Source organism: Chryseobacterium pennipullorum (assembly GCF_003384725.1).
Classification (GTDB): domain Bacteria; phylum Bacteroidota; class Bacteroidia; order Flavobacteriales; family Weeksellaceae; genus Chryseobacterium; species Chryseobacterium pennipullorum.
Genome location: NZ_QNVV01000010.1, coordinates 115344 through 173014 on the forward strand (window position 1 = coordinate 115344; position 57671 = coordinate 173014).

50 protein-coding genes (2 of these 50 cut by a window edge) are annotated in these 57671 nt (G+C 38.8%); 41 read left to right on the forward strand and 9 right to left on the reverse strand.

Annotated elements, in window-relative coordinates:
- The 11 genes from DRF67_RS12600 to DRF67_RS12655 form a co-directional block, all read left to right on the forward strand.
- Nucleotides 1-185, forward strand: partial view of a radical SAM protein gene (locus tag DRF67_RS12600; protein WP_165851792.1) — the final stretch only. The gene continues 1015 nt to the left of window position 1, outside the view; only the last 185 of its 1200 coding nucleotides appear in the window; its start codon lies beyond the left edge, outside the window; the stop codon is at nt 183-185.
- Between the two features lie 7 nt (nt 186-192).
- Entirely contained in the window at nt 193-975 is a 783-nt protein-coding gene (locus DRF67_RS12605; RefSeq protein WP_115928645.1) for a hypothetical protein, read from the forward strand.
- Nucleotides 975-1928, forward strand: a complete 954-nt coding sequence (locus tag DRF67_RS12610) for a glycosyltransferase family 9 protein (protein WP_115928646.1) — start codon at nt 975-977, stop codon at nt 1926-1928. The genes DRF67_RS12605 and DRF67_RS12610 overlap by 1 nt, the downstream gene beginning before the upstream one ends.
- Nucleotides 1921-4098, forward strand: a complete 2178-nt coding sequence (locus DRF67_RS12615) for a peptidase domain-containing ABC transporter (protein WP_115928647.1) — start codon at nt 1921-1923, stop codon at nt 4096-4098. Before DRF67_RS12610 ends, DRF67_RS12615 begins: the two co-directional genes overlap by 8 nt.
- Nucleotides 4099-4118: 20 nt before the next feature.
- Nucleotides 4119-6524: an outer membrane beta-barrel family protein gene (locus DRF67_RS12620; RefSeq protein WP_115928648.1), complete on the forward strand. Its 2406-nt coding sequence runs from the start codon at nt 4119-4121 to the stop codon at nt 6522-6524.
- Between the two features lie 407 nt (nt 6525-6931).
- The gene (locus DRF67_RS12630; protein ID WP_115928650.1) at nt 6932-9001 is read left to right on the forward strand and encodes a protein-disulfide reductase DsbD family protein; all 2070 of its coding nucleotides are present in this window, start codon (nt 6932-6934) and stop codon (nt 8999-9001) included.
- A 133-nt stretch (nt 9002-9134) separates the two neighbouring features.
- A complete protein-coding gene (locus DRF67_RS12635; RefSeq protein ID WP_115928651.1) occupies nt 9135-10679 on the forward strand; it encodes a T9SS type A sorting domain-containing protein in 1545 nt (514 codons plus the stop codon).
- A gap of 201 nt (nt 10680-10880) precedes the next feature.
- Nucleotides 10881-11405 (forward strand): biopolymer transporter ExbD, encoded by a 525-nt coding sequence (locus DRF67_RS12640; RefSeq protein WP_115928652.1) that lies wholly within the window; start codon nt 10881-10883, stop codon nt 11403-11405.
- Nucleotides 11406-11509: 104 nt separating this feature from the next.
- Nucleotides 11510-12292, forward strand: coding sequence for an alpha/beta fold hydrolase (locus DRF67_RS12645; protein ID WP_115928653.1), 783 nt, complete (start codon nt 11510-11512; stop codon nt 12290-12292).
- Between the two features lie 6 nt (nt 12293-12298).
- Complete coding sequence (locus tag DRF67_RS12650) at nt 12299-13108, forward strand: hypothetical protein (RefSeq protein WP_115928654.1); 810 nt, start codon at nt 12299-12301, stop codon at nt 13106-13108.
- A gap of 55 nt (nt 13109-13163) precedes the next feature.
- Complete coding sequence (locus DRF67_RS12655) at nt 13164-13976, forward strand: patatin-like phospholipase family protein (protein ID WP_115928655.1); 813 nt, start codon at nt 13164-13166, stop codon at nt 13974-13976.
- 66 nt (nt 13977-14042) lie between these two features.
- Here DRF67_RS12655 and DRF67_RS12660 read toward each other — a convergent pair whose 3' ends face one another.
- Nucleotides 14043-15047: a DHH family phosphoesterase gene (locus DRF67_RS12660; protein ID WP_115928656.1), complete on the reverse strand. Its 1005-nt coding sequence runs from the start codon at nt 15045-15047 to the stop codon at nt 14043-14045.
- Between the two features lie 237 nt (nt 15048-15284).
- On the opposite strand from DRF67_RS12660, the gene rpmH reads away from it, so the two are divergent.
- Entirely contained in the window at nt 15285-15443 is a 159-nt protein-coding gene (gene rpmH / locus DRF67_RS12665) for a 50S ribosomal protein L34 (protein ID WP_062702430.1), read from the forward strand.
- A 154-nt stretch (nt 15444-15597) separates the two neighbouring features.
- Nucleotides 15598-16308, forward strand: a complete 711-nt coding sequence (locus DRF67_RS12670) for a cell division ATP-binding protein FtsE (protein ID WP_115928657.1) — start codon at nt 15598-15600, stop codon at nt 16306-16308.
- A 52-nt stretch (nt 16309-16360) separates the two neighbouring features.
- Here DRF67_RS12670 and DRF67_RS12675 read toward each other — a convergent pair whose 3' ends face one another.
- From DRF67_RS12675 to DRF67_RS12685, 3 genes are read right to left on the reverse strand one after another with little or no spacing between them, the layout of a single operon-like run.
- Complete coding sequence (locus DRF67_RS12675) at nt 16361-17062, reverse strand: tRNA1(Val) (adenine(37)-N6)-methyltransferase (protein ID WP_115928658.1); 702 nt, start codon at nt 17060-17062, stop codon at nt 16361-16363.
- Nucleotides 17062-18516, reverse strand: coding sequence for a sensor histidine kinase (locus tag DRF67_RS12680; protein WP_115928659.1), 1455 nt, complete (start codon nt 18514-18516; stop codon nt 17062-17064). Before DRF67_RS12680 ends, DRF67_RS12675 begins: the two co-directional genes overlap by 1 nt.
- A gap of 1 nt (nt 18517) precedes the next feature.
- Nucleotides 18518-19102: a riboflavin synthase gene (locus tag DRF67_RS12685; protein ID WP_115928660.1), complete on the reverse strand. Its 585-nt coding sequence runs from the start codon at nt 19100-19102 to the stop codon at nt 18518-18520.
- Between the two features lie 48 nt (nt 19103-19150).
- Between DRF67_RS12685 and pdxA the strand changes: the two genes are divergently transcribed.
- From pdxA to DRF67_RS12770, 17 genes are all read left to right on the forward strand, one after another.
- Nucleotides 19151-20242: a 4-hydroxythreonine-4-phosphate dehydrogenase PdxA gene (gene pdxA / locus DRF67_RS12690; RefSeq protein ID WP_115928661.1), complete on the forward strand. Its 1092-nt coding sequence runs from the start codon at nt 19151-19153 to the stop codon at nt 20240-20242.
- Nucleotides 20243-20326: 84 nt separating this feature from the next.
- A complete protein-coding gene (locus tag DRF67_RS12695; RefSeq protein ID WP_115928662.1) occupies nt 20327-20857 on the forward strand; it encodes a YceD family protein in 531 nt (176 codons plus the stop codon).
- A 69-nt stretch (nt 20858-20926) separates the two neighbouring features.
- The gene (gene rpmF, locus DRF67_RS12700) at nt 20927-21130 is read left to right on the forward strand and encodes a 50S ribosomal protein L32 (RefSeq protein ID WP_002976251.1); all 204 of its coding nucleotides are present in this window, start codon (nt 20927-20929) and stop codon (nt 21128-21130) included.
- A gap of 127 nt (nt 21131-21257) precedes the next feature.
- The gene (gene accB / locus DRF67_RS12705; protein ID WP_115928663.1) at nt 21258-21740 is read left to right on the forward strand and encodes an acetyl-CoA carboxylase biotin carboxyl carrier protein; all 483 of its coding nucleotides are present in this window, start codon (nt 21258-21260) and stop codon (nt 21738-21740) included.
- 98 nt (nt 21741-21838) lie between these two features.
- Nucleotides 21839-23194 (forward strand): acetyl-CoA carboxylase biotin carboxylase subunit, encoded by a 1356-nt coding sequence (gene accC, locus DRF67_RS12710; RefSeq protein ID WP_045501198.1) that lies wholly within the window; start codon nt 21839-21841, stop codon nt 23192-23194.
- A gap of 290 nt (nt 23195-23484) precedes the next feature.
- Nucleotides 23485-24732 (forward strand): ornithine--oxo-acid transaminase, encoded by a 1248-nt coding sequence (rocD, locus tag DRF67_RS12715; RefSeq protein WP_115928664.1) that lies wholly within the window; start codon nt 23485-23487, stop codon nt 24730-24732.
- A 376-nt stretch (nt 24733-25108) separates the two neighbouring features.
- A complete protein-coding gene (locus tag DRF67_RS12720; protein WP_115928665.1) occupies nt 25109-25855 on the forward strand; it encodes a glycosyltransferase family 2 protein in 747 nt (248 codons plus the stop codon).
- Nucleotides 25856-25859: 4 nt separating this feature from the next.
- On the forward strand, nt 25860-26846 hold the full coding sequence (locus DRF67_RS12725; RefSeq protein WP_115928666.1) for a glycosyltransferase family protein: 987 nt from the start codon (nt 25860-25862) through the stop codon (nt 26844-26846).
- Between the two features lie 3 nt (nt 26847-26849).
- The gene (locus DRF67_RS12730; RefSeq protein WP_115928667.1) at nt 26850-28037 is read left to right on the forward strand and encodes a glycosyltransferase family 4 protein; all 1188 of its coding nucleotides are present in this window, start codon (nt 26850-26852) and stop codon (nt 28035-28037) included.
- 6 nt (nt 28038-28043) lie between these two features.
- Nucleotides 28044-29087, forward strand: a complete 1044-nt coding sequence (locus tag DRF67_RS12735; RefSeq protein WP_115928668.1) for a glycosyltransferase family 2 protein — start codon at nt 28044-28046, stop codon at nt 29085-29087.
- 5 nt (nt 29088-29092) lie between these two features.
- On the forward strand, nt 29093-30091 hold the full coding sequence (locus tag DRF67_RS12740) for a hypothetical protein (RefSeq protein ID WP_115928669.1): 999 nt from the start codon (nt 29093-29095) through the stop codon (nt 30089-30091).
- A 10-nt stretch (nt 30092-30101) separates the two neighbouring features.
- Complete coding sequence (glf, locus tag DRF67_RS12745; protein ID WP_115928670.1) at nt 30102-31202, forward strand: UDP-galactopyranose mutase; 1101 nt, start codon at nt 30102-30104, stop codon at nt 31200-31202.
- 1 nt (nt 31203) lies between these two features.
- The gene (locus tag DRF67_RS12750) at nt 31204-32058 is read left to right on the forward strand and encodes a glycosyl transferase family 90 (RefSeq protein ID WP_115928671.1); all 855 of its coding nucleotides are present in this window, start codon (nt 31204-31206) and stop codon (nt 32056-32058) included.
- Nucleotides 32055-32954, forward strand: coding sequence for a glycosyltransferase family 2 protein (locus DRF67_RS12755; RefSeq protein WP_115928672.1), 900 nt, complete (start codon nt 32055-32057; stop codon nt 32952-32954). The genes DRF67_RS12750 and DRF67_RS12755 overlap by 4 nt, the downstream gene beginning before the upstream one ends.
- A gap of 1 nt (nt 32955) precedes the next feature.
- Complete coding sequence (locus DRF67_RS12760; protein WP_228435805.1) at nt 32956-33834, forward strand: glycosyltransferase family 2 protein; 879 nt, start codon at nt 32956-32958, stop codon at nt 33832-33834.
- 144 nt (nt 33835-33978) lie between these two features.
- Entirely contained in the window at nt 33979-35487 is a 1509-nt protein-coding gene (gene gltX, locus DRF67_RS12765) for a glutamate--tRNA ligase (protein WP_115928673.1), read from the forward strand.
- A 49-nt stretch (nt 35488-35536) separates the two neighbouring features.
- A complete protein-coding gene (locus tag DRF67_RS12770; RefSeq protein ID WP_115928674.1) occupies nt 35537-36493 on the forward strand; it encodes an acetyl-CoA carboxylase carboxyltransferase subunit alpha in 957 nt (318 codons plus the stop codon).
- Nucleotides 36494-36548: 55 nt separating this feature from the next.
- Here the strand turns inward: DRF67_RS12770 and DRF67_RS12775 are convergent, their stop codons facing one another.
- A complete protein-coding gene (locus tag DRF67_RS12775) occupies nt 36549-37328 on the reverse strand; it encodes a DUF6759 domain-containing protein (protein ID WP_115928675.1) in 780 nt (259 codons plus the stop codon).
- Nucleotides 37329-37472: 144 nt separating this feature from the next.
- Here DRF67_RS12775 and tsf point away from each other — a divergent pair, with 144 nt between their 5' ends.
- From tsf to DRF67_RS12820, 9 genes are all read left to right on the forward strand, one after another.
- On the forward strand, nt 37473-38300 hold the full coding sequence (gene tsf, locus DRF67_RS12780; protein WP_115928676.1) for a translation elongation factor Ts: 828 nt from the start codon (nt 37473-37475) through the stop codon (nt 38298-38300).
- A 359-nt stretch (nt 38301-38659) separates the two neighbouring features.
- Nucleotides 38660-41476: a T9SS type B sorting domain-containing protein gene (locus DRF67_RS12785; RefSeq protein WP_115928677.1), complete on the forward strand. Its 2817-nt coding sequence runs from the start codon at nt 38660-38662 to the stop codon at nt 41474-41476.
- Between the two features lie 139 nt (nt 41477-41615).
- Nucleotides 41616-44468 carry a T9SS type B sorting domain-containing protein gene (locus DRF67_RS12790; RefSeq protein ID WP_115928678.1) on the forward strand — a complete coding sequence of 951 codons (2853 nt, stop codon included), beginning with the start codon at nt 41616-41618 and terminating at the stop codon, nt 44466-44468.
- 112 nt (nt 44469-44580) lie between these two features.
- The gene (locus DRF67_RS12795) at nt 44581-47979 is read left to right on the forward strand and encodes a T9SS type B sorting domain-containing protein (RefSeq protein WP_115928679.1); all 3399 of its coding nucleotides are present in this window, start codon (nt 44581-44583) and stop codon (nt 47977-47979) included.
- A 180-nt stretch (nt 47980-48159) separates the two neighbouring features.
- Nucleotides 48160-48951 carry a hypothetical protein gene (locus DRF67_RS12800; RefSeq protein WP_115928680.1) on the forward strand — a complete coding sequence of 264 codons (792 nt, stop codon included), beginning with the start codon at nt 48160-48162 and terminating at the stop codon, nt 48949-48951.
- A gap of 272 nt (nt 48952-49223) precedes the next feature.
- On the forward strand, nt 49224-49988 hold the full coding sequence (locus DRF67_RS12805) for a DUF6759 domain-containing protein (protein ID WP_115928681.1): 765 nt from the start codon (nt 49224-49226) through the stop codon (nt 49986-49988).
- 101 nt (nt 49989-50089) lie between these two features.
- Nucleotides 50090-50767 (forward strand): tRNA (guanosine(46)-N7)-methyltransferase TrmB, encoded by a 678-nt coding sequence (gene trmB, locus DRF67_RS12810; RefSeq protein ID WP_115928682.1) that lies wholly within the window; start codon nt 50090-50092, stop codon nt 50765-50767.
- A gap of 16 nt (nt 50768-50783) precedes the next feature.
- Nucleotides 50784-51476 (forward strand): DUF6759 domain-containing protein, encoded by a 693-nt coding sequence (locus DRF67_RS12815; protein WP_228435806.1) that lies wholly within the window; start codon nt 50784-50786, stop codon nt 51474-51476.
- 6 nt (nt 51477-51482) lie between these two features.
- Nucleotides 51483-51917, forward strand: coding sequence for a DUF6759 domain-containing protein (locus tag DRF67_RS12820; protein WP_115928683.1), 435 nt, complete (start codon nt 51483-51485; stop codon nt 51915-51917).
- 224 nt (nt 51918-52141) lie between these two features.
- Here DRF67_RS12820 and rpsB read toward each other — a convergent pair whose 3' ends face one another.
- The 3 genes from rpsB to rplM form a co-directional block, all read right to left on the reverse strand.
- Nucleotides 52142-52903, reverse strand: coding sequence for a 30S ribosomal protein S2 (gene rpsB, locus DRF67_RS12825; protein ID WP_115928684.1), 762 nt, complete (start codon nt 52901-52903; stop codon nt 52142-52144).
- Nucleotides 52904-53090: 187 nt separating this feature from the next.
- Nucleotides 53091-53477 (reverse strand): 30S ribosomal protein S9, encoded by a 387-nt coding sequence (gene rpsI, locus DRF67_RS12830; RefSeq protein WP_047373582.1) that lies wholly within the window; start codon nt 53475-53477, stop codon nt 53091-53093.
- 6 nt (nt 53478-53483) lie between these two features.
- Nucleotides 53484-53939 (reverse strand): 50S ribosomal protein L13, encoded by a 456-nt coding sequence (rplM, locus tag DRF67_RS12835; RefSeq protein ID WP_027375420.1) that lies wholly within the window; start codon nt 53937-53939, stop codon nt 53484-53486.
- A gap of 318 nt (nt 53940-54257) precedes the next feature.
- Between rplM and DRF67_RS12840 the strand changes: the two genes are divergently transcribed.
- On the forward strand, nt 54258-55388 hold the full coding sequence (locus DRF67_RS12840) for a DUF3667 domain-containing protein (RefSeq protein WP_317048008.1): 1131 nt from the start codon (nt 54258-54260) through the stop codon (nt 55386-55388).
- Between the two features lie 38 nt (nt 55389-55426).
- Here DRF67_RS12840 and DRF67_RS12845 read toward each other — a convergent pair whose 3' ends face one another.
- Nucleotides 55427-55858, reverse strand: coding sequence for a hypothetical protein (locus tag DRF67_RS12845; protein WP_317048009.1), 432 nt, complete (start codon nt 55856-55858; stop codon nt 55427-55429).
- 140 nt (nt 55859-55998) lie between these two features.
- On the opposite strand from DRF67_RS12845, the gene DRF67_RS12850 reads away from it, so the two are divergent.
- Nucleotides 55999-57671 carry the beginning of a methylmalonyl-CoA mutase family protein gene (locus tag DRF67_RS12850; protein WP_115928686.1) on the forward strand. The gene runs 1675 nt beyond the window's last position, so the window shows 1673 of its 3348 coding nt (coding positions 1-1673); the start codon lies at nt 55999-56001; its stop codon lies beyond the right edge, outside the window.

Consider the following 57671-nt stretch of genomic DNA (forward strand, 5'->3'; position numbering starts at 1 on the left):
TCCCACACCGTTATCATTCGGGTAATGGCTTTGACAATCCATCCATCTATTGTTCAGACCTTATTAAGCTGTTCACTTACATACAAAATACTCTTTTAAACCAGCTGGATATAAAAGAAAAGGAGAATATGGAATATTTGGACACCAAAAAAATCAAGTCGGTATTAGACACCGTCTACAATTAGAAAAAATATGTTAAAGGAAGGGATCAAAATTTTAGCGGAGCTTTCAAACGGTGATGAACACACCGTTTCAATCAATAGTGGAACAGAATCTCCTCAGAATAACAAATATGTAAAGGGAGCGTTGATTCCCAAAAATACATTCAGAAGCTTATCTGATTCTGAAAAAGAGATTGTATTCGCAGCAAAGGAACACGCGATGTCCTTCGGGTATAATGAGATCATCAAAGTGATCTCACTGCCCGAAAGCATTCAGAATGGTATAAAAAACATCAACCTCAATGCTGTTGAGTCCTATGAAGAGCTTGAAAAAACTGTTGCCCATGATGATTTTAAAGTTCTTGCCAAGGATTTGATGAGCTATGTCCTTTCCAAATCAATTCACTCGGAAATCCATAATCTGGGAATCCAGATAGAACCGGGAAATGAATATACAACAACCAAACAAGACGATCAGTATGTTGGGCTCCACATTGATTCGTGGGACAGGCAACCTCTTTCTGAACGGAAAAAATCGAAAAACAGGATCTGTTTCAATATCGGTAAAGAAGCCAGGTATCTTTATTTTATTAATATTCCGGCGAATCAGCTGAGCACTGAAGACTCTGATGCACCCGTTGACGAAATCGTCACTGAATTTTTAGCCACACATCCGGAATACCCGGTATTGCGCATCCGGATCAATCCTTTTGAAGGCTATATTGCTCCCACGGAATATATTATTCACGATGGCTCTACCTCCGGCAATCCATTTAAAGATATCACATTCACCATCAGAAGCTATTTTCAGTAATGGAATATAAACATCCTTACTTATTTTTTTGCAATGCAATTGGAGATTATATCATGGCACTTCCTACGTTGAGAGCTCTCAACGATGTGTTCAACGGCAGACTTACCATTATTCATAATAAGAGTAAAATAAACAGCCATATTATGAGTGAGTTCCCCTTCAATAATACAATTGAAATTGAATTTACTTCGGTGGGTGAAGAAAGAAGGTTTGATCCCGGTTCATTGGCAGAACACATGCAAGACTGCGACCTGTTTTTATATCTTAATACATGGATCAATGAAAATGACATGCAGACATTGCTAAGCCAGCTTCCTTCTTTGAAAAGATCTGCAGGCTACTATTCCTGCTTTACGGATCAGATCGCGTACAGTACGGCCATTCATAACTTCGATCTTTATTTCAGAATGGTTCATGTTTTCGATGAAAGTCTTTCGATACAGGATTATTCTTATCCTCCACGGCTTGACGAAAACTATAAAAGAATAGCCCCGCAGGTCAGGAAAAATAAAACTTCAGGAATAAAGTATGTTGCCATCCATTTTGACAGCGAGCCTGAAAAGTCTTTGAAAAGTGAGATGTACCGGGAATTTTTAGAAAAAATACTGGACACCTATACAGATATCTGCCTGGTTCCTATTGGTCTCGATCAGATAGACCTTCAGGAAAAATACCAGCAACGGGTTTTAAGTTTCGGACGGCCGCTGCCCTTTTTAATAGCCACAGCTTATCTGGAAACCGCTGATTTTTTTATTGGAGTAGATTCATGTTTCCTGCATATCTCAGACTTATATGCGATACCGTCCATCGGGATATTCGGACCCACTTCCGAAGTGGAATTTGGCTTCAGGTTCAATGAAAGGTACTCGCATCTGCGTTCCGAAACAAAAGATTTAAAAGATATCAGTACAGATGATGTTTATAAAAGATTCAATGAATTAATAGATGTTTAAAAAGAATAAATTTAATTTTCGTTATCAAAAAGACAGAATGGACTGTGGTCCGGTCTGTATTCAAATGATCAGCGAATTTTATGGAAAAAAATATGACATCCATTTTTTAAGAGAAATATGCAACTATGGCAAACAGGGTGTAACCATAAATTCTTTAAAAAAGGCGGCAGAAAAAGTCGGCTTCGACACCCATATCATCAAGGCCGACATCAATGATCTCAATAATCTGGATTTATTCCCCTATATATTACACTGGGGAAACGATCATTATGTCGTTGTTCTTAAAATCAATAAAAAAAATGCAGTTATTGCTGACCCCGGATATGGGATATTAACTGTAACAACTGACGTTTTCAAAAAAAACTGGTATAAGAATGATAAGGGAGTGGCCGTTGTCCTGAATCCGTCTACCCTTATAAACAGCAATGAACCTCAGCGATCATCATTATTCGGATATACCTCCCAATATTTAAAGAAGTATAAAAAAGAAATTTTCAAGATATTCTGTACGCTGCTCATCATTAATGTACTCACTTTCCTGTTGCCATTCATTACCCAGAAAATTTTTGATGATGGAATTGCTCATGCAGACAAAAAGATTATTTATTATCTGATCCTCTCCCAATTATTTCTGTATATCGGCATCTATTTTTCAGAAATATACAGAAACTGGATTACGGTCAAGCTTGGGGGTAATATCAGTATTGAAATCATTCATAACTTCTTCAAAAAACTCATCAAACTGCCGATCCATTTCCTGGAAACAAAGGTAGTGGGAGACTATAACCAGAGAATTCAGGATAGTGAAAAGATTGAAACCTTCATGACTTCACAGAGTATTACTTCGCTCTTTTCTGTCGTTACGATTATTGTCTACCTGATCGTGATGTCTATATACAACGCACAGCTATTTCTTTTGTACATTTCTATTACAGTAATTTCTGTTCTGGGCTCTCTGTACTTCCTGAAGAAAAGAAGGCAGTATGACTATCTGATCTTTAAGGAGAAAGCAAATATTCAGAATCTGACCTTTGAAATTCTTAATGGGATTACGGAAGTGAAACTCAATGGTCTGGAAGACGTAAAGCTGGATCAGTGGAAAAATTATCAGAAACTGGCTTTAAAGCTTAATCTGGGACTTTCCAAGATCGGGCAGCAGCAGTATATCTTTTTCAGTGCTTTGAATCAGATTAAAAATCTTTCGATAACTCTTGTTTCATCGCTATTGGTGATCAACAATAAACTGTCATTGGGTGAGTTGCTTACCATATCCTTTATTGTGGGACAGCTCAACTCACCGATTGATCAGCTGATCGCATTTTTCAGAAATGTACAGGATTCCAAGCTAAGCATGGAAAGGATCAGTGAAATCGAAGAGCAAAAAGATGAAGACGACGAAAGAGCATCTGATCTTAAAAATATACAAGAAAAAAATTCCATTATCTTCAGAAATGTCAGCTTCAGCTACAACAATATCGATAAGGTGCTGGACAATATCAATATTGAAATTCCCGAGAATAAAGTGACGGCCATCGTAGGAGCCAGTGGCAGCGGAAAAACTACCCTTGTAAAACTTATCCTTAAGTTTTATGAACGTTATCAGGGGGATATTTACATCAAAGGAGTCAACATCAAAAATATCACCTCATCGAGTATCAGAAGAAATATTGGTACGGTAATGCAGGACGGTTATCTGTTTTCAGATACCATCGAGAGAAATATTACAGGTGAAAACACAATACAGAATGATGAGTATGCCCGCCTTAAAAAAACCGCGTATTTATTATCCAACTCCGAAGAGTTTATCGAAAAACTTCCTCTCAAGGACCAGACAAAAGTAGGGGCTTATGGAATAAACCTGTCAGGAGGACAAGAGCAGAGGCTTATCATCGCAAGAGCCGTTTTCAAAAATCCTGACTTTCTCATTCTCGATGAAGCAACTTCTGCCCTGGACACCAAAAATGAAAAGATCATCCATAACAACCTGAAAATATTCTTTGAAAATAAAACAGTCCTGATTATTGCCCACAGGCTCAGTACCGTAAGAAACGCAGATAACATTATAGTCATGGATAGCGGTAAGATAATAGAACAGGGTGAACACAAAGAATTGCTGGGCAAAAAAAATAAATATTACGAACTTATCAAAAATCAGCTGGAATTAGATTAACTTACCATCACAGAATTATTATGACGCAAAAAGAAAAGATATATATATTCCTTGGTATCCTGCTCTGCATAGGACAATTGGCAGGCCAAACCTTAAAAGGGCATGTATATATCAATGGGGTACCGGTTAATTCTGCAGAGATACTCATCACAGATCAGGAGCAAAAAAAATATTTTACTGTAACCGGAGAAACCGGAGCATACAGCATAGAACTGCCCAACCAGAAGAATTACCTGGTGAAGGCGTTTTCCGAAAAAAGGCTTATCATCAGTAAGAACATCTATGTAGATGGAAATACCACACAAGATCTGTCTGTGGAGAATAAAGAAACAGAAATACAATCTGTACATCTTATTGCAAAAAAAAAGAAGATCATCCAACAGAAAGCAGACCGAATCATCTTCAATGTTGAGAACTCTGTTATTGCAAGTGGTGGGGACGTCATGGATGCGATACGTCTGGCGCCAAGGATCTCCGTGCAAAATGACGACATCAAGATCACCGGCAAAGGGAAAATCCTGGTCATGATGGATGGGCGTCCTATCAATATTCAAAAAGAAGATCTTCCGAATTACTTGAAGTCTATAAAATCGGATGAGATCAGCAGCATTGAGGTCATTACGAATCCGCCGGCCAAGTATACAGCGGAAGGAAACAGTGGCATCATCAATATTGTCACACGCAAATCAAAAAAAGACTACTGGAACCTGACCGTGAATACCACCGGCCAGGCTGCCTCAAAATTTATGTATAAAAACGGGGCTAATTACAATTTAAATGTGAAAGATATTACCCTTTCTTCGGGTATTAACTATACCAGTGGATACAATGCCCCGGTCAATTATTCCAAAATAGAATATCCGGATATCACCTGGATCGAAGACAACAGACAGACCGCGTTCACCGATAATCTTTCTGCCAGACTTTCCCTGGATTATAAATTAAACAAAAAAATAACGACCGGAATTCAATATATAGGAAGCTTCTCCTCACCAATAGTGGAATCCCAAATCGATTCAAAAATATTCGGAAAACCCAATGGTGCTGAAAAATCGCTGATTAATACTGCATCTGAAGATTCTAAAAAAAACAGATTCAATTCTTTAAATTATCATATGATCTACGAAATAGACACCACCGGTAAAAAAGTCTCTTTCGATTTTGACTACTTTAACAGCAGAAGCAGATCCCGCCAGGATTACCTCTCCAGAACATTTGATAAAACAGCACCACTGCCCAGTATTCCAGATTTTGACTCGGGAAAAAATGAAGGCTATCAAAATATCAACAACTATTCCCTGAATCTTGATGTTGAACACCCTACTTCCTGGGCTACCCTTAATTACGGAGCACGCATCTCATTTGTAAATACGGCTAATGACATCCGCTTCTATGATCTTTCCACAGGCAATGAATTCCTGGATCCCAACCGAACCAATCAGTTTTCATTCAGAGAGAGGAATCAGTCATTGTATTTCTCAATGAATAAGGAGTTGGGAGAAAAATGGGAGTTTCAGGCAGGCCTGCGGATGGAAAGCACCCAGACAAGAGGTTTCTCAGAAACTTTAAATCAGGAATCTGAAATAAAGTATACAAAACTTTTTCCTACCGCGTATGTCCTTTATAAATTAAATGCAAACAATCAGTTCTCAGCCAATTATGGAAAAAGGATACACCGTCCGGAATTCAGTTTACTAAACCCGTTCAAATATACTTTCTCCCCCTACTCAACATCTGAAGGAAATCCATATCTTCTTCCGGAATTTACCAACAATATTGAACTTACGTACAGCTACAAAGATTTTTTGATTACCTCTTTGTATTATTCCGATTTAAAGGACGGTTTTGAAATGCTGACCATCATGAATACGGATACGAAGACTCAGAATGCAACGCCACTCAATTTTATTTCAAACCGCTCATATGGAATCAACCAGTATTTCTATATGAAGCTGTTCCCATGGCTTAATGCCAATGTTAATATTAACTTTTTCAACAGCCAGTCTAGATCTTCTTCCCCGGTCACTTTATCATACCTAAATGGGTGGAATTTCGAAACAAAAGCAGATCTTAATTTTACTTTGAACAAAAAGAAGACCTTCTTTTTTGGGATTAATACATGGCAGGTTTCCAAAGGGGTCACCAATCTTGACAGAAGCTCATCGGGCTATCAGATAGACGCCTCATTAAAATTATTTCTGATGAATAAGCAGCTTCAAATAGTGTGCTATGCCAATGATATTTTCAGGTCCAACAAGATATCCTACACAGGATTCTCCAATAATAACCAGACAACCTACAGAAATTATGAAGATCTAAGGTTCATCAGACTGTCTATCATTTACAATTTCGGAAACAAATCAATCAAGGATTCTTCCCGAGAGGTTAAAAATTCTGATGAAAAGGACCGGGCGACCTTCAGATAAACTCTTTCTTCTTATATTTTCCGTTCATCAACGAAAATTGGTGGGGTTATTTAACTTCATGTGTAAAACCTCATCCAAGAAAGATCCGGGCTGTCTCATGACATTGAAGACATTGATGAAATCTATAAAAAGACTTGCATCTCTTCTTCAAGAGAAAAAAGCCATGACTTCCTGCATTTTAGGAACAACGGGAAGATCATGGATTTTAACCGGGTTATCTTTCAGCGAAAAAGAAAGTTTCTAAGTTTTTTAGGGACAAAAAATTATCTATTTTAGCAGGGCAAAATTTGATGCTGAGCGGCAATACCGGTTCTGTTCCCGGAATCGTCATTCCGCCAGACAAAAAAGAAGATATGCAAAGGACGAGAAAACAGAATGTATTCTCAAAATTTTTAATGAAATGAACAATGAAATTTAGAAATTGGTTTTTATTAATTCTACTATTTTTAGCAACAGGGATTAATGCACAGATAAAAAATCCTGTAAAGTTTAAATTCACCATCAATGATCTGGGGAATAACCAGTACGAAGCAGTTCTTAATGCGACGATGGAAAGCGGATGGCACATCTATTCGAAAGATTTGCCGGAAGACACCGGAATTCCAACAGAATATAAAGTGTCCGGAAAAAATATCGAGCTGATCGGAAAATTTACCGAAGTGGGTAAAAAACACGAAGAATTTTCTGAAGCTTTTGGAGGAACTATTGTGTACTATTCCAACTCTGCGGGATTCAAACAGAAATTCAAATTAAAAGATCCTGCAAAACCTGCTGATGTTACTTCTGAAATCACTTACCAGACTTGTGATGACAGGGTTTGCCTGGCTCCCAATACTTTAGAATTCAATCAAAAAGTGACTCCAAAAGGAGCTGTAGAGGAAGCTGCCCCTGAAGAAATTGCAAAACCCATAAAAGATTCTGTAAAAACAGTTGAAATAGTTACAGAAAGTCCGGAGAAAACGGGCATCACAGTCACTGAGGTTTCAAAACTCGATCCAAAACAGCTGAAAATTGAGTCTATCGATTTCAAAAATCCGCTTACAGATTGTGGAACAGTGGCAGAAAAGGTAGATGAAAATTACTGGACCTATCTATTTTTAGGATTTATCGGAGGACTGATTGCTTTACTGACACCTTGTGTGTTCCCGATGATTCCATTAACGGTTTCCTTCTTTACCAAAGGAAGCAAAGACAAGGCAAAAGGAAAAAGAGATGCTGTTATTTACGGCTTTTTCATTCTTCTTATTTTTGTTTTACTGAGTATTCCTTTCCATATCATTGACGGAATCGCAGGAAATATCTTCAATGAGATCTCAACCAGCGTTTGGCTGAATATTGCCTTCTTTATCATCTTCATCTTTTTTGCCGGAAGTTTCTTCGGGTATTATGATATCACTTTACCAAGCTCCATTGCCAACAAATCTTCAAAAGCAGAAGAGGCAGGAGGGATCATCGGTATTTTCTTTATGGCCCTTACACTGGTTATTGTTTCTTTCTCCTGTACAGGACCTATTTTAGGAAGTTTATTGGGAAGTGCTGTAACCGGATCAACCAATGTTCCAATGCTGCTGACTTTTGCACTGGCAGGATTCGGATTGGCATGGGCTATCGTTTTCGGGCTTCTGGCTTTATTCCCACAGGCATTACAGAGCCTTCCGAAATCCGGAGGATGGATGAATACAGTGAAAGTAGTTCTTGGTTTCGTAGAGCTTGCCTTAGCACTGAAGTTTTTATCCAAAGCAGATCTGGTATCCAAAACCTTCTTCCTAAAAAGAGAACTTTTCATTGCGATCTGGATCATCATTGCCTTAGGACTGGCACTTTATCTGTTTGGACTTATCCGATTCCCACATGACGATAAAAAGCCTAAAATTTCTGTAACAAGAAAAATCCTGGGAGTCTTAGGTTTTGGTTTTGTGATTTACCTGATTCAGGGATTAATCCCTTCTGAACGTCCAAAACTTCAGATGCTGAGCGGAATTCTCCCTCCTCTGAATGTAAGTTATTTCCACAATGAAAAGGACGGAATCTTAGGAATGCATCCTGAACATGATTTCTTTAAAGCCATTGAGCTTGCCAAAGCGGAAAACAAGCCTATTCTGATAGACTTCACCGGATACGGCTGTGAAAACTGTAGAAAAATGGAAGAATTCGTATGGAGTGAACCGGACATTTTGCCTATTCTTCAGAATGACATTGTGCTGGCCTCTTTATATGTGGATGACAAAGAAGAGCTTCCTGAGGATCAGAAAACAAAAATTGACCTTGGGGAAGGACAGATCAAAAAAGTAAAAACTATTGGAGACCGATGGAGCTTATTCCAGCAGGTTAACTTCAACAACAATTCTCAGCCTCACTATGTGCTGATAACTCCGGAAGGAAAAGTAATTAATACTCCGGTGTCCGGCTATATGCCAAAAGAGGATTTCAAAAAATTCCTGGAATGCGGAGTCAATTATTATAAAAAGAATAAATAAATTATCTCCCTATACCCTACAACTCACACTTTCGGTGTGAGTTTTTTTGTTTCCAAATATAAAAAAACAAGTAAATGTTCATGGTAGTCTAAAAATGAGTACTTTTGAATAACCAACACAAATTCAAATACATATGAAACATTTAATATCTATTTTTTTACTTCTTGTTTATTCTGTACTGACCGCTCAAAACGCGCCTTCTATACAATGGCAGAAAACATTGGGAGGAAGCAATGGAGATCAGGCCAATTCTGTCCAGCAAACTTCCGATGGAGGGTATATTGTTGCCGGTGATTCTTATTCTACTGACGGGGATGTCACCGAAAATCATGGAGCTTCTGATTACTGGATCGTCAAATTGGACGCTGCAGGAAGTATACAATGGCAGAAATCACTCGGTGGTAATTTCTATGACACGGCAAAGTCTATTCGACAGACTGCTGACGGAGGGTATATCGTTGCAGGGGAATCATACTCCACCGACGGGGATGTTACAGGAAACCATGGAGGTGCTGATTACTGGATCGTAAAAGTAGATTCTTCAGGAAACATAGAATGGCAAAAATCATTGGGAGGAAGTAATAATGACACGGCACGTTCCGCTCAGCAGACTTCCGATGGAGGATATATTATTGTGGGAGAATCTTTCTCTAACGACGGAGATGTTACAGGAAATCATGGATATAATGACTACTGGGTTGTAAAATTAGATTCCTCAGGAAATATACAATGGCAAAAATCATTAGGGGGAGCTGCCTATGACAGAGGAAATTCAATTCAACAGACCTCTGACGGAGGCTACATTATTGCAGGAGGATCTAATTCCACTGATGGAGACATCACCGGAAATCATGGAAACGAAGACTTTTGGATTGTGAAATTAGATTCCTCAGGAATTATCCAATGGGAGAAATCATTGATAGGTAATCTTGCTGATGGCGCAGAATCTATCCAGCAAACACCCGAAGGAGAATACATTGTTGCGGGAGGTTCTCACTCTACAAACTCGGAAATTCCGACATCTTTTGGAGAATCCAATTATTGTGTGGCAAAATTAGATTCTAACGGAACTACATTGTGGCAAAAATATTTTGGTGGCAGCGGTAACGATTATGCATATGCTACCCAGCAAACTTCTGACGGAGGAGTCATTGTGGCCGGGGGAACCGGTTCTGCAAACGGAAATATAGTAGGAAGTCACGGGGAAGCTGATTATTGGATCATAAAATTAGATTCTTCAGGAATTCTTCAATGGCAGAAACCATTAGGAGGGGGTGCTTTTGAGGACGCCTACTCCATGCAGCAAACCGCTGACGGTGGCTATATCATCGCCGGACTTACTTTTTCTTCAGATGGAGATATTACGACAAGCTACGGAAATGGTGACTGCTGGATTGTAAAACTAAACCCCGCCCAGTTGGGAACCGCTGAAAGCCAACAGCCCCGAAAGTTTGCTTTATACCCCAATCCGGCAAGAAACTTTTTTCATCTGGAAAACCTTCCCGTTGGAGCGGTCGTTGATATCATTGATATGTCCGGAAGGAAACTCCTCTCACAAAAAAATAACAGCGGACTGCTGAAGATTGAAGTCTCAGGATTCAGCGATGGGGTGTATACCGTACAGATCAAAAACAAAGAAGAAGTTATTTCTTCACAAAAGCTAATCATTCGTCAGTAGCCACAGAATAAAAAAGAGACATCACTGCGCAATATTTTATTGTATTGACTTTAACAATATTTATGTAAGTTAAAACATTAAAAACAATAATTTATTAATGATTTTTAATTTTAGGTACGGACTTTGTATGAATTTTTCAAAATCACGATCGGATTTTTAACATTTCACAAAAGTACCGTTTAACCTTTTAAAATATTAATTATGGCTGAAGTAATTGCACAAGAAAAACAAGGCAGCAAACAGAAAAAGAAACTCATCAGAGTAGATATGACCCCTATGGTAGATCTGGGCTTTCTGCTGATTACATTCTTTATGTTCACGACCAACTTTACAAAACCCAATGTAATGGACCTCGGGCTGCCTGCCAAAGATCCAAATCCAAATCCTGTTCACTCACCGGTAATCGGAGATAAAAATCAGGTCACCTTTATCCTGGGAAAAGACAATCGTGTATTTTACCATCAAAGCAATCAAACTGATTTAAATACCGGAAACCTGAAAGAAACTGATTTCAGCGGAATAAAAATTTCGAAAATCATTTCTGAAGCTTATAAAAAAGCACCAAAACCTGAAAATTTCACGGTAATTGTGAAACCCACTGATGAGGCAAACTATAAAAACTTTGTCGATATGCTGGATAATCTGGCGATTGCCAAGAAAGAACGATATGGTATCACAGACATTAAACCGTGGGAGACCAAAGTTTACAAACAATTAACGCAATAAAGCAAAAAGGGCATTTTTTAAATGCTCTTTTTTTGTTTACATTTGAAAGAAATCCACTGATGGCAGATAAGTTGCTGTATTATTTAATCTTTATAATTTAAATCATGCTGAACTTTGAAAGAAAAGGAAACGGAAAAGAAACTTTAGTACTTCTCCATGGTTTTATGGAGAATCTATCCATCTGGAGCGATATGGAACCCCATTTTTCACAGGATTTTTCCCTGTTAAAAATTGATCTTCCCGGTCATGGGCAATCAGAAATCCTGGGAGAAATACATACAATGGAACTTATGGCTGATGAAGTAAAAAAAGTACTTGATCACCAAAATCTGGAAAAGGTACACCTTTTGGGGCACTCTATGGGAGGTTATACCGCTCTGGCTTTTGCCGGAAAATATCCTGAATACCTGAAAAGCTTAACCTTATTCTTCTCTACCTATTTTGCAGATGATGAAGAAAAAAAACAACAGCGGATCAAAAGCTACAGAATCATCAAAGATGCATTCCCCCATTACGTAAGAGCCGGAATACCCAATCTGTTCAATCCAAATGAAAGGGATATCCTCGAAGGGAAAATTGAAACGGCCCTTGAAACAGCACTTTCTACCAACAATATGGGAGCTTTGGCCTGTGTAAAAGGAATGGTTGAAAGAACAGACAAAAAACATATCATGCAAAATTTTGAAGGCAAGATTTTAGTATTGGCTGGAAAGCATGACAATGCTGTAAAAACAGAGACCACGATTAAACATCTTCCGGACAAAACGAATATCAAATCTTATGTTCTGGATTGCGGACACAACGGACACTGGGAAAAACCTGCTGTCTGTGCCGAAATTATCAATACAGAGCTTCTTCATAACCTTCCCAAAAAACTCGTATTTTAAAAAACCATGAGAATCATTATTACTTCGTGTCTCCTTTTTGCGTTCTTAAGCTGCAAAAAAGAAAACAAGACATCTGCTGATCAAATAACCGCTCAGGCTGATACCACTACTGTAAAAAATGATACCTTAACTGCCAAGGCTCCCACGCAGGAACAGTTTAATTTTGTAACTGAGCTGTGTGACAATAAAGGGTATTTTGACAGCTCCAAATATTCACGAGAGGAAATCGAAGGAACTTATAAACTTTGGTTCGAGCTGGGAGGATCATTGCTGAACACTCCATCGGTATTTAAGCTAAAGGATCTCGAGGAAGTAAGACACAATAAAGACCAGCTCCTGGCAGCACTTGAAAGGGATTTTATCGAGAAAAAAAATCTTTTCCAAAATCTTAAGATCGTTAACAAGCCTTTCTGGCAAAACGTAAAAAAGGTACAATATGAAGCCCTTGTACAACGGTACGAAATGGAAAAAATCAGAATAGCAGCCTATTCCGATCCCTCTATCCTTCTGAAGACCAATCAATGCCAGAGTTTTGCAAAAGCCCTGAACTCCACTGATGAAGAAATGGTAACGGTCTGGAGAAAACTCAGGGAAGAATCGAGCAAAAACAATGCTGATCCCGCAAGAATCATGAATGAATTCAATGACCATTTGAACTCACCGGATAAAAGAGATTACGCGACTATTGACCTGATCACTTTTGGGTGGGGCAACTGCGCCAATGATAAAATCAAAAGAGTGAATTATGATGAGAAGATGAACAAAGAGTTCTATTCACTGTTCATTAAGACCGATTCCGAATGCGATGAACCATAAGCAACATTTATAAAAAATCCAGTATATTAGTGAATCGTATAGAATAATTGTCTCGATGGGTTTATTCTCGTTCAAAAAAAAGAAACCACCGGTTATCGGGCTTACACTTTCAGGCGGAGGAATGCGTGGAATTGCTCATATTGCTGTCCTGAAAGCTTTGGAAGAATACAATCTGAAGCCACACATTATTTCCGGGACCAGTGCTGGATCTATCATCGCCGCTTTTTATTCGTTCGGAAAGACACCGGATGAAATGATGGACATCGTAAAACAAACTACTTTTTTCTCCCGTTCTGCCTTAAAGCTGTCAAAAAACGGAATCTTCAGCTCTAACTTTATTTTAAAATTATTCAAAGACTACTTTCCTGAGGACGACTTTAATATTTTAAAAATCCCAGTCTACGTAGCGGCCACTGAAATGACTCATGGTATTGTTGATTTCTTTTCAGAAGGTGAGCTTTTCGGTCCGTTACTGGCCTCTTCAAGTGTTCCTTTCATTCTTCCACCGGTAAGGATGGGAGATAAAATATATGTGGACGGAGGTGTGCTGGACAACCTTCCTATAGAACCTATTATTGACAAGTGTGATTTTCTGATCGCCTCCCATGTCAATTCCATCAGCTATGATGAATTGAAAAAGATGAGTCTGATGAAAGAATTCGACCGGATTCTCCACCTTGCGATTGCAAAATCGGTATACTCCAAGGCAAAGCACTGCCAGATCTTTTTAGACCCTCCGAAAATGACCAAGTTCAGTCTTTTCAGTAAAAATTATATGGATGAAATGTTTCAGCAGGTATATGACTATACTTGTGAAGAACTGGAACTCAAGGGCTATCATAAAAGTTTGAATGCCGGTGAAAGCTAACAGCAAATTTTCAAATGATATACTGAAAAAACGTTTAGCCTTTCTTTTACCTTATTACTTTTCCCCTTAGAAGTTCTCCTCGTTCAGCCTGTTCTTGAAAGTTTCGATAGTCCCGGCCAGAGAATCGTTGGACTTTCCTCCTGCTGCATTAATGTGCCCGCCTCCACTGAAATACTTTCTTGAAAACTGATTGACATCGACATCATCTTTACTTCTGAAAGAAATCTTGATAAAATTATCATAAAGATCTTCCATAAAGAAGGCAGCCATTTTTACTCCGGCAATGCTCAGTCCATAGTTTACAAAACCTTCCGTATCTCCCTTCTGAAAACCAAACTCTTTCAGCTCATTTCTTGTAAGGCTTAGAACAGCTGCTTTTCCTTCGTTGACTACTTCTATCCTACCCAGCACCAAAGCAAGCAGATGAAGACGCGAAACCGTATTAGTATCCCATGTACTGGAAGTAATCATAGCAGGGTCTGCTCCATGTTCAATGAGATTGGCAATAATCCTATGGGTAGTTGCACTTGTAGAACGAAAACGGAAACCTCCGGTGTCTGTCATGATTCCCGTATAAAGACATTCCGCAATATCATTATTGACCAGCTTTTCATCATCCATTGCCTCAATAAAATGATAGATCATCTGTGATGTCGCAGGAATCACCGTATCTGAATATACAAAATCAAATTTTTCCGGCTGCTGGTGGTGGTCAATCAGGATCTTTTTCCCCTGAGCCTTTACCAGCCAGTCTCCTAAAATACCTATTCTTGAAGGAGAATTAAAATCCAGGCAGAAGATCACATCAGCTCCATTCACCAGATCAGAAGCCAGTTTTCTTTTATATTCAGCAATAATAACCTTTTTAGCATCCGGCATCCACTTCAGAAATTTTGGAAAATCATTCGGTACAATCACCTCAGCAAAAATCCCTTTAGCGGCCAGATAATGTTTCAGTCCAAGACTGGAGCCAATAGCATCCCCATCCGGATTGTAGTGGGTCAGGATAACGATTTTGCTTTCGGGAGTAAGGAGGGTATTGATTTCTAAAAGTTCTGCTGGTGTAAACATCTTTTGTGCTTATTTTCGTTAAAAATTAAAGTTTTCAAAGATAGAGCTTTTATATAAATCATTTAAATATTATTTTTGCAGCAGGAATTTGTTTTTTCATCGGGGTTTATAAATACCTTGTCAAAAAACATCCCATTTAATTTTAAAAAAAGATAATTAAAGTTTGTAACTTATAAAATTTTATATATCTTTGCAACCTGAAAATTAATAGATTAATTACGATTTAAACATATAGTAATGAGTAAAAGAACATTCCAGCCATCAGAAAGAAAGAAAAGAAACAAACATGGTTTCAGAGAAAGAATGTCTACGCCAAATGGAAGAAGAGTTTTGGCTGCGAGAAGAGCTAAAGGCAGAAAGAGATTAACTGTAAGTGCTGCACGCGCTAAGAGATAATTTCTATATTATCATATACAAAACATGCTTGAGAAGTTCCTTTTCAGGCATTTTTTGTTGTTAAAATTTATTAAAATTAGAGTCAGATAGACTTCTTTTTTCTATTTTTAAAAGTTGAAATCATTTTATTAGAAACAGCCTTTAAAATTAAATTATGCCACATACAAATATCTCCGGAGATAATATCATAAGTTTACAACATGCAAAAATTGCACAAAAAAACTTTACGGTTCTTTCTGATGTAAATCTTAACATTAAAAAAGGGAGATTCTGTTACCTTATCGGAAAAACAGGTTCCGGAAAAAGCTCACTTCTGAAAACACTTTACGGACATATTCCTTTAGCATCAGGACATGGAGCAGTTGTTGGATTTGATCTGGCAAAGATGAAACCTTCAGACATTCCTAATCTAAGAAGAAAACTCGGCATTGTTTTCCAGGACTTCCAGCTCCTCCCCGACAGGACCGTTGAGAAAAATTTAAAATTCGTTCTTGAAGCAACAGGCTGGAATGACAAAGTAAAAATAGAAGACCGTATCAATGAGGTATTGGGAAGCGTGAACATGAAGAGCAAGAAGCACAAAATGCCACATGAGCTTTCCGGAGGTGAACAACAACGTATCGCTATCGCAAGAGCACTTCTTAACCACCCTGATCTTATCCTGGCAGATGAGCCTACAGGAAACCTGGATCCTGAAACTTCCAATGAAATCATGACGCTGCTAAAGCAGGTTGCCCTTGAAAATGGAGCTGCCGTAGTAATGGCAACACACGATTACCACATGATTCAGAACTTCCCTGGCGAAGCTATCAGATGTGAAGATGGAAAAGTATCCGTATTGGATACCGCAGAATTATTTGAATAAAAATCAAAAGATGGAGAAGGCCGGAAAATTACTACCTTCTAAAATCTGATTTCTAGCTTCTCTCCTTAAAAACATGAAACTCCTTCGTGAGTTCAAGATATTGGTCCGAGTATTGTCTCGGACTTTTTTCTATAATAAAGTCAGACTCATCAACCGTTTTCTCCACTGCGGAAAACTCCAGAATCAGTCTTTTTGTTTTCGCCCCCTCGATACCTTTGATGTGAATTCTACGGTTAAGAAAAAGCTTATGTTCCATTGCAACAGAAACAAAAAGACTTCCGGCTTCTGCAGGAATAATGACAGACAAAATTCCACTGTCAGAAAGATGTAATCCGGCTTTGGCAATGAGCTGACTGAAGTTGAGCTCTACGGTCTGCCTCGCTATCTTATCTTTATCAGATCCCGATTCTTCAAAATAGGGAGGATTGGAAACGATCAAATCAAACGCATGCGCTGATTCAAAAGTTTTAAAATCCTGATATTTGTTTTGTAGCCTTACCCGGAAGGGTGAATTGCCAAAATTGACCCTTGTCAAGGCAGCAGCCTCTTCATTGATATCCAACCCTAGAAAATTGGCTCTTGAATTGCGTTGTGCCAGCATCAGTGAAATCAACCCAGTCCCCGTTCCCACCTCCAGCACTTCCCTTGCCTCTTCTGCATTAGCCAGAGCACCAAGCAATACACCGTCCGTTCCTACCCGAAAGACGTTTTTGGACTGCTGAATATCAAACTGTTTAAATGTAAAAGGCTTCACTATAGATTTGTAGGCAATGTAATGGTGAAGGTAGACCCTTTCCCTACTTCGGATTTTACGGAGATCTCACCTTTATAATCTTCAATCATCTTCCTTACCATAGACAGCCCCAGACCCATCCCACTATTTTTGGACGTAAAATTAGGCTCAAAAATCCGCTCATACATATTTTCTGGAATACCAACTCCATTGTCCTGCACAGAGATCATTACCCTCCTCTGATGCTGCTCAACATCCACATTAATGATGAGTTTTCTCTGATCACTTTCTGCCTGTTTCGCATTGGTCACAAGATTCGTAATAATTCTGGAAAGGTATATCCTGTCCATATTAATGATAATATTCCCTTTGTTGGCATGCATGAAGATACTGTCATCATTGAAAACCCGAAGGATATCTTCCACTTCCGTATTCAGATTGATCACTTCATTATTCTTCTCAGGCAGCTTGGCAAACTCTGAAAAGGCGGAAGCCACTGTAGCAATCAGATCAATCTGATCTACCATAGTCTTACTCATCAGCTTTACCCTCTCCCTGATATTAGGATTTTCAGGATCAAATTTTCGTTCAAAATTCTGGATGGTAAGCTTCATGGGAGTAAGAGGATTCTTCACTTCGTGCGCCACCTGCTTGGCCATCTCCCGCCAGGCCTCTTCTGATGCCTTGAATCTCAGTCTCTCTTTTTGATCCTGAATCTGTAGAATCATTCTGTTATAGGCTCTTGCCAACGCATTCAGTTCATCATTTTTGTAATATCTGATAGGGCGCATTTCATTTTCGAACAAAGTAATACGTGTAATCATATCAGAAAACTTAGTGATGTTCTTGGCCAGGCTGTTAGAAGTGACCCAACTGATCCAGATGCTGAACAAAATAAGAAAAATATCAACTAAAAGAATATATTTAATGTACTGGTGAAGAACTTCCAGATACGCAGATTCATTGTGGTATAAAGGAATATAAACAACCCCGATCGGTTCAAGTTCATTGTTTTTTAAAAGCAGAAAAGAGGAAGTAAGTTTTGCATCTTTGGAGGCATCATATCCTTTGATATCCACTCTTGCATCCGTAGATAAAATCCTGTTGATGATTTCTACAGGAATGGTTTTCTTTTCCACCAGGCTTTCATCCTTATTGGAAAGAAGGTACTTTCCCTTCAGGTCATAAATAACGATGTCATGCTGATTGATATCCGCTATTTCAAAGATTTTATTGCCCAAAACTTTAGGAAGATCTTCTGTCTCTACAAGAGTCCGGCTGACGGCATAATCAAGATATCTCATGACCGCTGTGGTTTTCTCCTGCATATCGATGGTACTCTGCTGCAGAGAATTATTCCTTAATACAAAATAAGGAACCAGCGACGTGGCGACAACACTTAAAAAACATACCAGTAGAAAACCGAAAAATACCCGGTTCCTTAAACTATAACCTTTATATTTATTAATTGACATCCTACTTTTTAATTAACCTAGCAATATACTTACCAATGATGTCAAATTCTAAGTTAACTTTATCTCCTATTTTCAAATGTTTCATATTCGTAAATTCCCAGGTATACGGAATAATAGCTACTGAAAATCCGGTTTCTTCACTTTTAGCAACCGTCAGGCTGATCCCATTTACCGTAATGGATCCCTGGGGAACCGTTACAAAGCTTCCGTCGGAATCATACTTCATCGTAATAAAATAACTTCCGTCTTTGTTTTCAATTCCAGTCACTTCACCGGTTTTATCAACATGGCCCTGAACAATATGACCGTCCAATCTGCCATCCATCTTCATACATCGCTCCAGATTCACTACGCTACCCAATTCCCATTTTCCAAGATTTGTTTTCTCCAGTGTTTCATTGATTGCGGTAACGACATACTGCTGGTCTTTGATCTCAACTACCGTAAGACAACAGCCGTTATGAGCAAGGCTCTGATCGATTTTAAGCTCCTGGGTAAAAGGACATGTCAAGGTAAAATCTATGTTGCTTCCTTTTTCTTCAATCTTTTCAATAACACCAACTGCTTCAATAATTCCTGTGAACATATTATTTTTTGCTAAATTTGTAAATTATAATCTTCAAAGATAATCAAAATGAGCCCAAAAAACCATAAAGTACGAGTAGGAATTTCAATCGGTGATTTCAATGGCATAGGGCCGGAGATCATTATGAAGTCTCTGAAAGACAAAACCATTACGGATTTTTTCACTCCGGTAATTTTTGGTTCGGGAAAATTATTCACCTATCAGAAGAATATTTTCAAACTGAATCTTAATTTCAACTATGTTAATGAAGCTTCTCAGGCACAGCCAGGGAAACTCAACATGGTGAATCTTACCAAGGAAAATGTCAATGTAGAATTGGGAGTTCCTACAGAAGAATCTACCCGGATGGCTATTGATTCTTTGGAAGCAGCCACTGAGGCCTTGATGAAAGGTGACATTGACGTTCTGGTTACCGCACCCATCAATAAAGATGAAATGGTAAAAATGGGCTTTAAGCATGCTGGCCATACAGGATATTTTGAAGAGAAATTCGATAAAAAGGGACTGATGTTCCTGGTGACTGAAGATCTAAAAGTAGCCGTATCCACTCACCATATTCCTATTGCACAGATTGCAGAAAACATTTCCAAAGAAAAAATAAAAAAACAGATCAGGGTACTGAACCAGACCCTGATGGAAGATTTCTGTATTCAAAAGCCAAAAATCGCAGTTCTGGGGCTCAATCCACACGCGGGTGACGGAGGGGTGATCGGAAATGAAGAAATAGAAATCATAGCACCGGCGATCAAAGAACTTTCTGACAACGGGATTCTGGCATTTGGGCCTTATCCAGCAGACAGTTTTTTCCAACCCAGCAAATACAAAAATTTCGATGCCGTTTTAGCCATGTACCATGATCAGGGGCTGGCTCCTTTCAAAACATTAGCATATGAAGAAGGTGTTAATTACACGGCAGGGCTGCCTTTTATCAGAACTTCTCCTGACCATGGAGTAGCTTATGATATTGCGGGAAAAAACATCGCCGATGAACAGAGTTTTACAGAAGCTATTTTCACAGCAATCCAGATTTTTAAGAACAGATGTGAATACAGCGATCTGATGAGCAACCGCCTTCAGCCAAGAAAAATGGTTGTTGATAACGGAATAGACGAGGATCTTCCTGATGAAACTGAAGGATAAACCATTGAAACAAATTTTAAAGTAATTTGTTTTAGATTTTATTTGTTATTATAAAAAAAATGCATATTTTTGCACACTCATTTTATGGACAAGTTAAGAAACTATGACGTAAGCTTTTCCGGACTCAAAAACGGAAAACACGAGTTCAAGTTTGAGATAGATAAAACGTTCTTTCAATTATTTGACACTGAGCAGGATTTTACAAATCCCAGAATAAAAGTGGATGTATCACTTGATAAGCATACTACTTTTCTGGAATTTGAGATTAAAATACATGGATTGGTTGAGCTGGTTTGTGACATCACAAACGAAGATTTCGACTACCCTATTGAAAATCAGATCAAAATTCTGGTGAATTTCGGTGAAGAATATGATGACAGCAATGAAGATGTCATTACGATTCCTTCCGGCGAGCATGCATTCAATGTAGCCCATTTGATATATGAAAACGTCATGCTTTCCATTCCTATGAAAAAGATTTCACCGAATGTAAGTGACGATGATCTTAAAATTCTTGACCAGTTCAGTCCAAAAGATATTGAGGAAACTGAAGAGGAAGAACATGACAGTGACCCTAGATGGGATGCTTTAAGAAAGTTAAAAGACAATAATTAAATAAAAAATAATTTAAATATGATGAGATGATGAATCTCATCGCTCATCAATTAAAAAAGTTATTAGAAAATGGCACATCCAAAGAGAAGACAGTCGTCTACAAGAAGAGATAAGAGAAGAACTCACTACAAAGCTGTAGTTCCTCAATTAGCTAAAGATGCAACAACAGGAGAGCTTCACCTATACCACAGAGCTCACTGGCATGAAGGGAAATTATACTACAGAGGAAAAGTAGTATTGGAAAAAGAAGTAGCTGCTACTGAAGAAAACTAAGAGTCGCTTTTCACTGAAAAAGCCTCATTTTAATACAAAAACCGCCCAATTTTGATAAAATTTGGCGGTTTTTTGTTGTTTTTTACGTTTTTTTGGTATCTTTGGAACAAAATCAAATATCAAATTTATGGACATTAAAGACATACAAAATCTTATTAAGTTTGTATCAAAGGCTGAAGTTTCAGAGGTAAAATACAAGACTAAAGATTTCGAAATCACTATTAAAACTCCATTAGCTGGAAGCGACGCTGTCTATGCACAGCCAGCAGTATATCATACGGCGCCACAAGCGGTAGCAGCTCCGGCACCTGTTGCAGCTCCTGCTGCGGCATCTACTGAGAAAACTGAAGCAGCATCCGATGACAGCAAATATGTAACCATCAAATCTCCAATGATCGGTACATTCTACAGAAAACCATCTCCTGATAAAGAGGTATTCGTAAACGTAGGAGACGAAGTTTCTGTGGGTAAAGTAGTTTGCGTTATTGAGGCGATGAAATTATTCAACCAGATTGAATCTGAAATCAGCGGAAAAATCGTTAAGATCCTTGTTGATGATGCGACTCCGGTAGAATATGACCAACCTTTATTCTTAGTAGATCCATCTTAATTCAGAAGTTAGATGTTAGACATTAGATGTTAGATTAAATTCTACATTAAAATAACTTTATCTAATTTTCAAATTATCTAATTTTCAAATTGAAGAAGATGTTCAAAAAAATATTAATAGCCAATCGTGGCGAAATTGCAATGCGTATTTTACGTACTTGTAAAGAAATGGGGATTAAAACCGTGGCAGTATACTCTACTGCTGATAAAGACAGTCTTCACGTAAGATTTGCTGACGAAGCGGTTTGTATCGGTCCTGCAATGAGTAAAGACTCATATCTTAAAATTCCTAACATTATTGCTGCTGCGGAAATTACCAATGCTGACGCCATTCACCCGGGTTACGGATTTTTATCTGAAAATGCCAACTTCTCCAGAATCTGTCAGAAGAACGGAATCAAATTTATCGGTGCTTCTCCGGAGCAGATTGAGAAAATGGGAGATAAAGCGAATGCCAAAGCTACGATGAAGGCTGCAGGAGTACCATGTGTACCAGGCTCTGATGGTCTGATCGAATCGTATGAGCACGCTGTAAAGGTAGCAGAAGAAACAGGATATCCTGTTATGATCAAAGCTACCGCAGGTGGTGGTGGTAAAGGGATGAGAGCTGTTTGGAAAGCTGAAGACCTTAAAGACCACTGGGAATCTGCGATTCAGGAAGCTGTAGCAGCCTTTGGAAACGGAGGTATGTATATGGAAAAACTAATCGAAGAGCCAAGGCACATTGAAATTCAGGTTGCTGGAGACCAATTTGGTAAAGCTTGTCACCTTTCTGAAAGAGACTGTTCTGTACAGAGAAGAAATCAGAAATTAACAGAAGAAACTCCTTCTCCGTTTATGACGGACGAACTTCGTGAAAAAATGGGTGATGCGGCTGTAAAAGCGGCAGAATTCATTGGATACGAAGGAGTAGGGACTATCGAATTCCTTGTAGACAAACACAGAAATTTCTATTTCATGGAAATGAATACAAGAATCCAGGTAGAGCACCCTATTACTGAGCAGGTAATTGATTATGACCTGATCAGAGAACAAATTCTTCTTGCTGCAGGAACTCCTATCTCAGGAATCAACTATTATCCTAAATTGCATTCTATTGAATGTAGAATCAACGCAGAGGATCCTTATGCAGACTTCAGACCTTCTCCGGGAAAAATCACAGGGTTAAATATCCCTGGAGGACACGGAATCAGAGTAGACACTCACGTATATTCCGGATATACAATCCCCTCTAACTATGACTCTATGATTGCTAAGCTGATCACTACGGCTCAAACCCGTGAGGAAGCGATTGCAAAAATGAGACGTGCTCTTGAGGAATTCTATATTGAAGGTGTAAAAACTACCATTCCTTTCCACAGACAACTGATGGATAATGAAGATTATCTTGCAGGAAACTATACTACAAAATTCATGGAGGATTTTGTAATGGATAGAAAATATGATAATCACTAGGATTATTTTATATAAGATTGAAACTGCCTCTTTTTGAGGCAGTTTTTATTTCAGGTCATATGAAAAATAGAAACGAAGAGTCAGATTGATAACACATCGAGAAAAAAGGATTATAAAATTTTGGTTCCTCCAAAGATATAATACCTGTCACAACTTATCCGGAAAGAATTTTTTTTGTGGTACTGCATTATTTTCCCTCAAAATTCACTTCAATTGTCACGACTAACGATATAGGGTATTTGTTCAATCATCTCATTAATATTGCTTAAATTTGTGGAAAACCAAAATATATGTCAACAGCAGAAACAACAAAAAACTCACAGTATTTTATTGACCTTGAAGACAAACATGGAGCACACAATTATCATCCCCTTCCGGTAGTTCTGGATCGTGGAGAAGGTGTATTTGTTTGGGACGTTGAGGGCAAAAGGTATTATGATTTTCTTTCAGCATACTCTGCTGTCAACCAGGGACATTCTCACCCTAAAATTGTAGAGGCACTGGTAGAGCAGGCTAAAAAGCTGGCTTTGACTTCGAGAGCGTTCTACAATTCTAAACTAGGGGAATATGAGCAAAAGATCACTACCCTTTTCGGCTTTGATAAAGTATTGCCTATGAACTCCGGTGCTGAAGCAGTGGAAACAGCGGTAAAGCTTGCCAGAAAATGGAGCTATGAAGTAAAAGGAATTGCCGAGAATGCGGCAAAGATCATCGTTTGTGAAAACAATTTCCATGGAAGAACAACAACCATCGTTTCTTTCTCTAATGATCCCGATGCCAATCAAAATTACGGACCTTTTACTCCTGGGTTTATTAAGATCCCTTACAATGATATTGCAGCATTGGAAGAAGTATTAATCAGAGAAGCCGGAAACATTGCAGCCTTTCTGGTAGAACCGATCCAGGGGGAAGCCGGTGTTTATGTTCCGGATGAAAACTTCCTGAAAAATGCTTCCGAACTATGTAAAAAATACAATGTTCTTTTCATCGCTGATGAGGTGCAGACCGGTATCGCAAGAACAGGAAAACTGATTGCCTGCCACCATGAAAATGTACAGCCGGATATTTTGATTTTAGGAAAAGCTCTTTCCGGAGGAATGTATCCTGTATCAGCAGTTTTAGCCAATGATCATATTATGAATGTGATCAAACCGGGACAACATGGTTCTACATTCGGAGGAAACCCTATTGCCTGTGCGGTAGCCGTAGCAGCATTAGATGTTGTGGCTGATGAAAAGCTGTCTGAAAGAGCTGAAGAGCTTGGACAGTTGTTCAGAGCGGAAATTGAAAAGCTGATTGAGAAAAGCGACCTGATTACTAAAGTAAGAGGAAAAGGACTTTTAAATGCAATCCTGATCAATGATACGCCGGAAAGTTCTACAGCATGGAATCTTTGCCTTCAGTTAAAAGAAAACGGACTGCTTGCCAAGCCAACTCATGGCAATATTATCCGACTTGCTCCGCCATTGGTAATCACTGAAGAGCAGCTGCTGGATTGTGTAAAAATTATTGAAAAAACAATTCTTGAGTATAAATAAGATTCTTTAGCGAATCATTTTATTATATAACGGGCAACCTTTCAGTTGCCGGTTCTTTGAGAAAATTAAAGGTATGGTTCACGAAACCATACCTTTAATATATCCGCTCCGGTCTTCATAACAAGAGAATAAAACCTGACTCAAGATTCGATAAGCAGGATTTTCCAAGCAAAAAAAAATTTAGGACCCGAATTTGCTGTATAAACGGTAGATTTATTTTCCGATACCGTAACGATGCCGGACCATCGGGATAAACACAAATGCCAAAGATTCGTCAATAAAATTCAAATTAAAACTTATCTTTGACCGATAAAAACAGTTCAAAAATGATAGTAAGAGAGATATTACGTATTTCTTTATTAAACAAAACGTTGTAATGAATATAAGTGGTTTAATCATAACATACAACGAAGAAAAAAATATACAGGACGTCCTTGAATGTTTTGATTTTTGTGATGAAATAATTGTGGTAGATTCATTCAGCACAGATAAGACTGTAGATATTGCGAAAAAGTTTCCTAATGTAAAAGTGATTCAGAATATATTTGAAGACTTTACAAAGCAGAGAAACCTGGCGCTGGATACCGCTACAAATGACTGGGTATTATTTTTGGATGGGGATGAAAGAATTACTCCTGCATTGAAGAAAGAAATAATAGATGAATTGGATCAACCTGTGCAAAAAGATGCCTACTATTTTTACAGGAAATTCTTTTTCGCCGGGAAGCCTATTAATTACTCCGGAACGCAATCTGATAAGAACTTCAGGCTTTTCAGAAAATCCAAAGCCAGATATATGGCGGGAAAAAAGGTCCATGAAACACTGGAAGTACATGGAACAATTGGAATTTTAAAAAATAAATTACTTCATTATTCCGTTTCAGATTATGAGTCTTATAAACAAAAAATGATTCATTACGGAGTTTTAAAAGGTAAAGAACTGGCTGCAAAAGGGAAAAAGTACAGTGTTTTAGTTCAATATCTTAAAACAGCTTTTAAATTCTTTAAAGCCTATATAATGAGACTTGGTATTTTAGACGGAAAGCAGGGATATGAGCTTTCTTACCTGCAATCTTTAAGCGTCTTTGAAACCTACGAATCGTTAAAAAAAGAGCAAAATTAGTTGGATGAAGATTTGTATCATTAGTTATGATTTTTGGGATTATGATAAGTATATTGTTGAAACTTTATGCAGGCGTGGCATTGAAGCATACCATATAAAAATCAGCAGCGTTACGCATTCCAATTTTAACGAAAGAGCAGTGAATGCTTTAAGCAAAACTTTTTTAAACAAAAATCTTAAGACGGAGAAAAGACAGAAATATGTATTGGATTCCCTGGAAAAACTGGGCCATCAGGATCAGATTCTGGTTCTGAATCCGGATACATTTGATGTATCGACGCTTGAAAAAATAAGAAAATATACGGACAGGATGATCACCTATCTCTATGACAATCTGGAAAGAGTTCCGGTAGAAGATAAGCTGCACCTTTTCGATAAGATCTTTTCTTTTGATATTATAGATGTACAGAAGCATGGATTTGAAAAGATAACGAATTATATCTATCTTCCTTATACGCCAAAAGAAACCCAACATCCGGAAATGGATCTTTTTTATATCACTTCCTATGACAACAGAAGGGTTTCCATGATCAAATTACTGGCTAAAAAATTGATTGATCAGGGATTGAAATTCCAGATTATGGTCATTGGAAAGAAATCCTGGAAACATCAGCTGGCCAATATCTTCATAAAGGTTCCTAAAAACCTGTTCCTCATTTTCAGCATCAAAAAAATACCACATAACGATCTCCCTGTCTATTATAAAAACGCGAAGGTTCTGCTGGATCTGATGCGCGAAGGGCAATACGGATTGAGTTTCAGAGTTTTCGAAGCAATGTCTTTGGAAAAGAAGATCATCACAGATAATGAAGCCATTAAAGATTACGATTTTTACAATCCCAACAATATTTTGATTTTAAACGAAAGCATCAGTAACATTGACCCCTCTTTTTTTGAAGTGCCGTACGAAAAAATTCCGGAAGAGATTTATTACAGATATACCCTGGACCACTGGGTAAACAAAATTTTTGATTTAGATACTAAACGTTAATCCATGGGAATCTTAAAGAAAATTAAAAAACATTTCAAACGAAAAGAAAAACTCAGCGCACTTCAGACTCAGGACATTATCAATATCCACTTGTATGATGCTTCAGAAAAGACGATTCTTTTTGCCTCCAGAGATTTTCCCACCCATGATAAGGATTCGGGGTCTAACAGGCTGAAGGAGATTATTCTTATCTATAAAAAGATGGGGTACAACTGTATTTTATTTGCGCCTCATATGTTTGAGGACGATCCCTATGTGCAGTTTTACCAACAGCAAAATGTGATTGTTTTTGTAGAAAACAATACCTATAAAAACATCTATGCCTTTATTTCTTCTTTTAAAAAGATTGACTACATATGGTTCAATGGTCCTCTTGCTCTGAATCTGTTCTATAAAAAATTGAAAAAAATTCTGCCGCAGACCAAGTTCATTTATGATATGGTGGATATTCATTTTCTAAGGTTCAAAAGAGCGATTGAAATAGAGCCAAACCGAATTTCACTGAAGAAAAATTACAAACATTTTTTCCACCTGGAAACGGTCATTGCTCCGCAGCTGGATTATATTGTGGCCATCTCTGACAAAGAAAAAGAAGTCATGAGCCAGTATGCAGATAAGAATAAGATGATTACGATTTCCAATATTCATTATCCTAAAATTGATATTTCCGAAAGAAAAGGATTTAAGGAGAGTAAGGGAATTATTTTCATTGGATCGATCCATGAACCCAATATTGATGCCGTGAAGTTTCTGTACGACAAAATAATGCCCATTGTCTGGAAAACCAATCCGGAACTGGAAGTAAAGGTCATCGGAAATGTGGCAGATAAGCTTGATATCAAACAATATCCAAAATTCAAATTCCTGGGATTCGTGGAAAGCGTGGAAGAGCTTTTTATGACCTCCAGAATTATGGTGGCTCCTCTAAGATTCGGAGCGGGTGTAAAAGGAAAAATAGGCCAGGCATTTGAGTATTTTTTCCCTGTGATTACTACTGATATCGGTGCCGAAGGTATGCAGCTCAACGATAATAAAAACGTTTTAATAGCCAACGATGAAAATAGTTTTGCAGAAGCGATCATCCGTCTGAATACCGATGAGACACTTTGGAATACCTTACGTGATCATTCTGTCGACAGCCTGAAACCATTTTCTATTGAAGCCGTAAGTTCTACCTTGAAAGAAATCTAATACAAAGTGAATAATTCCCATTTTCTTGTCAGCATTATTGTTCCATGCTATAACGCCTCTTATTATGTAAAAGACGTGCTGGAAAGCATACAGAACCAAACCCACCGCAACATTGAATGCATCATCATCAATGACGGCAGCACAGATCATACGCTGGAAATACTGAATGGCTTTTCAGACGAAAGATTTCATATCTATAGCCATGAAAACAAGGGACTTTCAGATACCAGAAATTTCGGACTGGAAAAAGTGACTGGCGACTTTACTTTTTTCTGTGACAGCGACGACCTTCTTCCTGCGGATGCTATTGAGAATCTGCTGTCAAGCTATACCGGTAAAGAAGATATCATTATTGGCAAAACAGCTACTTATTCCTGGGAAGAGAAAAAAAACATCTCTTTCCTTCCTCACCCTGAAGAAAAAAGAGTCGTGGAAAATAAAAACGAGGAAGTCCTTATTCAGAATATGACTGAAGGCTTGAGTCCGATTGCCCAGAATAAACTGTACAGAACGGAATTCTTAAAAGATAATAATCTAAGATTTCTGAGCGGGATTTATCACGAAGATGAGCTATGGTTTTTTGAAACCTTATTTAAAGCCGCGAATGTAACTTTTATTCCTGCAGTCACTTATCTGTACACGGTTGATAACGCACAGTCCATTACTAAAAAAAACAGTGATAAAAACCTTTTGGGATACCTGAGCGTTATTGAGACGATTTATACCCGATACTATCTGAAGTATCCTGAAAAAAATGCAATTGCCTACTATATTTCTTATCTGAAAAAAATTGTCATTGGAAATTATAAGCATCATGGACATTATTCTGCTGAAGCGGTACAGAGTATGGAAAAAGTCTTCAAAGAAGTCAATCCGAAATTCAGTGACAGTATTCCATTAAAAAGTACTGAAAAAAAGTATTTCAGGTACCTGAACGCCATCAGTTTGAAGGATGCTGAAAGCATAAAAAAAGAATATTTCAACAATCCTGTTAACAGTCTCAGAAAACATTTTAAAATTTTATTATTCAGTATCTTTGGCTCAAAATAAAAAGTGTGAAAAAAGGAAAATTTCTTTTGGTGATGCCTGATTATTCTGACTTTCCAGACCTTTTTTTGGAAAACCTGCAAAAAGAAGGCTTTGAAACGTACCTGATCACAGACAAAGTTTCAAAATTCAGGTATAAAGGTGCTGAAAGTGTAAAAAATTTCTTCATCAAAAATATTCTGAGAAACAAAGACTACAAACAGGGACTTGTCAACCAGCATTTTTATGATACGCTTTCGGAAAATCTTTTAGCTATTAAAGGTGAATTAGATTATATCCTGGTGATTCGTCCGGATAATTTCCCAATCCCCTTTATAAAAAATCTAAAAAAAAGAACAAAACAGCTGATCGCCTATCAATGGGACGGAATTGAAAAGTTTCCGGAAATTAAAAATTATTTTAATTTGTTCGACACCTTTTTCTGCTTTGAAAAAGTAGCATCCCAGCCCAACATCAGACCTATCACAAACTTTTATTTCGACCACATCCCTCCTGCTGATAAAAAATACAATACGGAAAAACCCGTACTGTACTTTGTAGGATTATACTGGAAAAGCCGCGAGGAAAAGATAGACCGTTTTATAGAGGAAGTTTCAGGACTCTCTGTGGAATTTTCCATCTTCATTCAATATTTCAGACATCAGGAACCCGAAAAAAAGAATGATCGGATTCACTACATCCAGGATAGGATCAGTTTTCAGGAAAACCTGGAGTTGGTAAAAAATTCGGATGTTCTTTTAGATTTTGTAGATCCTTTACACAATGGACTATCCATTCGTTTTTTTGAGGGAATGTATTATCATAAAAAAGTGATCACAGATAATATTATGGTAAAAAATTATGACTTTTACCATCCTGACAATATCTTTGTCGTGGAAAATGACAATTACAAAAATATCGAACAGTTTCTGAAAACACCTTATTCTGAACTCCCGGATGAAATTGTAAAAAAATACGGTTTCAGCAACTGGATCCAGGAAATCATTAAAGACCAGAAACTGCTCTAAATAATCATACATGAAAAAGTACTTAATCATAGGAAGTGGCTTCTCAGGAAGTGTTTTGGCACAACAGCTTTGCGAAAACAATATTATCCATGTAGTAGAAGAAAGAAGCCATATCGGAGGAAACTGTTATACAGAAAAAGATCCGGAAACAGGGATTACACTGCACCAATATGGTCCGCATATTTTCAATACAGACAATGTGGAAGTCTGGAACTATATTCAGCAGTTTTGTGAAATGGTTCCATTTATCAACCGTGTAAAATCAGTATACCAAAATCAGGTCTACTCTCTTCCCATTAATCTTCATACTATTAATCAGTTTTTTCAAAAAGATTTCTCACCTAAAGAAGCAAGATCTTTTATCGAATCATTGAGCGATACTTCCATTGAGGTTCCAAAGAATTTTGAGGAACAGGCATTGAAATTTGTAGGGAAGGATCTTTACAAAGCCTTTTTCCATGGTTACACAAAAAAACAGTGGGGCTGCGAACCCACAGAACTTCCTGCCAGTATTTTAAAAAGACTTCCGGTAAGGTTCAATTATAATGACAATTACTATGCGATGCCTCTTCAGGGAATTCCAAGAAACGGGTATACTGAGATTTTTGAAAAGATGCTTGATCATCCCAATATCACGGTAACATTAAATAAAAAAATCACCGCCGAAGAAATTGATTTCTCAGAATATGATCACGTTTTCTATTCCGGACCTATTGATGCTTATTTTGACTATAAGTACGGGAGACTCGGCTACCGAACAGTATTCTTCGAAAAATTTACAGACGAGGGAGATTTTCAGGGCAATGCAGTGATCAATTATGCAGATCAGGAAATTCCGCACACAAGAATTCATGAGCATAAGCATTTCACCCCGTGGGAAGATCATGAACAAACCGTTTATTTCAAAGAGTTCAGTAAGGAAACGGAGGAAAACGACATTCCTTATTACCCGAAAAGATTACAGGGAGATATAGAAATGCTTGAAAAATACTCTGAAGAGAAAGATAAGCTTTCCAACATTACGTTTATAGGAAGACTTGCCACATACCGTTATATGGATATGCATCATGTAATTGCAGAAGCGTTGGAAACCGCAAAACGATTCAGGTAATATGTTGTGGAAAAAAAAGAAAAAACAGGAATCTCCCAGGGAGCTGCTGAATATTACGACCCGTAACGGGCAGATTGCTTCAGTAGACAATCACAACTCTTTTCAAACAAGGGCCGAGTCCTCGCTTAAACAGGTATTGGATGCCATCAAGCTTGGAATTCCGCAGCATGAGATTCAATTCAGTCTTCATACCGGAGACTTCCCCACCGAATCACTGGTAAAGGGGAACTTTTATTATTGCTGTGAAAAAAAGGAAGATCTTGATTTCGTTTTTCCGGATTTTATATTCGACCATTGGCAGCAGGCCGGAATTCCGGATTTTAAGAAGACGGTTTCTGAAATTCAGAAGGAGGCGGAAAAACCGTACCTTCATCCAAGAATGCTATGGATCGGTAATGTTCAGACCCATCCTAACAGGGAAAAGATTATTAAGTATTCTGAGCAATATCCTGATCTCATCGAAGCCTACAATACATACGTGGATCAGGCAGTTCTGGGCGGAAAAAAAGACATCCCATATATTACCCTGAAAGACCATACCCACTATAAATATTTAATAGATATTGAAGGAAAAGGCTACAGCGGAAGAATAAAAATGCTGCTGTTCACAAAAAGGCTCCTGTTTCTCCAGGACAGAGTGTGGAAATCATACTATCATTTTGAACTTGAGCCCTACAAACACTTCATTCCGGTGAAAAATGATCTTTCTGACCTTATGGAGCAGATGCGATTCGCAGAGCAGCAGGGAGAAGAATATTATAGAACGATAACACAGAACGCTTATGATTTCGCTGTTGAAAATCTGCAGTACGAAAAAGCCGTTCAGAGAATACAAAAGTTAATTTCAGCCTTATGAGCCATCCCAATTCTATCTGTGCTGTTGTAGTGACTTACAACAGACTGGAATTTTTAAAAGAATGTATTCAGGGAATACTGGATCAGACGACCCCGCCTGACAGGATTATTATTGTCAATAACGGTTCAACAGACGGAACAGAGGCCTATCTTAAAACGTTGCATCAACCGCAGATTGAAATAGTAACTCAGGAAAATATTGGTGGTGCCGGCGGATTTCATACCGGTATTAAAAAAGCCTACGAATCCGGTTACGGATGGATCTGGGTAATGGATGACGATGTGGAACCCTTCAAAGATTGCCTGGAAAACCTTTTACATTATAAAGAACTTTCAAAATGCATCCATCCCTTGAGAATTTTCAGTGACAATAATGAGATATTCAAATGGGAACATTATTTCGATCACAGAACGTGCATGCCGATTTTACATCATAATATTTCTCTGGAACATAAAGACTACTGCTACGTAAATACGGCTTGTTTTGAAGGAATGCTTATTCACAGGGATATTGTCGAAAAAATAGGCTTCCCGAAAAAAGAATACTTTATTGCTGGAGACGATACAGAATATGGTATTCTTGCCAATCTATACACAAACGTCATGTATACAAAAACGGCTGTAATGTATCGGAAAAGAGTCGTCATATCACATAAAATACGTCCTTTACAGGCTTATTATGAATACAGGAACCTGTTTTTACTGAGAAAAAATATCAAGCCTTATTTTCCGGGAAGCTTCAGTTCGATGTTCTATAAAAATCTGTACAAAAACTGTTTTTCAAAAATCATGACCGTTATCAAAGGAAAAGAATATCCATTCTCAGAAAAAAAACTTCTCATTTCCAAAATGATTAAGGGAATACGGGACGGTAAAAAGATCTATAAAAATAAATAGTATGAGCATGAACTCTCTAAAGATATCTGTCATCGTACCTTGCTATAACCAGGCCGTTTTTCTGGATGAATGTATTCATTCTCTGATCAACCAGACCTATTCCAACTGGGAGTGTATTGTGGTAAATGACGGAAGTACGGATCATACAGAAGAAAAAGCTCTGGAATGGCAGAAGAAAGACAGCAGAATAAAATACATAAAAAAAACAAATGGCGGTCTCAGCTCCGCCAGAAATGCAGGTATTGACAATGCGACCGGAGATTTTGTACAGTTTCTTGACAGTGACGATTTTCTGTATAAGGAAAAATTGGAAAAATCAGTTCAAAAAATAGACCGCAAAGACAATACGATTGTCATCACAGACTTCCAGAGGTTTGACGATGCAACTAAAAAACTCATTCCCCCACACTGTATCCTGAAAGAAGAATATTTCAATCAAAAAGATATACTGCTGGAATGGGACCATAGTTTTTCTATTCCGATTCACTGCGCTATCTTTTCTAAAGATATTGTGGAAAAATACAAGTTCAACGAACAGCTTAAAGCCAAAGAGGACTGGATTTTCTGGTTGCAGGCTTATGGAGATCATCCAAAAACCCATTTTGTGAACGAATATCTGCTGGCCTACAGAATGAGTTCTGCAGGGATGACCAATAACGAATTCTTTATGTACGAAAATAAGACCAAAGCAATTGGTAAGCTGGAAGAGATCATCTCTGACAAAGATTTGCTTAGAGCCTTTTTCAAACAAAATCTTTTATCTGCGATGGAGGAAAATTTTCAAATGATGGAAAGAATCAGGTTGCTGGGTTATAAAAGAACCATGAAATATAAAATCAACAAGGTTTTAAAAATACTGGGTATCAAAAGAAAGGGATAAAATATTAGAAATAGCAGCGTTAATGATAATGACTGCTATTTTTTTTATATTCTCGTCTATTCTAAAAAATAACTTGTTAAAATTAGGCTCTGCAACCCGTTTAAAATCTATAAATTAAGTAAATTTGCAAAAATTAAAATTGAAATGGAGAAAGTAAGAGTACGTTTTGCTCCAAGTCCTACGGGACCTTTACATTTGGGAGGCGTAAGAACTGCATTATATGATTACCTTTTTGCTAAAAATCAGGGCGGAGAATTTGTATTGAGAATTGAGGATACAGATACGGCAAGATATGTGGAAGGTGCTGAAGAATATATTGAAGAAGCTTTGGAATGGTGCGGAATTATCCCTGATGAAAGTCCTAAAAAAGGAGGGAAATTTGCTCCTTACAGACAATCCGAAAGAAGAGATATCTACGACCGCTATACAGAGCAGATTCTGAAAACCGATTATGCATACCTCGCTTTTGATACTCCGGAAGAGCTTGATGCCATGCGTGCAGAGTTTGAAGCTAAAGGAGATGTTTTCTCTTATGATAACAAAACAAGAAACCGTTTAAAAAACAGTCTTGCCCTTTCTGAAGAGGAAGTTCAGAGATTGCTGAATGAAAAAACACCTTATGTTGTTCGTTTCAAGATGCCAGTGGACCGCGTGTTGAATCTTGAAGATATTATCCGTGGAAAATTTTCTGTCAATACAAATACCCTGGACGATAAAGTTCTGGTAAAAAATGACGGAATGCCCACCTATCACTTCGCGAATATCATTGATGACCACGAAATGGAAATTTCTCACGTCATCCGTGGGGAAGAATGGCTTCCTTCTTTGGGCCTTCACACCCTTTTATATGAAGCCATGCAGTGGGAAGCACCACAATTTGCCCATCTTTCTCTGATTTTAAAGCCTGAAGGAAAAGGAAAGCTGAGCAAAAGAGACGGAGATAAATTCGGATTTCCGGTATTCCCACTTGATTTCAAGGATCCTGCAACAGGAACTGTTTCCAAAGGATACAGAGAAAACGGTTATCTTCCTGATGCCTTCATTAATATGGTAGCGCTATTGGGCTGGTCCCCTGCAGATGATAAAGAAATCCTTCCTATGGAGGAGATGATTAAGGAATTCGACCTTCACAAAGTACATAAAGCAGGAGCCAGATTCAGTAAAGAGAAATCAGAGTGGTTCAATCATCAGTATATTCAAATGAAGACGGATGCGGAACTTCTTGAGCTTCTTAAAAATACGAAATATGATCTTTCAGATGCTTCCGATGAAAAGCTGCTTAAAGTCATTCATCTGATGAAAGAAAGAGCTACTTTCCCAAAAGATATCTATGAAAACGGAAAATTTTTCTTTGAAGCCCCGGGATCATATGATGAAAAAGCATCAAAAAAAGCGTGGAATGACGAAACATCCGCCGTTTTGGGGAATCTTGCATCAGCTCTTGAATCTGCCGACTTTACCGCTGAATCACTGAAGCAGACGGTACATGATTTTGCTGAAAACAAAGGTTTGGGAATGGGTAAAGTGATGATGCCTTTACGTTTGGCATTGGTAGGAGAACTGAAGGGACCGGACGTTCCGGATATCCTGGAAGTCCTTGGCAAAGAGGAAAGTATCTCCAGAATAAACAATGCTATAAATAATTTTAAATAAAATTACCATAATTTTTCATACATTTGAAAGATTTAATTTACTTCAAGAAATGGAATATTTAAGTTTCGAACTTCCTATCAAAGAATTGATGGATCAATACCAGACGTGTTCTTTAGTAGGAGAAGAAAGTGGTGTTGATGTAAAATTAGCATGCAGCCAGATTGAGGATAAGATTTTGGAAAAGAAAAAAGAAATCTACGGAAATCTTACCCCTTGGCAGAGAGTACAACTATCCCGTCATCCTGATCGTCCTTATACATTGGACTATATCCACGGAATGGCAGACAAGGGCAGCTTCCTGGAACTTCACGGAGACAGAAATTTTGCTGATGATCCGGCAATGATTGGAGGATTGATGACCCTTGACGGCCAGAGAGTGATGATCATAGGAACTCAGAAAGGAAGAACAACTAAAGAAAGACAGCACAGAAGATTTGGTATGCCAAATCCTGAAGGATACAGAAAAGCTTTACGATTGATGAAGCTGGCTGAAAAGTTCAATATTCCTGTAGTTACTTTGGTAGACACGCCGGGAGCTTATCCTGGATTAGAAGCTGAAGAGAGAGGACAGGGAGAAGCGATCGCCAGAAATATTTTTGAAATGGTTCAGCTTAAAACGCCGATTTTTACTTATATCATTGGTGAAGGTGCCAGTGGAGGAGCATTGGGGATAGGTGTAGGAAACAAGGTATATATGTTGGAAAACACATGGTATACGGTAATTGCACCGGAAAGCTGCTCTTCTATCTTATGGAGAAACTGGGATCACAAGGAAGATGCAGCGAATGCATTGAATCTTACTCCGGCAGATGCCCTGAGAGAAAAGTTTATCGACGGAATCATTGAAGAACCACTTGGAGGTGCTCACTATGATGTAGAGACCACCTACCTGAACTTAAAAAATTCTATTTTACAAAATATCAAAGCTTTTTCCAAATTTACCGGTCAGGAGCTTGAAACCCAGAGGCAGGATAAATTCATTGCGATGGGACAGTTTAAAGGATAAAAATAAAAGGTTAAGAATGATTTCTTAACCTTTTTTACTTTAGTTTTCTTCTCCATTAATCGGCAACATTGAGGGCGATCTCAATATCCTGATTAATTTTCTTTAATGAGGAATATTTAGCATCACACACCATCGTGGTCAGTACATATTCCCCTTTATCTATTAAAATAAAATTTTCTCCCCTGGCAGGAACGCTCAGGTTATAATATTTTTTGCCGTTTATTTTTACAATCAGATTACAGGCTGATCTGTTTTTAATATTGACGTAGGCTTCATTTTTGTTGACATCAGTACTAAAAAGATGAGTAAGCATCGCTGCTCTTCTTTTATTTTCTTCACTGGGTCCGGCTTTAGATGCTCCTGCGCTTTTTGCAGATCCTACCGATGCATAGCTGCTTCTACCTTCTTTTAACAGATCTTCTTTTAAAGCATCGATGGCGGCGACCGTCTTATCATCTGCTGTTGTTGACGCTTTACCAGCAGGTGCCGTTTTTTTGGCAGCTATTACTTTACCGCTGTTCAGCTCATTATTTTTAACAATATTTTCAATCTTCTCTTTGCTGATAGGTTTAATAGTAGGTTTTGCCTCTGGAGAATTATCTGCCATGATCATATCGATCAACTTTCTTTTAAAAAAATCTGTTCTTGCATGTCCTGGATTTTGCTTCAGAAAGCCTGCAATCACTCTGGCTTCCTTTGAAACCTCAGCTTCCTGCTCTGTATAGATGATGATCGTCTCTTTTTCTACAACAGCTTTAGATTTTGATTTCTTCTTTTTTTGAGAGAAACCAAGCGAGAAAATGCATATAAACAGGAGAAAGAAGATTTTTTTCATTAATTAAAACTTTAAAATAGTATTAAATATATTAATAACGTGAAAAGTCATTTTTTAGTTTATCATTAAAATCATTATCTTTGCACTGCTCTAAAATTAAGCTAAAAATTAATACTAATCTTTAAATAAAAAATAATAGATATTATGTCTTATACACCAGTTGCTGCAGACGTAGCTAAATTAAGAAACCAAACAGGTGCAGGTATGATGGACTGCAAGAAAGCTCTAGTTGAAGCTGAAGGAGACTTCGAAAAAGCGGTAGATATCCTTAGAAAAAAAGGACAGAAAGTTGCTGCTAACAGAGCTGACAGAGAGTCTACTGAAGGTGCAGTAATCGCAAGAGTAAATGAAGACAACACGTTAGGTGCTGTAATCTCTCTAAACTGCGAAACTGACTTCGTTGCTAAAAATGAAGCGTTCATTGAGCTAGCTTACGAATTGGCTGAAATGGCGATCTTCGCGGCTACTAAAGAAGAGCTTTTAGCTACAGATTTCCACGGAATCACTGTTGCTGAAAAATTAGTAGAGCAAACAGGAGTGATCGGTGAAAAAATCGAGATCGGAGCTTTCGAAAGAATCGAAGGACCATTCCTTGGAGCTTACATCCACGCTGGAAACAAAATTGCTGCAATCACTGCGCTTTCTTCTAAAGTAGAGGGAGCTGATGAGGCTGCTAAAGCTGTTTCTATGCAGGTTGCTGCAATGAACCCAATTGCTCTTGACGAAACTGCTGTTTCTCAGGAAACTATTGACAGAGAATTAGAAATCGAAAGACACAAACTTACTGAAGAAGGTAAGCCTGCAAACATTATCGATAATATCCTTAAAGGTAAAATGCAGAGATTCTACAAAGACAACACTTTGGTACACCAAGACTTTATTAAAGACGGAAGTATCTCAGTTGCTGACTATGTAAAATCTGTAAATTCAGATCTAAAAGTAACAGGATTTGTAAGAGTAAGCCTAGCTTAATCAATCTTTCAGAAAATATGAGATCCCGGTGAAAATTTCACCGGGATTTTTTATGTAGAAAAATCACCGGTACGCACCCAATATAGAGACCCATTTAAACAGTTAATAATGACGCAAGCCTCTGTTTACATATATTCCAACCACAATTATACCCTGATAGAAACGTTGCTTACAAAATCTTTCTATGGAAACATACCGGGATTTCAATCGTTAAGCAAAGCTGTACTTTTCAATTACCATTTTCATACTCACTATGGATTTTAGTTAAGAATCGAGAATAATTTTTAACTTTTATTTACATTTCATTAATGGTATTACATTTTTTATTTTAATTTTGTAGAAATCCTAATTCCATACACATGAAAAGATTTCTACTCAGTTTGGTGTTAATTTTTCTGACCTTTAATACCCTCTTTGCACAAAGGGATACTGAACATTGGATTGCTCCTTACTACGACAGCAGTTACAGTACGTTTTCCAATTATACAAACGCGCTTTATTTATCTACAGACTCTGTAACCCCATTTGCTGTAAAGGTTTACCGCAAGGATGCCTTAATAGGAACTGTTACCATCAGTAAAGGTGATCCTCAAATTTTGGATATTGACCTGGATGTTATAACAGCTGTCACTGAAGGTGAAGCTTTTGTCACTTCTGATAAAGGTATATATGCACAGGGAGAAAAACCTTTTTATTGTAGTTTAAGGCTGGCTCAGTCTTCTCATGGAGAAATTATTACCAGTAAAGGAAAAGCAGGGATCGGTAAAGAATTTTACGTGGCAACAAGTCCGAATACGGACACCAACAGTCTTTATAATTTTACAGCAGGCGTACTTGCTACCGAAAATAATACCCACGTAACAGTAACCTGGAGTAATGCCGCAGTTACCTTCATCAACGGAACTCCAACCGGGACTACCCAAAGCTTCACGCTGCAGAAAGGAGAATCGTTCATCATGGCCGGGGACGGGAATGACGCTGCTAACCAAAATGGCTTCATGGGAGCCAAAATTGTATCTGACAAACCGATTTCTCTCACGAACGGAAGCTGTAACGGAAACTTCGGTGCTACCACCGGAGGTACGGATGCCATTATGGACCAGTCTGTACCTACAGACAGACTTGGAAATACCTTTGCCATGGTGAAAACACTTTCAACAAGCCCCAGTCTGAATATGGAAGGCGGACTTATTATTGCCACGCAGGATAATACAGATATCTTTCTGAATGGTTCCACCACTCCGGTACAGACCCTCAACGCAGGAGGCTGGTACAGAATCAATGAAACAAGCTACGTAACCCAAACGGGTGCAGGAACGCATTCCAATATGCTTATTTCAACGTCTAAAAATGTATATTTATATCAGTTTATTGGAATAGACAACCAATCCTATAACGGAGGATTTAACTATATTCCGCCATTGAACTGCTTCCTTCCAAGAAAAATTGATGAAATCGGAAAAGTAAATGAGATGCCGGGTATCTCCTCTACCATTACATTAAAATTAAATATTCTAACCGAAACCGGTGCCACGGTGATGGTAAACGGAATTCCTCCTACACCTGCCCAAGGCCCATATCCGCTTACAGGAAATACCCAATGGGTGACATATGCCCTTGAAGGGATAGCCGGAAATTTGACCATTACCTCTACCAAAGCAGTAACTGCTGGTATTAACGGTGGATACAGTACTGCAGGCTACGGAGGTTATTTTGCCGGATTTTCTTCCATTCCTGTCATTGCTAAAAAAACGGGAGAATGTGTTCCCGGATTAATTCTTGAATTGGATGAAGGATACGAAAGCTACCAATGGTACCGTAACGGAACAGTCATTGCAGGGGCTATATCAAATACCTATACACCAACACAATCAGGAAACTATACGGTAAAAGTAACCATGGGAACATGCCCCCCTGTTACCACACCAATCTATAAAGTACAGACGTGCCTGAAGCTTACAACACAAGCAGTTAGTGCCTGTTCTACCAAGATTATTGTACCGACGTTTACGTCATCCACGCAGACTCCAGTACCGGGCACCGTAAAAATCCTTACCGCTCCTACTAAAGGTACTGCTGTTGTAAATGCAAACGGAACGATAACCTATACTCCAGAAGCCAATTATTACGGACCAGATCAGATCGTCTATACATTCTGTGGAGACTCTGCCGAATTCACAGACTGCGAACAGGTAACCTTAAATCTTACTGTAGTTCCATTCATTGTACAGGACGTTTCTATCACAGCATGTTGGTATGATGTTGCTCCTTACGCTTACTTTGACCTTACTAAGGCTAAAGTAACCGATTATGCAGCCGCAATAAAAAAATACTACCGCACACAGACTGACCTGAATGCAGGAACCAATGAAATAACAACTCCTGATAACTTCCCTTCCACAGGCGGAGTGGTTTATGTAAAGGTAACGACGGCAGAAGGGTGTACTGCAAATGCAAAAATCACACTTGTTCCACTTCCGATCAAGAAGTCACCAACATTGGTAGACCAGTACATCTGTATGGACGCCAGAACCAATCTTGACGCCGGTCCAGGATATGACTCCTATCAATGGAGTACAGGTGCCACCACTTCGGGAATCAGAGATATTGGGGTGGGAGAGTATACTGTAGTCCTTGGTAAGGACGGATGTTTCCTGACTCAGACTGTAAAAGTTAAAAAAGCTGACGATCCGGTGATTCAACAGATCGAACTTAATAATAATACGGCAACGGTTGTTGTAGCTGGAGGAAGACCTCCGTATAAATACTCGGTAGATGGAACGGCAAACTGGCAAGACTCCAATATTTTTACAGGTCTTACCAGAGGACAGCATACTTTCTATGTAAAAGATTTCTATGACTGTACTCCAGTTGCTGTCGAACTCACCGTACCGAATCTGCTCAATGCGATCACACCTAACGGCGATAATGTAAATGACTATATTGACTACAGTGAGCTAGGCTATAAAGAAAATCTTACTTTCTCAATATATGACCGATATGGAAATACTATTTTCACCGGAAATAAATTCAATAACTACAGATGGGACGGGAGACACTTCGATAAAAAAATCGTAACCGGCACCTACTGGTACCATATCAACTGGAATGAATCCAATAAGGAAAAGACCCCAATAAAATATACAGGTTGGATTCTTGTAAAAAACAGAGAATAGCTTATTAAACCTTATTCTGTATAGGCCACGATTAACCAATCGTGGCTTTTTTTATCAATTTATTAATTATTATTAGCAAATATTTTCAATATTAATTAATTATTCTGCTATTTTTGCAGAAAATCAAATCCAATACTCTATGAAGAAAATTTTATCTGTTATTGTGTTATTATTTGCGGCGATCAATATGCTTTTTGCCCAAAGAGACACAGAACACTGGTTTGCCCCCATGGCTGCCAGGTCACCTAAAGTGGTGACTCCCAAACAAGCCCTCTACTTTTCTACGGATTCTGTGACACCCTTTGCCGTAGAAATCTTCAGCAATAATGCATTATTAGGAACTGTTACCATCAGTAAAGGATCTCCACAGACATTCGATATCCCACTGAACAGAATGGTAGCCAGCACCAATAGTGAACTTTTCTCGCCGGGAAATAAAGGCCTGTACACAAAAGGAGCCAAACCTTATTTTGTGACCTACAGGTTTTCCGTAAGCCAACATGGTGAGATATTAACCTCAAAAGGAAAAGCCGGTATAGGCACAAAATTTTACGCAGTAACCGCTCCTCTTGAAGAGCTTAACGGTGAATATAATTTTACAACAGGGATCTTAGCCACTGAAGATAATACTCAGATAACGGTATCAGACTACTCTGCCAATATTGAATTTACGAATGGATGGAATGCCATCAACCACCCGACCCTTACTTTTACATTAAATAAGGGACAATCCTATATTATTGAGGGAGTTGGCGACAAAGCAGTCAATAAAGAAGCTTTCATCGGAGCCAAAATAGAATCCGACAAACCAATATCCGTAACCAACGGGAATTTTAATGGCCAGTTTGCTATGGCTGCCGGAGGCTCCTACCAGGGATCAGACATTATCATGGACCAGTCTGTACCGGTAGACCGGTTAGGCAATGAGTTTGTTGTGGTAAAAGGGAATGGAGATATTGCCAGAAGAATGGAAGACGCCCTGATCGTTGCAACAGAGGGCGGTACACAGGTATACATCAATAACGGGACAACTCCTGTAGCAACACTGGCTGAAGGCGAAAGCTACAGAGTCAACAAACTGACGAATACAGGTTACATCAACCAGGGAAATAACCATTACAACATGTACATCAGAACGACAAAAAATGTATATGTCTATCAGCTGATGGCCGGAGTTGCAGGCAGCAATGCCACCCTTGGTTTTAATTATATCCCTCCATTGAACTGCTACCTTCCGAGAAAAATTGACGAAATAGGAAAAATCAAGGATCTTCCTTATCAGGGATCACTTTCCGGACACATTGTAAAACTGAATATCCTTACAGAAACCGGAGCGGCAGTAACCATCAACGGTGCTACCCCGCCGGCTGCCCAGGGCCCTTATCCGGTTACAGGCACGCCAAACTGGGTTTCTTATTCTGTACCTGATATCTCGGGTAACGTGACGATAACATCAACAAAAGCGGTTACAGCAGGTATTTCCGGAGGAAGTGGTGTTGTGGGGTATGGAGGGTATTTCTCAGGATTCTCTTCTATCCCCGTTATTGCCAAACAGAACGGGGATTGTATTCCCGGACTCGTACTGGAAGTAGACGACAGTTTTGAAACCTATCAGTGGTTTAGAGACAATACGGCCATTGCAGGTGCGACCTCCAATTCATATACTCCTACACAATCAGGAAACTATACCGTAAGAATCACGGTAGGCTCATGCCCACCGGTAACGACTCCCATATACAAAGTGTATACCTGTCTTACGAAAACGACCCTCAACGACACGGTGTGCGATGGAGTAAAGCAGATTGTTCCCACCTTCTCAAGTTCTACGCAAACTGTAGTTCCCGGAACCGTTACAATCATTACCCCTCCTACCAATGGAAATGCAGTTATTGATCCTGCTACAGGAGTCATAAGCTATGCGCCTGCCTATAATTATATAGGCCCGGATACCATTGTATACAAGTTCTGCGGAAACAATCCTGACTTTACAGACTGTGAGGAGGTTACCTTAAACCTTACCGTATCCGAAAGTCCGATTGTTAATGATGCTTTATTAAGAACCTGCTTCCTGGAAGCGAATATTGCCACAGGACAGTTTAATCTTACCAATGCAAGTGTTCACGGAGCAGGCACCTTTACCAAAAAATACTATCCTTCTCTTGCAGATGCGCATGCAGGAACCAATGAGATTTTAAATCCAACCGCTTATGTTGCTCCGAACGGAGTGGTCTATATCAAAGTAATTAATGGAAACGGATGTTACAGGGTCGCACAGGTAACTTTAGTGGTTCTTGCTCCGGTAAAATCCGATGTGCTGGTTGATAAAATTATCTGTATGGAAGGCAAAACAACACTTGATGCCGGTCCAGGATTTAAAAGCTATGAGTGGAGTACGGGAGCCACTACCCAGGCTATTCATAATGTAGGTGTTGGGGTTTACTGGGTAAAGCTTACCACTGGCGAATGTGTGACAATGCAGTCCGTAAAAGTCTATGCATCAGAACAGCCTGTGGTTGCAAATATTGATATTTCAAGCAATACGATAACAGTGTATGTCATAGGCGGAACGCCACCGTACCAATACTCTGTTGACAATATCAACTGGCAGAATTCAAATGTATTCAACAATATGCCACGAGGTGCTGCAAGCATCTATGTAAAGGACGATTACAACTGCGAGCCGATACAAGTAGATTTCACGATTCCTAACCTTATTAACGTTATCACTCCTAATGAAGATGGTATCAATGACGCGATTGATTATTCTTCACTGGACATCAAAAATAATCTGGTACTGAACATTTATGACCGGTACGGAATTAAGGTTTACCAGGTAGATAAATCCACCGGATATAAATGGAACGGAACCTTCGATGGCAGCAAAAGAGTCCCTACTGGAAGTTACTGGTACGAAGTAAGCTGGAATGAAGCCAATAGTAAGCAGACGCCGATAAAATACACCGGATGGGTTCTGGTAAAAAACAGAGAATAACCACTTTGTTGGTCATTTTTAAAACCACGATTTCAAAGTCGTGGTTTTTTTATTATTATTTCAAGCATTCAATAGTTTTTATTATTAAATTTGTGATAAATACCATTACTGAATGAAGAAAATTCTATCTTTTTTATTTATATTTTATATTTTCACCTCTGCATTTGCTCAATTGGACCGGGAGCATTGGTTTGCTCCGATGGTAGACCGTACAGGAGCTCCCAACCAATATCAGAAGCTTTATCTGTCTACCAATAGAACTACTCCTTTTCCGGTTAATATCTACAGCAACAATGTACTGATCGGAACAGTAACGATTAGTAAAAATAATCCGCAAAAATTTGATATCCTAAGAGATTATATCATTACCACACAACAGACGGATCTGTTTACACCCACTTCAAAAGGATTATATGTAAAGGCAGAATTTCCTTTTTATGCCAACTTCAGGTTTTCAGTATTCAACCATGCAGAAATCATTACTTCCAAAGGAATTCCTTCAACAGGAAAAAACTTCTTTACCGCCTCAGCACCTATTACGGTAAGCAATAGTATTCTGAATTTTATGACCAGTGTTTTGGCTACGGAAGATAACACTACGGTTACCATTTCCGGATACAGCCCCGCTGTTCAGTTTTCAAACGGGACAACCGGAGCAACCAACCCCACCCTGTCTTTTACATTAAATAAAGGCCAGTCTTATATTATTGACGGAATTGGAAATATCACAGGAAACTTTGATGGTTTTATCGGTTCCAAAATTACCTCCAACAAACCCGTCAATGTCACCAACGGAAATTTTAACGGCCAATATGCCGGTGACTTTCCTTCAAGCTCAGATATTTTAATGGATCAGGCTGTTCCGGTAGACAGGCTTGGAAATGAATTTGCCCTGGTAAAAGGTAATGGAAGTATTGGGGCAAATATGGAAGGTGCTGTGGTGATCGGTACCGAAGACAATACCCAGATCTATGTTAATAACGAAATTGCTCCCGTGATGACCATCAACACCGGAGATTATTTTGTAATTCCAGACACCAAGTACAGCCCACAGGGCAACGGACATTATAATTTATATATTAAAACATCCAAAAATGCCTATGTCTACCAGCTTCTTGCCGGAGATTCCAATACCGGAAATGAAGTCGCCACGGGTGGTTTCAATTTTATTCCTGCTTTGAACTGCTATCTTCCGAAACAGATCAATGAACTTGGCTTCATCAATGAGAATTTTGTTCATTCCAATGGAAATATCGGCGGAATTCTTAATGTTCCTACCAAACTAAACCTTATAACCCAACGAGGAGCTTCAGTGACAGTAAACGGTGTTACGCCCCCTGCTACAACAGGCCCCTACGACATGACAGGAACTACTAACTGGGTGACCTACGGAATTCCCAATGTGACAGGAACCATTACCGTAGTCTCAGACAAAGCCATCACTGCAGGGATCACCGCAGGGAGCGATGCGGTGGGATACGGAGGATTTTTTGCAGGATTTCCCACACAGCCCGTTATTCTGAAGTCAGGAGGAGGTTGTATTCCGGGAATCGTTCTTACCGTAGACCCGATTATTTATGACTCCTATCAATGGTATAGAAACGGAGTACTGGTTGCGGGAGCAACAACATCTTCGATTACTCCCACGCAGTCTGGTTATTATACCTGCTCTGTAACGATGGGCAGCTGCGCTCCTTTAGTGACAGAACCTGCCAAAATCCTGAACTGTACCAAGCTCAGCACTCAGATCTATAATGTATGTACAGATAAGACAATAGTCCCTGCTTTCAGCAGTTCACAACAGACGCCTGTCCCTGCCACGGTAGCGATCACTACCCCTCCGGCCCTGGGAACCGCAGTGATAAATCCTGCTACAGGATCCATTACCTATACGGTAACCACTCCCGGAACCACAGGAACCGATACCTTTACCTATACTTTCTGTGGGAACGATCCAGATTTCCCAGATTGTGAAACCGTTACAGTAACCATTAATATCCAAGCCCTTACGGTCACCAACAGAACTATATATGCCTGTGATATCAACGGACAAGGGACCTTCAATCTTACGACTGCAAATGTCACCAACAACGCTCCCGTCACGATAACTTATTATCCGACATTACCGGATGCCCAGGCTGAGAATCCAGCCGCACTGATTACAAATCCTACATCATATCCTGCACCAAACGGTACCATCGTCTACGCCGTAGTCAAAAATGATCTGGGATGTAAGAGCATCGCAGAGATAAGTCTTTCTCTCTTTAACAAAGCCATCGTTGTTAATAACTACAATGGTGTCTTCTGTGATGACAATCTTGACGGAACAGTAAATATCATACTGGCCAACATTACGCCTATTGTTCTCAATAATCCTGTATATTTTACTGGCGTAAGGTATTATGCAAACCTTGCAGATGCCAATGCCGGTAATGCCAGCACCCTTCCTAACCTATGGAGCTATACTGCTCCCACCACAATTTACATCAGGGTAGATTCTCCGGATGGATGCGCTTCGGTGGTGAGTCCTTTAAATTTCAGCATCGGCGCAAGAATCCAACTGATGACAAAAACAGTAACTGAAAGTGTATGTGATGATGATCTTGACGGAATAAAAGCAGTCAATCTTGCGCAGTTTATTCCTCAGTTCACATTAGATCCAAATGTCACTTTCACCTTCCATGGAAGTCTGGCAGACGCACAAAGCAATAGCAACCCAATCGGGGCAGCAGTAAATATTACCACTTCCCAAACGTTTTATATCCGTTTTGAAAAAAATGGGGAGTGTCCTGAAGTAGGAACCCTTACGATCACCATTAAAGTTCCTAAAAAATCAGACCTGCTAAAAGATCAGGCTATCTGTCCGAAAGCAACCACTACTCTGAATGCCGGACCCGGCTTTGAGAGGTATGTATGGAGTACCGGCGCTACAACCCCCTCCATTACCAATGTTTCCGCGGGAAGCTACTGGGTAGAACTCACCTCTAACGGCTGCGTTTATAAGCAGTTCGTTACTGTTACGGAATTATCACTTCCCGTTATTGCTTCTATCGAGATTGACGGCACTACAGTAAAAGTTGGGGTAAGCGGTGGTACTCCGCCGTATGAATATTCATTAGACGGAGTGGTATGGCAGGCTTCCAATGTTTTCTACAATGTTCCGAGAGGAGCACATCATGTTTTTGTACGGGATTCTAAGCTATGTGGAGAAGTAAAAAAAGCATTTGCCATTATTAATCTCATTAATACCATTACACCGAATGGCGACGGCCATAATGAAACCATAGACTACTCAGCTTTAATGGCCAATGACAATCTTATCTTCCGGATCTTTGACCGGTATGGTGCTGAAATATTCAGAGGCTCTCCGGAAAACCGGTATATATGGGACGGAAGAGTCGGTGGCCGGTATGTTCCAACAGCTACGTATTGGTATATCATCAGCTGGACAGAGTATGGCTCTACGGTTTCGATACAATATTCAAGCTGGCTTTTGGTAAAACACCGGTAAAAATATTGGTACAAGCCGGAAGACATCAATGAGTTTTCCGGTTTTCAGTCTTCAGATCCCTGTAAAACCGCTTTATAACACTCATTAACAGTTTAATGTTAAAGTTTAATATAACTTTAACCACTATTCTTGATCCAATACACAGAAATTGCTGTATTTCTATGTAATTTTGCCAATTATATGAAGAAACTGTTTACTCTATTGCTATTGGTGTTTCTGGCAAAGATCAATGCTCAACTATATTCCGGAGAGGTATTCCTGAGGGACAACTCTATTTTATATCTTAATCAGGTCTACGTGACCAACCTGAACACTCAAAAGACCGTTCTTACTGACTATAATGGTAATTTTAATGTCCCGGCCAAAGAGGGAGATGTGATCCGTTTTACCTCGATTGTTACGGAGAGAAAAGATGTGAAGCTGACCCCCCAGATGATGGAGCGGAAAAATCTGGTAGAGCTTAGAATTGCCTACTATGAAATTCAGGAAATCGTACTGAGCAGATTCAAGCCTACGGGAAATCTCCGGTATGATGTCAACTCGCTCAGAAAAGAGGATAAGGCATTGGCGATTAAGAAAATCATCGGGCTTCCTGAACCTAAAGGGGACGGCACGCCACCGGAACTTCCCGTGGCAGGATTAAGAGATGGTGGACTTACCTTCAGCCTGGGAAGTATTTATGATATCCTTTCCGGTGAAAGAAAGAAAAAACAGCGTTATCAGGCCTATGAAAATATGAATAATTCAGTTACTCAGATAAAAAATTATCTCGGGAAGGATTACTTTACCCGATTTAAGATTCCTGAAAATTTAATTGACAACTTCCTACAGTTTGTCTATACTTCTGAAAACATCCAGCCTTATGTACTCGCCGGAAATTTTGAAGCGATTAAAGTTCCAATTGAAAAATATTTGCCGATCTATCAGAAACGATTAAGAAACTCCCACCTTCAGGAAGTGGTAGGCAAGTAATCCTTAATAGAATTACAGGTTATACACTATATGATAATCCATACACCTTCTGTATGGGTTATTTTTTTTAAGAATACTGATCTCCATTGATATAGAATACTCAAATTTTAAAACATATATGCTTCAAATGTTTAAAAATATGCCTACATTTATATCACAATAAAGTGTTAAATAAAAATAAAACTCAAACCAGTCCGTTATCTTATTAAACAAAACTAATAGACCAAATACAAATTAAGAGAAGTACCAAATCTTTAATTTAATATTTATTAATGAAAAAAATACTTTTACTTCTTGGCTCGGTCCTTTTTTTCAGTCTGTCTGCCCAAAAGAAAGGCAAAGACTACAGTGATGTTATAAAAAGTAAGAATATTTACGAAATCAATGCCTTTCTAAGAGATGCACATCCAGATGATCCCAGAAGATCAGTTCTGAAACCCAGGGTAATGGAACTGATGACAGAATACATTAAAAATGCCCATCCCGCGGATCAGAAAGTAAAAGACATGCAGGAAATGCTGGCTTTACTGAGAAGAAGACCTTCCACAAAGATAAGTTTTGATGAAATGAATGCCATCATCAAACAGAAACAGATTGCAAAATACAAAGCAGAACTGGCAGCGAAACAATCTACCACGGTATATACTCCGAGTACTGCCCAGAATACTTTTGTTGTCAATACAGCTTCCAATGCTGCGATTCCGAATGCTGAAGCTGAAGAATTCAATATGCTAATGGCAGTTTCTCCCATTGAGCATCAGAACAGAACGGTGAAGATCCTTAATTCTCTATTTGACAATGATCCTAACGCCAAAGAATGTATCGTGATGATCCAGAACAAATCGGATTGTAATATCATTATGCGAATGGAAGGAGTCGGCACTATTAAATACAGACTGGCGATACCCGCACAGGGCGAAAACTCAATCGTGATTGAGAAAGGCCAGTACCTTTTCAGCAGTATGGTATGCGGAGCCCAGTATGCTTCCCAAAAAACGATTCAGAGACCTATTATGGTAGCACTGGGCAGTAAGTAACGACCTCCATTAAACTGATTATCTATCTGTCTTTTACCCCTGAAAGACAGCGATGCTATTTAAAAATTCACTATTTTTGCAGTCGTTTTATAAATGACTCAATGGGCAAGAATAAATTATCAAGATTCGCAGAAAACAAAATATTACCAAATGTAATCCAACCTACAAGAGAAGAGGCCCTTAATGGTTTTGATCTTAAAGGTAAATGGAGAGAAAACTTCTTTAAAAATGACCATCCTATCGTTTTGGAGCTGGGATGTGGAAAAGGGGAATATTCTGTAGGACTCGCCAAAACGTTTCCGGAAAAAAACTTTATCGGAATTGATATTAAGGGGGCTAGATTTTGGTTTGGAGCCAAAGAAGCTGTAGAAAATAATATGAATAATGTGGCTTTTTTAAGATCACAGATCGAACTTGTTGACCATTTCTTTGGTGAAAATGAAGTAGATGAAATATGGATCACATTCCCAGATCCACAGATCAAATACAGAAGGACCAAGCACAGACTTACACACCCGGATTTTTTAAACCGATATAAAAAGTTTCTGAAGCCTGGAGGAATTATCCACCTGAAAACAGACTCGGAATTTCTTCATGGATATACCCTTGGATATCTGCAGGGGGCCGGCTATGAAATCATCAGCGCTCACCACGACATCTACGGAGCACCGGAATATGATCCCAATACCGAGCATCTTAGAGATATCAAAACATATTATGAAGAGTTGTTCTCAGCCAAAGGAAAAACAATCACTTACATTAAATTCCGAATAACCTGATGAAATAATTTGATTGATGAAAAAAAATTTTTTACCGGTTTTATTCTTCATACTTCTGCTTCCAGCCTTTACTTCCGCACAGAAAAAAGGCAGTACAGACATCCTCAAAAGCACAAAGATCAACGAAATTGAAGAATACCTCAAAAAGGCCCACCCAGACGACCCTAAAAGGAGTGTCCTGAAGCCAAAGCTTATTGCTTTGAAAAATGCTGAATGGACAAAAGGAGCCCGTAATGCCAAGCCCATGGAAGCAAGGCCCGTGATCTCCGATATTCCTAAAAGCATCATGAGAAATCCCTATTCGGATGATGCTGAGGACTTTAAAAAGCTCATTGCAGAAAACTCTGCCGAACATAAGGAAAAAACAGTAAAACTCCTGAACGCCATGTTCAGTGAAGATATTACCCGTAAGGAAGCTATCCTTTTATTCAAAAATAATTCGGACTGCAATATTTTACTTCGGATTGAAGGAAAAGATTACTATAACCTTGCCGTCCCTGCACACGGAGAAAACTTTATTGTGGTCAATAAGGGCCAGTATACCCTCAACAGTAATATTTGTGACCTGAAATACTTCTCCCAGAAAGACATTAAAAAAAGTATATTTGTAACGGTTGATAATCCGGGACAGATTGAAAAGGGGCAAAAGCCTGATCAGATCCATGCAGCTCCTGAAAAGCAATCGAAAAAAATAAAGAAAAAAAAGTAAAATTGGATGAAAAAGCTATTGGTTTTTAGCGGGATTTCACTGATCCTTGCCAGTTGTAATGTGAATTACGGCGGCTATCCGACAAGAAGTCCCTACCCTGCCAATAATTCCGGCAGCGCTGCTAATACTGAAAGAGAATATAATGAACTGATAAAAACCTATAAGCCGGAAACCGCTGAGGTTCTGAATGACCTGCTGAATGATGATGATCCGGGCAATCTGAGAACATCCATCTCTATAGAAAACCGGTCGTCATGCAATATGGTGCTTACGGTGAGTGGAAACAGCTTCTTTAGAAAGATACCCATCGCTGCAGGTAAGATAGGGTACACAATGGTTCCTAAAAACCAAAATTACAGGCTGTCTGGCATGGTTTGTAACGCACCGTACCAATCCACCAAGTTTATCACAGGTTCCTATTCAATAAAACTAACCAGATAAAGTAAAGCTACAGAATACTGTGGCTTTTTTATTACAATACTTTTACTTTGAAGCATAGTATATAAAGGCAGGACCGAAATCAGCCCCCTACAATGGGTATTGACTCCTAAAATTCTGCAGCTGCATGGACCGGTCTTTGTTTCTCTGACTGAATAAACCAACAAGCCAAAAAAAAACGCTGAATCGAAATTCAGCGTTTTTTCTATATTAAAGAAAATCTTTAATTATTCTCCATCGAAATCAGCATCTGTATCAGCAGATACTTTTTCTCCTTCTTCTTTAGATTTTTCTTTATCAGCTTTTCTTTGAGACTGACCTTCTTTGATAGATTCAGAAACTACGCTAAGGATCATATCAATAGACTTAGAAGCATCATCGTTTCCTGGGATAACGAAGTCTACTTTTCTAGGGTCAGAGTTTGTATCAACGATACCGAAAACTGGAATACCTAGTTTCTTAGCTTCAGTTACCGCGATGTGCTCTCTTAAGATATCAACTACAAATACAGCAGATGGAAGTCTAACCATATCAGCGATAGAACCTAAGTTCTTCTCCAAGTTAGCTCTTTGTCTGTCAACCTGTAATCTTTCTTTTTTAGATAAAGTTTCGAACGTACCGTCTTTTTTCATTTTGTCGATAGAGTTCATCTTCTTTACTGCCTTTCTGATTGTAACGAAGTTCGTTAACATACCTCCTGGCCATCTTTCTGTAATATAAGGCATATTAAGTTCAGCAGCGTGCTTTGCAACTACTTCTTTCGCTTGCTTCTTAGTCGCTACGAAAAGAACTTTTTTACCTGCAGAAGTTAATTTTTCTAAAGCGCTGCACGCTTCATCCAATTTAACTGCTGTTTTATGTAAGTCTACAATGTGAATACCGTTTTTCTCCATAAAAATGTATGGAGCCATATTTGGATTCCACTTTCTGGTCATGTGACCGAAGTGTACACCAGCCTCTAAAAGGTCTTTTACATTTGCTTTTGCCATGTTTTCTGTTTTTGTTAGTTTACTTTCCGTCTTTTAAACAATCAACAACTTCTTTAGATGGGAGAAGCGTTTGGATGCTAAACGTAACGGGCAATTTTTTGTTTAGATAATAGAGCCAAGAACCAAGAGCCGAGATTAAAGACTGAAAAAATCTTGAATCTTGTGTCTGATATCTTGAATCTTGAAATTAACGTTTTGAGAATTGGAATCTCTTTCTTGCTTTTTTCTGACCTGGCTTCTTTCTTTCCACCATTCTTGCGTCTCTTGTAAGTAAACCAGCTGGCTTCAATGCTAATCTGAACTCAGCGTTGATCTCGCATAAAGCTCTAGAAATACCTAATCTGATAGCTTCTGCCTGACCTGTATTACCACCACCGAATACGTTTACGGTAACGTCATACTGGCCAACAGTTTCAGAAAGGATAAACGGTTGGTTTAATTTGTAAACCATCACGTCTGTAGAGAAATATTCTTTAGCATCTTTACCGTTTACTGTAATGTTTCCAGAACCTGGTCTTACATAAACTCTTGCTACAGAAGTTTTTCTTCTTCCGATTTTGTGAACTATAGACATAATTAATTATTTAAATTCGTTAACATTAATTGTTTTAGGCTGTTGAGCTTCATGTTTGTGCTCAGTTCCCTCATAAAGATAAAGGTTCTTAAGGATAGCAGCTCCTAATCTGTTTTTAGGTAACATCCCTTTTACAGACTTCTCTAATACCTTTAAAGAATCTTTCTTTTGAAGTTCAGCCGCAGTCATAGACTTCTGTCCACCAGGATATCCTGTATGCCAGATGTAAGTCTTATCAGCCCACTTGTTTCCGGAAAGTGTTATTTTCCCAGCATTCAAAACGATCACGTTATCACCACAATCTACGTGAGGTGTAAAGTTCGTTTTGTGCTTACCTCTCAAAATCTTTGCAACCGTAGAAGCTAGTCTTCCTAACGGCTGTCCTTCAGCGTCTACCACAACCCATTCTTTATTCGCAGTAGCTTTGTTCGCTGAAACAGTTTTGTAACTTAATGTATTCACACGTTTTAGTTAAAGATTAAACATAATTTACCCCTAAAAGGGTGTGCAAAGGTACAAATTATTTTTGTAACGCAAAAACATATTTTATTTAATCTCCTGCATCGCTTTTCCGTTACGGTTTTTTAAGAGACATTAACAGTATTTATGCTTTGGCATAAATCTTGTAAAATGTTGCAGTGAAAAAAAATTTCGGACGATTCTAGAAACACAAATGGTAAAGCAAAGAGTTTGGTCCCTCAACTCTTTTCTTTACTCATTTCCGTACGATTTCTGCAATAGTTTACCGGTATCATTATTTATTTCCCAAAATAATTATCTTTGCGTATAAAACTATCTACATTCATGAGCCACGGAAAGATCAGAGAAGACAAAACCTGCCTGAACTGCGGGCATCAGGTCGAAGAAAGATTCTGCCCCCATTGCGGACAGGAAAATATCGAAAGCCGACATCCTTTTTATTACCTTTTTACCCATTTTATAGAAGACTTCACCCATTATGACGGGCAGTTCTGGGGGACATTCAAAAATTTGATGTTCAAACCCGGAGCTCTTACAACCACTTATCTTGAAGGTAAGAGACAGAAATTTGTACCTCCTGTTAAGCTCTATATCTTCGTCAGTTTTATCACTTTTTTTGTTTTTGCCATTTTTCCTTTGATGCATTTTAACTTTAACAGCAAAAACGACAGTGAAGGCTCTGGCAAAATCACTATTTTCGACAGAATGAAGACTCTTGACAGCAAGAAAATCATCGATAGCATAAAGGCAAAACGCGTGCAGACCCAAGAAGATTCTGCAGCGGTTAAGAGCCTGAGCGTCCTACCCGATTCTGCCAAAATAGATGATCTGGAACAGGCTTTTGAAATGGATAAAAAAATAGATCATGATGTTCAGTATGGTGGATATAAAACAAGAAAGTCTTATGATTCGGCATTGGCCAAAAACCCTTCTGCTCTCGATTTTATACAAAAGCCTTTAGCACATAAATTTTTTGAACTTAAAGAAAGAGGAGTGACCAAAGCTGAAATTGCCAAGAGCCTTACCGAAACATCTTTTCATAATCTGCCAAAAGCTCTTTTCATCTACCTTCCACTATTTGCCTTCTTTTTATGGATTTTCCACAGCAAGAAAAAGTGGTGGTATTTTGATCACGGAGTCTTCACCCTCCATTATTTCTCGTTCCTCCTGCTGAATATTCTGTTTGTATTTCTGCTGGTAAAACTGGCAAGCCTTACCAACATCTGGTTTATTAATACCATTTTATATTTGGTACTGTCTGCTCTTCTGATCTATATTATGGGGTATTTCTTCATTGCACACCGCCGCGTGTATCATACACACGGGTTGATAAGCTTTATCATCGGAGGAATATTGTTTACCCTTAACTTCTTTACATTTATGATATTAGTCGTCGGTCTTGCCCTGGTAAGCTTCCTGATGATTCATTAAATAAAAAAACAGGCAGTCTTTCCGGACTGCCTGTTTTTTTATTTTCTTAATGATTTGCTTGCTCTGAAACTTGCTATTAAATAATACGCTACAAAGACTGTTGAAAACTTAAGGATCGACGGAATGGCCAGTTCCAGGCTGAAAATTAAAGTTCCAGCCAGTACCAGAATTCCCATGGCCGCAAAAGACAGTCCGAATTTCTGAGGCAGCGTAAAGTTCGGAGTATCCAGATAATAGGCAATTCCCCAGGCAGCACCAAAGGCTACGGCGTAAAAGATATCCAGCCCGGTATTCTGCGAACTTAAAAAGAAATAATTGATCAGGAAACTTACAACGGTTCCCAGTGCGAAGTACATCAAAGCTTTTTGCATGTCTGTATAATATGGTGCAAAAGTAGAAATTTTAATTTGAGAATTGAAAATGCAGCGGTTTGAAAATGAAATTCCTCCAGGGACGTACAACTTCAACATTCGGGGGTTTTACCCCAAAACCGGGGAGATATAATTAAATAGAGACATCTAAATAAATGAAAACCAATACTATAAATTCAAACACAAGGTTCTTTTTTTATTATTATATTTGAAAACTTAGAAACTTTCTAGAAATTTTTATGGAAACCCAAAAATATACTCCAACCAATAAGGTAAGAATCGTAACCGCGGCCTCATTATTTGACGGCCATGATGCAGCGATTAATATTATGCGTCGTGTCATTCAGGGAACCGGATGTGAAGTGATTCACCTGGGACATGATAAGTCTGCAGAGGAAGTTGTGAATACAGCTATCCAGGAAGATGCCAATGCTATTGCATTAACCTCCTACCAGGGAGGCCACAATGAATATTTTAAATATATCTATGACCTGCTGAGAGAGAAAAACTCCCCCCAGATTAAAATTTTTGGCGGCGGCGGCGGTGTGATCCTGCCTGAAGAGATCAAAGAACTGATGTCTTATGGAATCGACAGGATTTATTCTCCGGATGACGGACGCGAGCTTGGTCTTCAGGGAATGATCGACGACCTTGTGCAAAGATCAGATTTTGCAACGGGAAAAGATGTTACCGCAAAGGAACTTGATGACATCAGCTTTGAAAACCCTACGAGCATTGCTCAAATCATTTCCGCTGTGGAAAACTTTTCAGAAGAAAAACCTGAACTGGTAAAAGCAATCGATGAAAAATCCAAAGACCTGACTATTCCGATTATTGGGATCACAGGTACCGGTGGAGCCGGAAAGTCTTCCTTAACGGATGAGCTCGTAAGACGTTTTTTACGTTCCAATACAGATAAAAAGATTGCTATCATCTCGATAGACCCTTCTAAAAAGAAAACAGGAGGAGCACTGCTTGGGGACAGAATCCGTATGAATGCCATCAATGACCCGAGAGTGTATATGCGTTCTATGGCCACCAGAGAGAACAACGTCTCTGTTTCTCCATTCATCCATTCTGCCCTGAATGTACTAAAGCTGGCTCACCCGGATGTAATTATTCTTGAAACTTCAGGGATCGGACAATCCGGCTCGGAAGTTTCTGATTTTGCGGATGTATCTATGTATGTAATGACTCCTGAATATGGGGCGTCTACTCAGCTGGAAAAAATCGACATGTTGGACTATGCTGATCTGGTAGCCTTAAACAAATCTGACAAACGGGGTGCCCTGGATGCTTTGCAGGCGGTAAGAAAACAATTCCAGAGAAACCACCTTTTATGGGAAAGTCCGCTGGAAGATATGCCAGTTTATGCAACCAAAGCATCACAGTTCAACGACCATGGAACAACAGAGCTTTACAACAGACTGGTTTCAAAGGTCAATGATAAATTTTCAGCATTAAATCTTAACACTTTTGTTGAGCAGGAAATCACAGATGAAGTGACGATTATTCCACCGAAGAGAGTCCGCTATCTTTCCGAAATTGTTGAAAACAACAGACAGTATGACGCCAATGTTGAAAAGCAGGCTGAGCTGGCCAGAACCATGTATCATATTGAAGGAGTAAAGAATATTATTTCCAATGAAGCTTTGGATACAGAATATCAGAAAGCGGAAAAGGATCTTCAACAGGAAAACATTGATTTCCTGAAAACCTGGGATGACACGAAAAAAGCTTTCCATGCAGAGTTTTATTCGTATTTCGTAAGAGGAAAAGAGATCAAAGTGGAAACCTCAACGGAGTCTTTATCTCATCTGAGAATTCCAAAAATTGCCCTTCCTAAATACAACGACTGGGGAGATCTTATCAAATGGAAAGGCCAGGAAAATCTTCCGGGAAGCTTCCCCTA

Coding starts and splice junctions, on each gene's coding strand:
- DRF67_RS12605 (WP_115928645.1), top strand. CDS start 193: ATGTTAAAGGAAGGGATCAAAATTTTAGCGGAGCTTTCAAACGGTGAT.
- DRF67_RS12610 (WP_115928646.1), top strand. CDS start 975: ATGGAATATAAACATCCTTACTTATTTTTTTGCAATGCAATTGGAGAT.
- DRF67_RS12615 (WP_115928647.1), top strand. CDS start 1,921: ATGTTTAAAAAGAATAAATTTAATTTTCGTTATCAAAAAGACAGAATG.
- DRF67_RS12620 (WP_115928648.1), top strand. CDS start 4,119: ATGACGCAAAAAGAAAAGATATATATATTCCTTGGTATCCTGCTCTGC.
- DRF67_RS12630 (WP_115928650.1), top strand. CDS start 6,932: ATGAAATTTAGAAATTGGTTTTTATTAATTCTACTATTTTTAGCAACA.
- DRF67_RS12635 (WP_115928651.1), top strand. CDS start 9,135: ATGAAACATTTAATATCTATTTTTTTACTTCTTGTTTATTCTGTACTG.
- DRF67_RS12640 (WP_115928652.1), top strand. CDS start 10,881: ATGGCTGAAGTAATTGCACAAGAAAAACAAGGCAGCAAACAGAAAAAG.
- DRF67_RS12645 (WP_115928653.1), top strand. CDS start 11,510: ATGCTGAACTTTGAAAGAAAAGGAAACGGAAAAGAAACTTTAGTACTT.
- DRF67_RS12650 (WP_115928654.1), top strand. CDS start 12,299: ATGAGAATCATTATTACTTCGTGTCTCCTTTTTGCGTTCTTAAGCTGC.
- DRF67_RS12655 (WP_115928655.1), top strand. CDS start 13,164: ATGGGTTTATTCTCGTTCAAAAAAAAGAAACCACCGGTTATCGGGCTT.
- DRF67_RS12660 (WP_115928656.1), bottom strand. CDS start 15,047: ATGTTTACACCAGCAGAACTTTTAGAAATCAATACCCTCCTTACTCCC.
- rpmH (WP_062702430.1), top strand. CDS start 15,285: ATGAGTAAAAGAACATTCCAGCCATCAGAAAGAAAGAAAAGAAACAAA.
- DRF67_RS12670 (WP_115928657.1), top strand. CDS start 15,598: ATGCCACATACAAATATCTCCGGAGATAATATCATAAGTTTACAACAT.
- DRF67_RS12680 (WP_115928659.1), bottom strand. CDS start 18,516: ATGTCAATTAATAAATATAAAGGTTATAGTTTAAGGAACCGGGTATTT.
- DRF67_RS12685 (WP_115928660.1), bottom strand. CDS start 19,102: ATGTTCACAGGAATTATTGAAGCAGTTGGTGTTATTGAAAAGATTGAA.
- pdxA (WP_115928661.1), top strand. CDS start 19,151: ATGAGCCCAAAAAACCATAAAGTACGAGTAGGAATTTCAATCGGTGAT.
- DRF67_RS12695 (WP_115928662.1), top strand. CDS start 20,327: ATGGACAAGTTAAGAAACTATGACGTAAGCTTTTCCGGACTCAAAAAC.
- rpmF (WP_002976251.1), top strand. CDS start 20,927: ATGGCACATCCAAAGAGAAGACAGTCGTCTACAAGAAGAGATAAGAGA.
- accB (WP_115928663.1), top strand. CDS start 21,258: ATGGACATTAAAGACATACAAAATCTTATTAAGTTTGTATCAAAGGCT.
- accC (WP_045501198.1), top strand. CDS start 21,839: ATGTTCAAAAAAATATTAATAGCCAATCGTGGCGAAATTGCAATGCGT.
- rocD (WP_115928664.1), top strand. CDS start 23,485: ATGTCAACAGCAGAAACAACAAAAAACTCACAGTATTTTATTGACCTT.
- DRF67_RS12720 (WP_115928665.1), top strand. CDS start 25,109: ATGAATATAAGTGGTTTAATCATAACATACAACGAAGAAAAAAATATA.
- DRF67_RS12725 (WP_115928666.1), top strand. CDS start 25,860: ATGAAGATTTGTATCATTAGTTATGATTTTTGGGATTATGATAAGTAT.
- DRF67_RS12730 (WP_115928667.1), top strand. CDS start 26,850: ATGGGAATCTTAAAGAAAATTAAAAAACATTTCAAACGAAAAGAAAAA.
- glf (WP_115928670.1), top strand. CDS start 30,102: ATGAAAAAGTACTTAATCATAGGAAGTGGCTTCTCAGGAAGTGTTTTG.
- DRF67_RS12750 (WP_115928671.1), top strand. CDS start 31,204: ATGTTGTGGAAAAAAAAGAAAAAACAGGAATCTCCCAGGGAGCTGCTG.
- DRF67_RS12755 (WP_115928672.1), top strand. CDS start 32,055: ATGAGCCATCCCAATTCTATCTGTGCTGTTGTAGTGACTTACAACAGA.
- DRF67_RS12760 (WP_228435805.1), top strand. CDS start 32,956: ATGAGCATGAACTCTCTAAAGATATCTGTCATCGTACCTTGCTATAAC.
- gltX (WP_115928673.1), top strand. CDS start 33,979: ATGGAGAAAGTAAGAGTACGTTTTGCTCCAAGTCCTACGGGACCTTTA.
- DRF67_RS12770 (WP_115928674.1), top strand. CDS start 35,537: ATGGAATATTTAAGTTTCGAACTTCCTATCAAAGAATTGATGGATCAA.
- DRF67_RS12775 (WP_115928675.1), bottom strand. CDS start 37,328: ATGAAAAAAATCTTCTTTCTCCTGTTTATATGCATTTTCTCGCTTGGT.
- tsf (WP_115928676.1), top strand. CDS start 37,473: ATGTCTTATACACCAGTTGCTGCAGACGTAGCTAAATTAAGAAACCAA.
- DRF67_RS12785 (WP_115928677.1), top strand. CDS start 38,660: ATGAAAAGATTTCTACTCAGTTTGGTGTTAATTTTTCTGACCTTTAAT.
- DRF67_RS12790 (WP_115928678.1), top strand. CDS start 41,616: ATGAAGAAAATTTTATCTGTTATTGTGTTATTATTTGCGGCGATCAAT.
- DRF67_RS12795 (WP_115928679.1), top strand. CDS start 44,581: ATGAAGAAAATTCTATCTTTTTTATTTATATTTTATATTTTCACCTCT.
- DRF67_RS12800 (WP_115928680.1), top strand. CDS start 48,160: ATGAAGAAACTGTTTACTCTATTGCTATTGGTGTTTCTGGCAAAGATC.
- DRF67_RS12805 (WP_115928681.1), top strand. CDS start 49,224: ATGAAAAAAATACTTTTACTTCTTGGCTCGGTCCTTTTTTTCAGTCTG.
- trmB (WP_115928682.1), top strand. CDS start 50,090: ATGGGCAAGAATAAATTATCAAGATTCGCAGAAAACAAAATATTACCA.
- DRF67_RS12815 (WP_228435806.1), top strand. CDS start 50,784: ATGAAAAAAAATTTTTTACCGGTTTTATTCTTCATACTTCTGCTTCCA.
- DRF67_RS12820 (WP_115928683.1), top strand. CDS start 51,483: ATGAAAAAGCTATTGGTTTTTAGCGGGATTTCACTGATCCTTGCCAGT.
- rpsB (WP_115928684.1), bottom strand. CDS start 52,903: ATGGCAAAAGCAAATGTAAAAGACCTTTTAGAGGCTGGTGTACACTTC.
- rpsI (WP_047373582.1), bottom strand. CDS start 53,477: ATGTCTATAGTTCACAAAATCGGAAGAAGAAAAACTTCTGTAGCAAGA.
- DRF67_RS12845 (WP_317048009.1), bottom strand. CDS start 55,858: ATGTTGAAGTTGTACGTCCCTGGAGGAATTTCATTTTCAAACCGCTGC.